General features: G+C 68.4%; 52 protein-coding genes and 1 pseudogene. 25 read left to right on the top strand and 28 right to left on the bottom strand.

Annotation, left to right across the window (positions count from 1 at the left end):
- Window positions 1-161 precede the first annotated feature (161 nt).
- A complete protein-coding gene (locus tag ON23_RS20985) occupies window positions 162-1259 on the bottom strand; it encodes a diacylglycerol/lipid kinase family protein (RefSeq protein ID WP_039780225.1) in 1098 nt (365 codons plus the stop codon).
- A 92-nt stretch (window positions 1260-1351) separates the two neighbouring features.
- On the opposite strand from ON23_RS20985, the gene ON23_RS20980 reads away from it, so the two are divergent.
- Window positions 1352-1798 (top strand): hypothetical protein, encoded by a 447-nt coding sequence (locus ON23_RS20980; RefSeq protein ID WP_373282212.1) that lies wholly within the window; start codon window positions 1352-1354, stop codon window positions 1796-1798.
- Here ON23_RS20980 and ON23_RS20975 read toward each other — a convergent pair.
- From ON23_RS20975 to ON23_RS20945, 7 genes are all read right to left on the bottom strand, one after another.
- A complete protein-coding gene (locus tag ON23_RS20975; protein WP_039780224.1) occupies window positions 1780-2394 on the bottom strand; it encodes a GNAT family N-acetyltransferase in 615 nt (204 codons plus the stop codon). The genes ON23_RS20980 and ON23_RS20975 overlap by 19 nt on opposite strands.
- 38 nt (window positions 2395-2432) lie before the next feature.
- A complete protein-coding gene (locus ON23_RS20970) occupies window positions 2433-3752 on the bottom strand; it encodes an RNA polymerase sigma factor (protein ID WP_051042990.1) in 1320 nt (439 codons plus the stop codon).
- 8 nt (window positions 3753-3760) lie between these two features.
- The gene (locus ON23_RS20965; protein ID WP_039780222.1) at window positions 3761-4102 is read right to left on the bottom strand and encodes a YciI family protein; all 342 of its coding nucleotides are present in this window, start codon (window positions 4100-4102) and stop codon (window positions 3761-3763) included.
- A 93-nt stretch (window positions 4103-4195) separates the two neighbouring features.
- The gene (locus ON23_RS20960; protein WP_039780221.1) at window positions 4196-4675 is read right to left on the bottom strand and encodes a GNAT family N-acetyltransferase; all 480 of its coding nucleotides are present in this window, start codon (window positions 4673-4675) and stop codon (window positions 4196-4198) included.
- Window positions 4672-5307, bottom strand: a complete 636-nt coding sequence (locus tag ON23_RS20955; RefSeq protein WP_223273653.1) for an acid phosphatase — start codon at window positions 5305-5307, stop codon at window positions 4672-4674. Before ON23_RS20955 ends, ON23_RS20960 begins: the two co-directional genes overlap by 4 nt.
- A 56-nt stretch (window positions 5308-5363) precedes the next feature.
- A complete protein-coding gene (locus ON23_RS20950; protein ID WP_039780218.1) occupies window positions 5364-6581 on the bottom strand; it encodes an Rv3212 family protein in 1218 nt (405 codons plus the stop codon).
- A gap of 26 nt (window positions 6582-6607) precedes the next feature.
- A complete protein-coding gene (locus ON23_RS20945; protein WP_174376505.1) occupies window positions 6608-8218 on the bottom strand; it encodes a DEAD/DEAH box helicase in 1611 nt (536 codons plus the stop codon).
- Window positions 8219-8781: 563 nt separating this feature from the next.
- Between ON23_RS20945 and ON23_RS20940 the strand changes: the two genes are divergently transcribed.
- The 3 genes from ON23_RS20940 to ON23_RS20930 all read left to right on the top strand — a co-directional run bounded on the left by ON23_RS20940 (window position 8782) and on the right by ON23_RS20930 (window position 11011).
- Window positions 8782-9831, top strand: coding sequence for an alpha/beta fold hydrolase (locus ON23_RS20940; protein ID WP_039780268.1), 1050 nt, complete (start codon window positions 8782-8784; stop codon window positions 9829-9831).
- A gap of 129 nt (window positions 9832-9960) precedes the next feature.
- Window positions 9961-10659: a ferritin-like fold-containing protein gene (locus tag ON23_RS20935; RefSeq protein ID WP_036504456.1), complete on the top strand. Its 699-nt coding sequence runs from the start codon at window positions 9961-9963 to the stop codon at window positions 10657-10659.
- A 124-nt stretch (window positions 10660-10783) separates the two neighbouring features.
- Entirely contained in the window at window positions 10784-11011 is a 228-nt protein-coding gene (locus ON23_RS20930) for a DUF3107 domain-containing protein (RefSeq protein WP_036504454.1), read from the top strand.
- Between the two features lie 105 nt (window positions 11012-11116).
- Here ON23_RS20930 and fasR read toward each other — a convergent pair whose 3' ends face one another.
- Window positions 11117-11779: an HTH-type transcriptional activator FasR gene (gene fasR / locus ON23_RS20925; protein ID WP_030515992.1), complete on the bottom strand. Its 663-nt coding sequence runs from the start codon at window positions 11777-11779 to the stop codon at window positions 11117-11119.
- Window positions 11780-12208: 429 nt separating this feature from the next.
- Here fasR and ON23_RS20920 point away from each other — a divergent pair, with 429 nt between their 5' ends.
- The 3 genes from ON23_RS20920 to ON23_RS20910 all read left to right on the top strand — a co-directional run bounded on the left by ON23_RS20920 (window position 12209) and on the right by ON23_RS20910 (window position 15577).
- On the top strand, window positions 12209-13186 hold the full coding sequence (locus tag ON23_RS20920) for a DUF3152 domain-containing protein (protein WP_039780266.1): 978 nt from the start codon (window positions 12209-12211) through the stop codon (window positions 13184-13186).
- A 118-nt stretch (window positions 13187-13304) separates the two neighbouring features.
- Window positions 13305-14504, top strand: a complete 1200-nt coding sequence (gene moeZ, locus ON23_RS20915) for an adenylyltransferase/sulfurtransferase MoeZ (RefSeq protein WP_039780216.1) — start codon at window positions 13305-13307, stop codon at window positions 14502-14504.
- Window positions 14505-14725: 221 nt separating this feature from the next.
- Window positions 14726-15577, top strand: coding sequence for a TIGR02569 family protein (locus ON23_RS20910; RefSeq protein ID WP_039780215.1), 852 nt, complete (start codon window positions 14726-14728; stop codon window positions 15575-15577).
- A 53-nt stretch (window positions 15578-15630) separates the two neighbouring features.
- Here ON23_RS20910 and ON23_RS20905 read toward each other — a convergent pair whose 3' ends face one another.
- Together ON23_RS20905 and ON23_RS20900 are read right to left on the bottom strand one after the other, a co-directional pair.
- On the bottom strand, window positions 15631-17097 hold the full coding sequence (locus ON23_RS20905; protein WP_039780214.1) for an MFS transporter: 1467 nt from the start codon (window positions 17095-17097) through the stop codon (window positions 15631-15633).
- Window positions 17098-17266: 169 nt separating this feature from the next.
- Window positions 17267-17947, bottom strand: a complete 681-nt coding sequence (locus ON23_RS20900) for a FadR/GntR family transcriptional regulator (protein WP_039780213.1) — start codon at window positions 17945-17947, stop codon at window positions 17267-17269.
- A gap of 65 nt (window positions 17948-18012) precedes the next feature.
- Here ON23_RS20900 and ON23_RS20895 point away from each other — a divergent pair, with 65 nt between their 5' ends.
- Window positions 18013-19260 carry an MFS transporter gene (locus ON23_RS20895; RefSeq protein WP_245556033.1) on the top strand — a complete coding sequence of 416 codons (1248 nt, stop codon included), beginning with the start codon at window positions 18013-18015 and terminating at the stop codon, window positions 19258-19260.
- A gap of 31 nt (window positions 19261-19291) precedes the next feature.
- On the opposite strand, the gene ON23_RS38520 is transcribed toward ON23_RS20895, so the two are convergent.
- On the bottom strand, window positions 19292-19513 hold the full coding sequence (locus ON23_RS38520; RefSeq protein ID WP_167331877.1) for a hypothetical protein: 222 nt from the start codon (window positions 19511-19513) through the stop codon (window positions 19292-19294).
- A 62-nt stretch (window positions 19514-19575) separates the two neighbouring features.
- Between ON23_RS38520 and ON23_RS20890 the strand changes: the two genes are divergently transcribed.
- From ON23_RS20890 to ON23_RS20870, 5 genes and pseudogenes are all read left to right on the top strand, one after another.
- Window positions 19576-21054 carry a nitrate/nitrite transporter gene (locus ON23_RS20890; protein ID WP_244969885.1) on the top strand — a complete coding sequence of 493 codons (1479 nt, stop codon included), beginning with the start codon at window positions 19576-19578 and terminating at the stop codon, window positions 21052-21054.
- A 26-nt stretch (window positions 21055-21080) separates the two neighbouring features.
- Window positions 21081-23612, top strand: a pseudogene (gene nirB, locus ON23_RS20885) (nitrite reductase large subunit NirB); the annotation flags it as partial.
- A gap of 152 nt (window positions 23613-23764) precedes the next feature.
- The gene (gene nirD / locus ON23_RS20880; RefSeq protein ID WP_036504441.1) at window positions 23765-24157 is read left to right on the top strand and encodes a nitrite reductase small subunit NirD; all 393 of its coding nucleotides are present in this window, start codon (window positions 23765-23767) and stop codon (window positions 24155-24157) included.
- Window positions 24154-25380 carry a uroporphyrinogen-III synthase gene (locus ON23_RS20875; protein ID WP_051042987.1) on the top strand — a complete coding sequence of 409 codons (1227 nt, stop codon included), beginning with the start codon at window positions 24154-24156 and terminating at the stop codon, window positions 25378-25380. The genes nirD and ON23_RS20875 overlap by 4 nt, the downstream gene beginning before the upstream one ends.
- Window positions 25377-26093 carry a sirohydrochlorin chelatase gene (locus ON23_RS20870; RefSeq protein ID WP_039780211.1) on the top strand — a complete coding sequence of 239 codons (717 nt, stop codon included), beginning with the start codon at window positions 25377-25379 and terminating at the stop codon, window positions 26091-26093. The genes ON23_RS20875 and ON23_RS20870 overlap by 4 nt, the downstream gene beginning before the upstream one ends.
- 111 nt (window positions 26094-26204) lie before the next feature.
- On the opposite strand, the gene ON23_RS20865 is transcribed toward ON23_RS20870, so the two are convergent.
- Window positions 26205-27269, bottom strand: coding sequence for an aldo/keto reductase (locus ON23_RS20865; protein ID WP_039780210.1), 1065 nt, complete (start codon window positions 27267-27269; stop codon window positions 26205-26207).
- Between the two features lie 114 nt (window positions 27270-27383).
- Here ON23_RS20865 and ON23_RS20860 point away from each other — a divergent pair, with 114 nt between their 5' ends.
- The 3 genes from ON23_RS20860 to ON23_RS20850 all read left to right on the top strand — a co-directional run bounded on the left by ON23_RS20860 (window position 27384) and on the right by ON23_RS20850 (window position 29914).
- Complete coding sequence (locus ON23_RS20860; protein WP_039780209.1) at window positions 27384-28214, top strand: helix-turn-helix domain-containing protein; 831 nt, start codon at window positions 27384-27386, stop codon at window positions 28212-28214.
- Between the two features lie 103 nt (window positions 28215-28317).
- Window positions 28318-28764: a VOC family protein gene (locus ON23_RS20855; protein ID WP_039780208.1), complete on the top strand. Its 447-nt coding sequence runs from the start codon at window positions 28318-28320 to the stop codon at window positions 28762-28764.
- A gap of 166 nt (window positions 28765-28930) precedes the next feature.
- On the top strand, window positions 28931-29914 hold the full coding sequence (locus ON23_RS20850; protein ID WP_039780207.1) for an alpha/beta hydrolase: 984 nt from the start codon (window positions 28931-28933) through the stop codon (window positions 29912-29914).
- A gap of 12 nt (window positions 29915-29926) precedes the next feature.
- Here ON23_RS20850 and ON23_RS20845 read toward each other — a convergent pair whose 3' ends face one another.
- From ON23_RS20845 to ON23_RS20835, 3 genes are all read right to left on the bottom strand, one after another.
- Window positions 29927-30346, bottom strand: a complete 420-nt coding sequence (locus ON23_RS20845) for a nuclear transport factor 2 family protein (RefSeq protein ID WP_039780206.1) — start codon at window positions 30344-30346, stop codon at window positions 29927-29929.
- Window positions 30347-30353: 7 nt separating this feature from the next.
- Window positions 30354-31241: a TIGR03619 family F420-dependent LLM class oxidoreductase gene (locus ON23_RS20840; RefSeq protein ID WP_039780261.1), complete on the bottom strand. Its 888-nt coding sequence runs from the start codon at window positions 31239-31241 to the stop codon at window positions 30354-30356.
- A gap of 107 nt (window positions 31242-31348) precedes the next feature.
- Window positions 31349-33049, bottom strand: a complete 1701-nt coding sequence (locus ON23_RS20835) for a metallophosphoesterase family protein (RefSeq protein ID WP_039780205.1) — start codon at window positions 33047-33049, stop codon at window positions 31349-31351.
- 137 nt (window positions 33050-33186) lie between these two features.
- On the opposite strand from ON23_RS20835, the gene ON23_RS20830 reads away from it, so the two are divergent.
- Complete coding sequence (locus ON23_RS20830) at window positions 33187-33522, top strand: TfoX/Sxy family protein (RefSeq protein WP_039780204.1); 336 nt, start codon at window positions 33187-33189, stop codon at window positions 33520-33522.
- Between the two features lie 24 nt (window positions 33523-33546).
- Here ON23_RS20830 and ON23_RS20825 read toward each other — a convergent pair whose 3' ends face one another.
- Window positions 33547-34167: a TetR/AcrR family transcriptional regulator gene (locus tag ON23_RS20825; RefSeq protein WP_039780203.1), complete on the bottom strand. Its 621-nt coding sequence runs from the start codon at window positions 34165-34167 to the stop codon at window positions 33547-33549.
- Window positions 34168-34280: 113 nt separating this feature from the next.
- Between ON23_RS20825 and ON23_RS20820 the strand changes: the two genes are divergently transcribed.
- The 3 genes from ON23_RS20820 to ON23_RS20810 are packed head-to-tail and all read left to right on the top strand — an operon-like array spanning window position 34281 to window position 38769.
- Window positions 34281-35321 (top strand): NAD(P)-dependent alcohol dehydrogenase, encoded by a 1041-nt coding sequence (locus ON23_RS20820; RefSeq protein ID WP_039780202.1) that lies wholly within the window; start codon window positions 34281-34283, stop codon window positions 35319-35321.
- A 16-nt stretch (window positions 35322-35337) separates the two neighbouring features.
- A complete protein-coding gene (casG, locus tag ON23_RS20815; RefSeq protein ID WP_039780201.1) occupies window positions 35338-36990 on the top strand; it encodes a steroid-24-oyl-CoA synthetase in 1653 nt (550 codons plus the stop codon).
- A 39-nt stretch (window positions 36991-37029) separates the two neighbouring features.
- Window positions 37030-38769 carry an N-acyl-D-amino-acid deacylase family protein gene (locus tag ON23_RS20810; RefSeq protein WP_039780200.1) on the top strand — a complete coding sequence of 580 codons (1740 nt, stop codon included), beginning with the start codon at window positions 37030-37032 and terminating at the stop codon, window positions 38767-38769.
- A gap of 126 nt (window positions 38770-38895) precedes the next feature.
- Here the strand turns inward: ON23_RS20810 and ON23_RS20805 are convergent, their stop codons facing one another.
- Entirely contained in the window at window positions 38896-40185 is a 1290-nt protein-coding gene (locus ON23_RS20805; RefSeq protein WP_039780199.1) for an RNA polymerase sigma factor, read from the bottom strand.
- A gap of 13 nt (window positions 40186-40198) precedes the next feature.
- Entirely contained in the window at window positions 40199-40615 is a 417-nt protein-coding gene (locus ON23_RS20800; protein ID WP_036504404.1) for a YciI family protein, read from the bottom strand.
- A gap of 199 nt (window positions 40616-40814) precedes the next feature.
- Between ON23_RS20800 and ON23_RS20795 the strand changes: the two genes are divergently transcribed.
- On the top strand, window positions 40815-41132 hold the full coding sequence (locus tag ON23_RS20795; protein WP_157170255.1) for a type II toxin-antitoxin system Phd/YefM family antitoxin: 318 nt from the start codon (window positions 40815-40817) through the stop codon (window positions 41130-41132).
- The gene (locus ON23_RS38870) at window positions 41129-41365 is read left to right on the top strand and encodes a PIN domain-containing protein (RefSeq protein WP_051042985.1); all 237 of its coding nucleotides are present in this window, start codon (window positions 41129-41131) and stop codon (window positions 41363-41365) included. The genes ON23_RS20795 and ON23_RS38870 overlap by 4 nt, the downstream gene beginning before the upstream one ends.
- A 194-nt stretch (window positions 41366-41559) precedes the next feature.
- Here the strand turns inward: ON23_RS38870 and ON23_RS20785 are convergent, their stop codons facing one another.
- Window positions 41560-42069: an anthrone oxygenase family protein gene (locus ON23_RS20785; protein ID WP_051042982.1), complete on the bottom strand. Its 510-nt coding sequence runs from the start codon at window positions 42067-42069 to the stop codon at window positions 41560-41562.
- Window positions 42070-42184: 115 nt separating this feature from the next.
- On the opposite strand from ON23_RS20785, the gene ON23_RS20780 reads away from it, so the two are divergent.
- On the top strand, window positions 42185-42637 hold the full coding sequence (locus tag ON23_RS20780; RefSeq protein ID WP_051042980.1) for an SRPBCC family protein: 453 nt from the start codon (window positions 42185-42187) through the stop codon (window positions 42635-42637).
- Here ON23_RS20780 and ON23_RS20775 read toward each other — a convergent pair.
- The 6 genes from ON23_RS20775 to ON23_RS20750 form a co-directional block, all read right to left on the bottom strand.
- Complete coding sequence (locus tag ON23_RS20775) at window positions 42621-43727, bottom strand: NADH:flavin oxidoreductase (protein ID WP_083904128.1); 1107 nt, start codon at window positions 43725-43727, stop codon at window positions 42621-42623. The two genes, ON23_RS20780 and ON23_RS20775, sit on opposite strands and share 17 nt — an antisense overlap.
- Window positions 43728-43813: 86 nt before the next feature.
- Entirely contained in the window at window positions 43814-44773 is a 960-nt protein-coding gene (locus tag ON23_RS20770) for an LLM class flavin-dependent oxidoreductase (protein WP_039780196.1), read from the bottom strand.
- Window positions 44774-44831: 58 nt separating this feature from the next.
- Window positions 44832-45569 (bottom strand): respiratory nitrate reductase subunit gamma, encoded by a 738-nt coding sequence (gene narI, locus ON23_RS20765; RefSeq protein WP_039780195.1) that lies wholly within the window; start codon window positions 45567-45569, stop codon window positions 44832-44834.
- On the bottom strand, window positions 45566-46315 hold the full coding sequence (narJ, locus tag ON23_RS20760; RefSeq protein WP_083904127.1) for a nitrate reductase molybdenum cofactor assembly chaperone: 750 nt from the start codon (window positions 46313-46315) through the stop codon (window positions 45566-45568). The genes narI and narJ overlap by 4 nt, the downstream gene beginning before the upstream one ends.
- A gap of 175 nt (window positions 46316-46490) precedes the next feature.
- Entirely contained in the window at window positions 46491-48194 is a 1704-nt protein-coding gene (gene narH, locus ON23_RS20755; protein WP_039780194.1) for a nitrate reductase subunit beta, read from the bottom strand.
- Between the two features lies 1 nt (window position 48195).
- Window positions 48196-52029 (bottom strand): nitrate reductase subunit alpha, encoded by a 3834-nt coding sequence (locus ON23_RS20750; protein WP_083904116.1) that lies wholly within the window; start codon window positions 52027-52029, stop codon window positions 48196-48198.
- 394 nt (window positions 52030-52423) lie between these two features.
- On the opposite strand from ON23_RS20750, the gene ON23_RS20745 reads away from it, so the two are divergent.
- Both ON23_RS20745 and ON23_RS20740 read left to right on the top strand, forming a co-directional pair.
- Complete coding sequence (locus tag ON23_RS20745) at window positions 52424-52870, top strand: hypothetical protein (RefSeq protein WP_039780254.1); 447 nt, start codon at window positions 52424-52426, stop codon at window positions 52868-52870.
- A gap of 123 nt (window positions 52871-52993) precedes the next feature.
- A complete protein-coding gene (locus ON23_RS20740) occupies window positions 52994-54151 on the top strand; it encodes an FG-GAP repeat domain-containing protein (protein WP_083904115.1) in 1158 nt (385 codons plus the stop codon).
- 11 nt (window positions 54152-54162) lie between these two features.
- On the opposite strand, the gene ON23_RS20735 is transcribed toward ON23_RS20740, so the two are convergent.
- Together ON23_RS20735 and ON23_RS20730 are read right to left on the bottom strand one after the other, a co-directional pair.
- Window positions 54163-56460, bottom strand: a complete 2298-nt coding sequence (locus tag ON23_RS20735; protein WP_039780193.1) for an arylsulfatase — start codon at window positions 56458-56460, stop codon at window positions 54163-54165.
- Window positions 56461-56578: 118 nt separating this feature from the next.
- The coding region (locus tag ON23_RS20730; protein WP_039780192.1) for a molybdopterin molybdotransferase MoeA at window positions 56579-57671 on the bottom strand (1093 nt) is incomplete at its 5' end.

Here is a 57671-nt window from a genome sequence, read left to right as displayed (position 1 = left end):
TTCCGCACGGTTGCTTGTGAATGCTTTCACGAACACCGTAGATGTCAATAGCCTTCGGGTGCACCGTGGGGAAGCTCACGCTCTAAAGCCCTGAAAAGCCGGGCCTGCGGAGTCCTTTGTACTCGCTTGTGCTGGTTTCCGCAGCGCAACTGCGAGGTTTCTCAGTTGTGTCGGGCGGAATCCGGCTTGGGAGCGACCACTTCGAGCACTTCCGGCACCGAGGTGAAATCCACCACGTTGCGCCGGCCGATGAAGTCGCCATCGATTTGCAGACCGACCTCGTCGTCGGCCTCGATTCGCACCGAAGATACATCGTCGACGCGAAACAAATTGCGGGCCTTCGGATCTCCGTCGGACGCCAGGAGTTGCCTGGCGACCGACAGTGTCGGCAATACCCCCATCGTCCGCATCGCAAACACACCGAGCCCGCGTTCGAACGTCGTCCCGGGATTGGTGCGCACCGGAGTGCTGTCCAGATACGTCCATGGACTGGTGTTCGTCACGAAGGCGTAATGCACACCCGGCACCGGATCGTGGCCGGGAACGCGCACGGTGATCGCGGGCTCGCGCCGCTTGGCGCGGAAGAACTGCCGGACCGTGGTGCGCAGGTACCGGGCCGGCGTCGCGGCATGACCCGCTGCGCGGCTGCGATCGATCGCCTCGCACACGTCGGCGTCCAACCCGACGCCCGCGCTGAACGCGCACCAGCGGCCGTCGGCGACCATCAGGCCGATCCGGCGATCGCCGGCGTGCGCGTCGCCGCCGTCGAGCGAGAGCAGGTCGATGAGCTGATTGGTCGCGGCCACCGGATCCGCTTCGATACCCAGCGACCGCGCGAACACGTTCGCCGAACCGCCCGGGATGACGCCCAACCGCGGGATCCAGCTGCCCGCTCGTCGCGCGGCGGCCGATTCCGCGGCGCCGACGGGATCCGATGCGGACGCGCCCGGTTGCGGCAGCGCGGATGTGCCCGGTTCCGGCAGCGCCGATGTGCCCGGTTCCGGCAGGGCCGATGTGCCCGGTTCCGGCAGCGGGAGGAATCCGTTGACGGTCTCGTTGACCGTGCCGTCGCCGCCGTGCACCACGATCAGATCCATCTCGGCATCGGTCGCCCACTGCGCCAATTCCGCGGCGTGCCCGCGATGCTGGGTATGCGCCACGATGAGCTGGGTGCGGCTCTCCAGCGCGTGTGCGAGCAGATCCCGCGTGGCCGGAGTGGTCGAGGTGGCATTCGGATTCACGATCAACAGCGTCCGCACCCTGAGCAGCCTACTGAGCGATCGCCGCCGAATCCCGCCGCGGAGGTGACCATGCGTGCGAGGCCCGGTTCGCGCGGTTCTACGCTGGGCGGGTGGCGAAGCAGAACGCGGACAGTGAGAGCACCGGCGGCACCACCGGCGGCGCGGCCGACCCGACTCCGGGCACGGTGCGCGGCGCCGGCGCGCTGGCCACGCTCGAGGGCCTGATCGGGGTGATCATCGCGATCGTGCTCGTGGTGCAGGGCATCACGTCTTCGGACACCTCCGCGAAATCGGCCTACGGTACCGCCGCCTGGTTCGTCATCCTGGCCGGCGCGGTGCTGGCCGCCGGTATCGGCCTGCTGCGCGGAAAGCGCTGGGGCCGGGCCATCGTGGTGATCGCGCAGGTCCTGCTCCTGCCCGCCGCCTGGTACATGCTCAGCTCGCATCGATTCGAATTGGGCATTCCGGTCGGGCTGCTCGCTCTGGTCACCCTCGGCCTGATCTTCTCGCCGCCGTCGGTGCGCTGGATGGCCCAGGCCTACGACGTCGCGGACTGACGCCACATCGGCCACAGCAGCGGTCCGCCGCCGGTGACGTCGAGTTCGCTACGCAGATCGAACCCGTAGCGCTCGTAATAGGCGATATTGGCGAATTTGCTGGATTCCAGATACGCGGGCGCGCCGGTTTCGTCACAGTGCGCCAGCCGCGGCGCCAGCAGGGCGTGCCCGTACCCCTTGCCGCGGACCGCCGGATCGGTGCCGACGATGGCGAGATACCAGTGCGGTTCGTGCGGATGCGCCTTGCTCATCCGATCCGACATGCGCCCGGCGGCGAGCAGCCGCAGCCGGAACGCACGCGCCAGCGCGGGCAGCATCCGCAGCTGATCGGCGTCCGAGGAATTCCACTGCCCGGGCGGCGACCACACCGCGCCCCCGACGATCCGGCCCGACGGATCGAAGGCCGCGTCGACTGCCCCGTGCCGCAGGTACAGATGCCGGATCAGCGCGCCGAACATGATGGCCGCGCGCGCGGGCCGGGTGCGTTCGGCCGGTATGCACCACCGCACGATCGGATCGTCGTCGAACGCCAGACCCAGCACGCGGGCCAGTTCGGGCACCTCCGATTCCGTCACGGGACGAACGGTCACATCCATCGGTCCACCCTATGCCCGCGACCGCGCGAAACGCCGCCTCAGCGGCCGTTGTGGCGGCCGGACGCGCGCCGGTCGAGCTCGGCCAGGCGGCGGTCGAGAAAGTCGCGCTCGGCGGCGTTCTCGGTCAGCAGCAGGGCCTCGGAGTAGGCGAGCCGGGCCTCGTCGAACCGCCCGAGTTCGGTGAGGAAGTGGGCGCGCGCGGCGGGCAGGTAGCTGTACCCGGCCAGCTGCGGTTCGGCGGCCAGGGTGTCGAGCGCGGCGTACCCGGCGGCCGGATCACCCGCCATCCCGATCGCGACGGCGCGATTGAGCGCCACCACCGGCGACGGCCAGATCCGGATCAGCACGTCGTAGAGCCCGCGGATCTCCTGCCAGTCGGTGGCGGCGTAGCTGGGCGCCTCGGCGTGCACGGCGGCGATCGCGGCCTGCAACGCGTAGCGGCCCGGCCGCCGTTCCAGCGCGAAGCGCACCAGCGCGATGCCCTGGGTGATCTCCTCCCGATCCCAGCGCGCGCGGTCCTGATCGGCCAGCGCGACCATGGCGCCGCCGGCCGTCACCCGCGCCGCGCGGCGGGCGTCGGTGAGCAGCAGCAGCGCGAGCAGGCCCGCGATCTCCGGATCCTCCGGCAGCAGACCGTGCAGCATTCGCGCCAGATCGAGGGCGCGTTCGGTCAGATCGCGGCGGATGAGGTCGTCGCCCGACGGTGCGGTGTGCCCGGTGGTGAACAGCAGATGCACCACCGCCAGCACGGCCTCGACGCGCTCGGGCAGTTCGGCCGGTCCCGGCACCCGGTAGGGAATCCGGGCCGCGGCGATCTTCTTCTTGGCGCGGGTGATCCGCGCGGCCATCGTCGGCTCGGCCACCAGGAAGGCGCGCGCCACCTCGGCCGTGGTGAGCCCGCAGACCAGACGCAGAGTGAGCGCGACCTGGGTCTGCGGGGCCAGTGCCGGATGGCAACAGGTGCAGATCAGTCGCAAGCGGTCGTCCGGGAACTGCGGATCGTACGGATCGATGGCATCGAAATCGGTTGTCCCGGCGGTTGTTTCGTCCGCGATCAGCAACGGCAACGCGCGGCGCGCGGTGGACTGCCGGCGCAGCAGATCCAGTGCGCGGTTGCGCGCCACCGTGGTCAGCCAGGCCGCGGGCCGGGACGGAATTCCGTCCGCGGCCCATCGCACCAGCGCCTGCGCGTACGCGTCCTGGACGCATTCCTCGGCGAGCTCGAGGTCGTGGGTCACCCGCACGGTCGCCGCCAGTACGAACGCCCACTCCCGGCGATGCGCGTCGGCCACCGCCGCGGCGACCCGGTCGGTGGAGCGGTCGAGGCGGGCGGGGCCGGGGGAGTGGTCGTCGAGCACGGTGCGGCTCAGCTCAATTCGAGGACCGGGCGCACTTCCACGCCCCCGGAGCTCATCGGCACGCGGCGGGCGATGGCGATCGCGGCGTCGAGGTCCTCGGCCTCGATCAGGTAGTAGCCGCCCAGCTGCTCCTTGGTCTCGGCGAACGGGCCGTCGGTGATCACGAAGTCACCGGCGCCGTCCGGTCGCATACTGGTGGCGGTGTGACTGTGGTGCAAGGCGTTTCCGCCGCGCAGCGCCGCCGCGTGGGCCTCACCGAACTGCCGATGACTGTCGAACATCGCGCTGCCGGACTCCGGTTCGGCCACGGCACGCTCGTCCTGGTAGATGAGGATCAGATATTGCGACATGGTTTCGTCCTCCGAGTGGGTGGCCCGCCTTTCGAGCCATTCAACTCTTCGACGCGCATCCCGCCGCGGAATCGACACCGGCGCGCAGAATTCTCAGGAATTTCCGGAATCCGCGAGCCGTGCCAGCGCGTCACCCGCGAGCCGGAACCCGGTCCACTCGTCCTGGGCCACCGCGCCCAGCCCGCGATAGAACTCGATCGAGGGCGTATTCCAGTCCAGCACCGACCAATCCACCCGGGTGTACCCGTTGGCCACGGCCTCGCGGGCCAGCTCGGCGAGCAGCGCCCTGCCCAGGCCGCGACCGCGCGCCTCCGGCCGGACGTACAGATCTTCCAGGTAGATGCCGTGCTTACCGGTCCAGGTCGAATAGTTCAGAAACCAGACCGCGCATCCGGCGACCCGCCCGTCGACGGTCGCGACGTGGGCGAACAGCGCCGGCGCCGGACCGAACAGGGCGGAGTGCAGGTCGGCGGCCGTCAAGGCGCACTGTTCGCGCGCCTTCTCGTACTCGGCGAGGTCGTAGACGAGTTCGACGAGGGCGGGCACATCCTCGGGTGTGGCGCGGCGAATCATCGGCCCGCCTCCGTATCGGATGCTCGACTCGCCTCGGGCGGCGGCACGATGTTGTGCGCCAGAATCGTCGCGGCCTGGTGATCGTGGCCCAGTACGCTGATCGCGGCGGTGGACAGGAAGAATCGCCGTCCCTCCCGGGCCGGGAAACCGGCCCAGCGCGCGATCAGCACCCGGGAGAAATGTCCGTGCCCGACCAGCACCACATCGCGTGTACGCAGCGCCGGCGCCACCGACTCCAGCACCCGGTCGGCCCGCGCGCCGACCGCATCGGCGGATTCACCGCCCGGGACGTCGCCGGTGAAGACCGTCCAGCCGGGCGCCGTTTCGCGGATCTGCGGGGTGGTCAGGCCCTCGTAGTCGCCGTAATCCCATTCGACCAGGTCGTCGTCGATCCGCGGATCGGGCAGCCCGGCCAGTTCGGCGCTGTGCACGGCCCGCTGCTTCGGGCTGGTCAGGACCAGCGGATCGCTCAGGCCGAGTCCCGCCACGACCTTCCCGGCGGCCCGGGCCTGCGCTTCGCCGCGTTCGGTGAGCGCGATATCGGTGCGCCCGGTGTGTTTGCGCGCCGCCGACCACGCCGTCTCACCGTGCCGCAGCAGCACCAGCCGATAGTCCCTGTCCGATGCACTCATGATTTCGATCATGCCGCACCGAGCGACCGGGCGGGCGGACGGATCGGGGCGTGGGCTCAGCTGGTTCCGTAGAGCCGGCCGCCCCGCAACTCCAGCACCACCGGACCGCTCACGGCCAGCGAAATCGGCTCCCCGTGATAGTCGCTGCGCCGCAACGGGATCCGCTTCTGCTGGGCGCCGCTGCCCGGATCGAGCGCGGCGATACCGTCGGCGACCGGAACCAGGACGTTGCCCGCCATCATCGCCGGTGCGCCCAGGGCGTCCGGTGCGGTCCACAGCGGCTCGAAGGTGCTCGCGCTCAAGGCGATCACGCTGTTGCCGGTGAACACGAAATACGCCGAGCCGAGCCGGGTGACCGTGCTGTTGTCTGCGATCGGCGCGGTGAGACGGTGCACCGCAAGCGAATTCGCGTTGGTGTCGTAGATCGCGAATTCCGGTGGGGCGGCGTCGGTTCCGGGAAGATACAGCGCGATCCGGTTGTCCGTGACCGCCACGACGCGGGCGTTGGCGGCCGCCGCGCCGGGTTCGGTCACGACGTGCGAGCCGTACTCCTCCGGAGCGGAGGCGTCCTTCGGCGCAGGATTCAGCACCGTCAGCCGGTCCGCGGCATCGTCGGGGCAGCGTTCGAGCACGGCCAGGCGGCTGCCGCCCGAGGCCGCCGACAGCAGCGTGCAGCCGTGCCGGGGCTGGGTGTGCGGGTTCACCTGCGCGTCGACGTAGCCGTATTCGAGCGTGCGGACCAGATCCGACCGCCACACCTCCAGCCGGCGCGGGCCCTGGGCCAGCACGTAGGTGCCGTCGGTGGACAGCCGGACCTGCGAGTCCATATAGCTGCTGCGCGCGGTGCGCCGGCGCCCGTCCTCGGCACCGAGCATGGTGGTCTGGCTGCAACCGCGCGGATCGCGATAGGTGGCGATCACCGTGGCGAATTGGCTCTCCAGCCCGCACAGCGGCAGATCGCGCTGATACTTCCAGAGCTCACGCCCGGTGGCGGCGTCGAGGCCGCGGACGGTGCCGCCGTCCCCGGTGATGGCGACGCCGCTCGAGGTCAGTGCCCGCGCGGCGACGTCGTCGGGGGCGTGCCATCGTTCGGTGAGGGCATCCGGCAGCCGATCGGCCGACGGCGCCACCGAGGCCGGATGTGCCGCGGGATCGGATTCGGTGCCGCGGGCGTCGCTCGTCGACCACACGACAACCGCCGCGATCGCCACGACAACGGCGATCGCGACTGCGGCATAGAGGTCGGCGCGCGTCCGCCGCTCGGGTGCGAGCACGTCAGCGAGACTAACCGATCCGGCGACTAGGCCGATGCGGCAGTGTGATCGCCACCCGTTGCCGCGCTACCGGACTCGGCTGCCGAGTCGTCACCGCCGGTGGTGTCGCCGGCCTCCGCGGCGGGCTTACGACGCCGACGGCGGCGACGCCGGGCCGGCTTGTCGCCCTCGGCCGCGTCGCTCGCGGACTGATCGTCCGAAACCGATTGCGCCGCAGCGCTTTCCGTGGTGTCGGTCGCTGAATCGACCGACTCGGCGGTGGTGCCCTCGGCCGCGTCGACCGCCTTGCCGCCACGGGTGCGGCGGCGATTGCGCTTGCGCGGCTGGCGTGCCTCCCGCTCTTCCACGACCGCATCCGGTTCGCGGGCGGGGGCGCGCCGCACGGTGCCGGTCGCGTTCTCCGGAATACCGAGATCGCTGCGCAGGTGCTCGGAGCGCGAGTAGGTCTCCACCGGCTCGGGAATGCCCAGGCCCAGTGCGGAATTGATGCTCTCCCAGCGATGCAGCTCGTCCCAGTCGACCAGCGTGACCGCGACACCCGTACGCCCGGCCCGGCCGGTGCGGCCGATGCGGTGCACGTAGGTCTTCTCGTCCTCGGGGCACTGATAGTTCACGACGTGGGTGACGTCGTCGATATCGATACCGCGGGCGGCGACATCGGTCGCGACCAGCACGTCGATCTTGCCCTTGCGGAACTTCTCCAGCGCCTTCTCCCGCGCGATCTGACCGAGATCGCCGTGGACCGCACCGACGGCGAAACCGCGGTCGGCCAGATCGTCGGCGACCTTCTGCGCGGTGCGCTTGGTGCGGGTGAAGATCATGGTCGCGCCGCGGCTCTCGGCCTGCAGGATCCGCGCGATCAATTCGCTCTTGTCCAGCGCGTGCGCGCGGTAGACGAATTGCGCGGTGCGATCGTGCACCGCGGAATCGGAGGGTTCCTCGGCCCGGATATGGGTGGGCTTGTGCAGGAATGTGCGGGCCAGGGTGATGATCGGGCCCGGCATGGTCGCCGAGAACAGCATGGTCTGACGCTGTTCGGGAACCATCGACAGAATGCGCTCGATATCGGGCAGGAAGCCGAGGTCGAGCATTTCGTCCGCCTCGTCGAGCACGAGGACGCCGACCTTGCCGAGAATCAGATGCTGCTGTTCGGCCAGATCCAGCAGGCGGCCGGGGGTGCCGACGACCACGTCGACGCCCTCGCGCAGCGCGGCGATCTGCGCGTCGTAGGGGCGGCCGCCGTAAATCGAGGTGACGCGCAGACGTCCCTTCTGATTGCTCAGATATTTACCGGCATTCTCCAGATCCTGGGTGACCTGGACGCACAGTTCCCGCGTCGGCACGATGACCAAGGCGCGGGGAGTGCCGTCCAATGCCGTGGTGCCGGAATCGGCGGTGGAAATTCGGTGCAGCAGCGGTACGCCGAATCCGAAGGTCTTGCCCATACCGGTGCGGGCCTGGCCGATCAGATCGTCGCCGGCCAGCGCGAGCGGGAGGGTCAGCTCCTGGATGGCGAAAGTGTGTTCGATTCCGATCTCGCCGAGAGCGCGCACGATTTCGGGGCGAACGCCCAATTCGGCGAATGTCGGAGTGGTGTGGGTGGAGTCGAGTTCCGCTGTCAGCAGCGTGTCCGCCAACCCGGGTTCTTGTTCGACGGTGATCTTGCTCAGGATTCGTGCCTTCCTCGTGTTTGTCGCATCCAGCGCGCACGAGGGTGGATTGGGACCGGATTTCCGGGCCACCACATTTCCGGCGGGTTCCACCTGCACTCTCGCCACCCGGATCGCTGTCCGAGCGCGGCGCAAAGGGGTCGCGGATCTGGTGCGCGCACATTTTCGGTGGGCCCCGGTTACCCCTTGTCGCACTGCCTCGACCACCGGTCCCGATCAACCGGCCGGGATATGACGGTGCGAGCGAAAATTTCCGTTGCCCATAGAGATTGTAGCGTGATAGCTTTCTTCGCCTCGCTCCCGCTCTCGCCCGTCCGTCGCTCGGTGTCCGGTCCGTATGCGGCACACGGCAATTCATCATGATCCGCGAAATTGCGCGGTCGACCGGAACGGTGATTTCACGGAAGTGCGCGGACGGGTCGCGCTCGGCCGATATGTCTGCTTTCGCCCGCCGGGTCCGCGAGCGGTCCGGTGCGGCGTGGCCCAGCCCACATATGTGAGACGGTGTGTCACACGATAAATTGGTCGCTGTGAGCTTGGCAGAGACCGTGGGCGTCGCGGCCCGCAACGCATGGGCGCTGACCTTCGGCGACGGCATCGAAGCCCCCGTCCCCACCCCCTCGACGGTGCTCTGGGACGAACCGCATCGGCTGCTGCGCCGCTTCGACGTCGATCCCGCCGGACCGCCGCCCGCCGACGACACGGCAGTGCTGATGGTTCCGCCGCTGGCGGCCCCGGCGGTGTGCTTCGATCTGCGTCCGGACCAGAGTATGGCCCGCTTTCTGCTGGAGATCGGCCGGCGCCCCTACCTCGTCGACTACGGCGAGATCGGCTTCGCCGACCGGCGCATGGGATTCGAGGACTGGGTCGACGACATCCTGCCCGAGGCGGTGCGGCGCGTGTCGGCCGATCGTGACGGCGCTCCGGTCGATCTGGTCGGCTGGTCGCTCGGCGGCGTGCTGTCGCTGCTCACCGCCGCGGCCGACGCGACCCTGCCGATCCGCTCGGTCACCGCGGTCGGCGCACCGCTGGACTACAACCGCGTCAACGGTGTTCCGCAGGTCCGCGCGCTGGCGCGCATCGACGGCGGGCGGATCGTGTCGAACCTGATCCGGGCGACCGGCGGTGTGCCGGCGCCGCTGACCCGCATCGCCTACCGGGCCGCGGCCTGGGATCGGGAACTGCGCCGGCCGATGTTCCTGGCGAGCAATCTGACCGATGCGGCGACGCTGGCCCGGATGGAGACCATCGACCGGTTCCAGTCGCAGCTGCCCGGCTACCCCGGCCGCTTCTACAACCAGCTGTGGAGTCGATTCATGCTGGCCAACGACATCGGCAAGGGCGTGGTGCACGTCGGCGAGCGGCCGATCGCGCTGGCGGAGATCGCCGCGCCGGTACTGCTCGTGGGCGGGACCGACGACGTCATCACCCCCGCGGCGGCGGTGGCGCACGGGCAGCGGACGCTGACCGGCGCCCGCGAGGTGCGCTACGAAACCTCGCCCGGCAGCCATCTGGGCATCCTGATCGCCCGCGACACCACCTGGAGCTACCTGGAGAAATTCCTGGGCGACCAGGCATGAGCCGGCGGTGGCGGCGAAGCAGTTACCCGTCGGCTCGGACAGGGCGGTGTGAAGCGCGGCTCGCAGGGGAACTCTTTTCGGCGCCGCGCCACCGCCCCCTCCGGGCGCCGACCTATTAGGGTGGTGGCCATGGGTGCAAACACATCTGGCGCGCTGGGTGTTTCGACCGAATCCGATCATCGAATCCCCGCCGACCATCTCGGTGTCACCGACTTGTTCGCGGTGCTCGCCTACGGTGAGATCTCCGCGTTCTACCGCTTGGCGGAAGAGGCGAAATTATCGCCCACGCTGCGGGGCAAGGTCGCGGTGGCGAAGATGGCCGCCGCCGAGATGGAGCATTTCGCCACGCTCGAGCGCGCGCTGCAGGGCCGCGGTGTCGACGTCTTCGACGCGATGGCGCCGTTCGTGCGGGCCCTCGACGACTACCACGCGTCGACCGATCCCTCGAACTGGCTCGAGTCGATGGTGAAGTTCTACGTCGGTGACGGTATCGCCGCCGACTTCTACGCGGTGCTCGCCGATGCGCTCGCGCCGGAAGTGGCCGCGGTCGTGCGCGATGTGCTGGCCGAAACCCACCACTCGGAATTCGTCATCGAGGAGGTGCGCCGGGCGGTCACCGTCAGCCGCTCCGAGCGCGACCGGCTCACGCTGTGGGGCCGCCGCCTGCTCGGTGAGGCCATCACCCAGGCGCAGTACGTCATGGCCCAGCGCGACGAGCTGACCGAACTGGTCCTCACCGCGACCGGCGACCTCAACGGGGTGGCGGCGCTGTTCGAACGGATGCAGAACTCGCATGCCGAGCGGATGCGGGTACTGAGCCTGGGATGAGCCGCCCGCGACGGCCGCCGGGACCGGCGGCTGTTCGCTGACAGCACAGGCGGGCGCATCGTCGCCGGCCCCCGCGCTGCACTAGCCTGGGCAGCGACACCATCTGGACTCTAGGAGGTTGGCCGTGGAGGTCAAGATCGGCATTTCGGATAGCCCGCGGGAACTGGTGATCGCCAGCTCGCAGACCCCCGAGGAGGTCGAGGCGCTGGTATCCGGCGCGCTGAGCGGTTCGGGTGGTGTGCTGACCCTCGAGGACGAGAAGGGGCGCAAGTACCTGATCCAGGCATCGAAGGTGGCCTACGTCGAAATCGGCACCTCCACCAGCGGCCGCGTGGGTTTCGCCGCGGTCTGATCCTCCTGCGGCGAGACGAACTCGTCGCCGCTGTATCGAACTCGAAAGGCCCGGATCTGCGGTGGCAGATCCGGGCCTTGTCGTCGGCTCGGTGCTTGTGCGCTCTTACCGTTGGGAGAGCGGCACGCGCGACAGGCCACCCCAGCAGAGCTGGACGGTGGTGTCGACGGCCTCTTCCTTCGGGATCGGCCGGTCCGCCTCGAGCCAGTAGCGCGCGGTGATCTGGCTGGCGCCCACGAGTCCCACGGCCAGGATGCGGGCGCGGTAGGGGTCCAGTCCGGAATCGTGGGCGACGAGGTCGAAGACGGCGTCCACGCAGGCCTCGGTGGCCTGTTCGACGCGCCGCTGCACCTGCGGCTCGCTGGTCAGGTCGGATTCGAAAACCAGTCGGAAACCCTGGGTTTCGTGATCGACGAAGTCGAAATAGGCCGCGACGGCGGCACGGACGCGCTGCCGGTTGTCGGTGGTCGACCGCAGCGCCTGGCGGACGCTCGACACCAGGGCGTCGATATAGTTCTGCAGGACCGCAAGATACAGTTCGAGTTTACTCGAAAAGTGCTGGTACAGAACGGGTTTGGAGACGCCGGCGCATTGCGAGATCTCGTCCATGCCGGCGGCGTGGTAGCCGCGGAGCACGAAAACCTCGCTGGCCGCGGCGAGCAGCTGGGCACGGCGGGCCTCCCGGGGTAGGCGGGTTCCGCGCTTGCTCGGTGCCATGGCCTCGGACGACAGTCGCGAGGACGTCATCCGGTCCACGAGGTCAGTCATTTCGGTTCTCCCAGTCGATTCCCGGCGGGAACGTGGATGTGCACGGTATTCATCGAACGATACTCGTTCGTGATGCAGCCCGCTGCGGGTCGGGTGCACTGGCTGGGAAGCCGATCCCGTTCCTGCCGTTGTGGTATTCGAATAACCTTCCACACCTATTGGCAACCTGTCAGTAACTGGCCGCCGTGAGAAATCTCGCACAGTCGTGAGATTTCTCGCAACCCCGGCCGGTCAACGGCAGGTATGTATGTGCCACAGAACGGCCTGTGAGAATCTGTTCGGGTGAGCGATCAACGGGGCAGACCGACCGGCGGGCCCGATTCGCCTCGCCCCGCAGGCGTGCTGGCCGCGCGCGCGGAATCGGCCGGCGCCGGCCGGCGTGACCGGCAGCAAACGACGGAAATCCCCGAATTCTACGATCCGCTCGGCCTGTATTCGGGCTACGGCCACGGCGATCGTTCCCATCAGCCGCTGCGTGCGAAATGGGATCCGACCGGTGCCCATGACGCCGCGAATCGGCCACGGCCGGAACGGGATACGAAGAAGCAGAGCGCGCTGGGCCGGTTCGTCTCCACCTACGGCTGGCGAGCCTACGCACTGCCGGTGCTGGTGATCATCACCGTGCTGGTCGTCGTGGACGCCGTCAAGGGGGGTACCGACACCTCCGGTGGTTCCACACCCGCCCTGGGCCGGCTCAGCCAGCACACCAGCAAGGCCGGCATCATCGGCGCACCACCCAAGGGTGACGGTAAGTTCGCCGGCGATCCGCCCTCCGGCGCGCTTCCCGCGGGCGGGGCGTTCACCGAGACCGCGGCGGGCACCTGGCATATCGTTCCCGGGACGTCGGCCCAGATCGGGGCCGGTCAGGAACATCAGTTCACCTACACCGTCGAGGTCGAGAACGGTGTCGACACCACCTCGCTCGGCGGGGACGATTCGGTCGCCAAGATGGTGGAGGCGACCCTCGCCAATCCCAAGAGCTGGACCCACGACCCGCGCTTCGGTTTCCGTCGCATCGACACCGGCGAACCGGATTTCCGGGTCTCGCTGACCTCCCGGCAGACCACCAAATCGGCCTGCGGTTTCGAGATTCCGATCGATTCCTCCTGCTACAACTCCGATCTCGGCCGCGTGGTGCTTTCGGAGGTGCGCTGGGTGCGCGGTGCCACCGCCTTCGAGGGCGATATCGGCTCGTATCGCCAGTACCAGATCAATCACGAGGTCGGCCACGCCATCGGCTACCACGAACACCAGCCGTGCGAGATCGACGGGGGATTGGCGCCGGTGATGATGCAGCAGACCTTCGGCACCCGCAACAACGACATCGCGACCCTCGACCCGCAGGGCGTGGTCCCGATGGACGGGAAGAAGTGCCGCTTCAACCCCTGGCCGTATCCTCGGGGATAGCAACGGCATGCCGGCATGCCGGCACGGCTCGCGGAGAGGCGGCACGGGAAGAACGGCTCGGTTCGCCGCGTTGCACATGCAAGCCCTATCGGCGAATTCGATTCGAGGAGTCTGCGACGTGTCATCACCACAGTCCCTGCCGCCACTGGTCGAACCGGCCGCGGAGCTGACCAGGGATGAGGTCGCCCGCTACAGCCGGCATTTGATCATTCCCGATGTCGGGATGGACGGGCAGAAACGTCTGAAGAATGCCAAGGTGCTGGTGATCGGTGCGGGTGGTCTCGGCTCGCCGGCGCTGCTGTATCTGGCCGCGGCCGGTGTCGGCACGCTCGGCATCGTGGAGTTCGACGAGGTGGACGCGTCGAATCTGCAACGGCAGATCATTCACGGCGAATCCGATATCGGCCGCAGCAAGGCCGACAGTGCGCGTGATTCGATTCTGGAGATCAATTCCGGCGTCGAGGTGGTGCTGCACAAGCTCCGGCTGGAGCCCGAGAACGCGGTCGATCTGTTCGCGCAGTACGACCTGATCGTCGACGGCACCGACAACTTCGCCACCCGCTACCTGGTCAACGACGCCGCCGTGCTGGCCGGTAAGCCGTATGTGTGGGGGTCGATCTACCGGTTCGAGGGCCAGGTCTCGGTGTTCTGGGAGGACGCCCCCGACGGTCCCGACGGTGAGAAGCGCGGCATCAACTACCGCGACCTGTACCCCGAGGCGCCGCCGCCGGGCATGGTCCCGTCCTGCGCCGAGGGCGGTGTGCTGGGTGTGCTGTGCGCGTCGATCGGTTCGATCATGGTCACCGAGGCCATCAAGCTGATCACCGGCATCGGGGAGACCCTGCTCGGCCGCCTGATGGTCTACGACGCACTGGATATGAACTACCGCACCATCAAGCTGCGGCGCGATCCGGAGCGGCAGCCCATCACCGAGCTCATCGACTACGAGGCGTTCTGCGGTGTGGTCTCCGAGGAGGGCCAGGCCGCCGCGGTCGGTTCCACGGTGACCGCCCGCGAACTCAAGGACATGCTCGACGCGGGTAAGGATGTCGCCATCATCGACGTCCGCGAACCGGTGGAATGGGACATCGTCCGCATCGACGGCGCGACCCTGATCCCGAAGGACCGCATCCTGTCCGGCGAGGCACTCGCCGAACTCCCGCAGAACACCCCGATCGTCCTGCACTGCAAGACCGGCATCCGCTCCGCGGAGGCCCTGGCGGCCCTCAAGCGCGCCGGATTCTCCGACGCCACCCACCTCCAGGGCGGAATCGTCGCCTGGGCCAACCAAGTGGACCCGAGCCTGCCGGTCTACTGACACAAATTCCCGTCGATGCTGTCCCGTATTTCCGCTACGGGACAGAGATCACCGATTTCGCGAGAACATGGGTAACTCGCCGGGTACGCCCAGCACTGTCCCCGCTCCCAACGCAGGACCGGGCAGCGACTGACGCGGCACTTACTGGTACGCAAAAGTTCCGGGGAGGCGGCTCAGCGCGTTGTCTCGAGTGGACAAGTTCCCGGGGTTACGGTACGGCCGTGACATCTGTCGAACCTCCGGAGCATGTGCGGGCCACTTTCGGGCTGCGCGAAGTGTCCCCGGTCGCGCTGGGCGACTGGGACGGTGGGTGGCGGTGCGGAGAGGTGGTGCTCAGCCCGGTGGCCGATCACGCCCGGGCGGCGTGGTCGGCGAAGGTGCGGGAGACACTGCGGGTGGATGGGGTGCGGCTGGCGCGCCCGGTGCGTGCGACCGACGGTCGCTACGTGGTGTCCGGCTGGCGTGCCGACACCTATATGGACGGCACCCCGGAACCACGCCACGACGAGGTGGTCTCGGTGTCGTTGCGCCTGCACTACGCCACCGCGCGGCTGGAGCGGCCGCGTTTCCTGGCCCAGCAGCCGATCGCGCCGTGGGTCGATGTCGATGTCTTCGTCGCCGCCGATCGGGCCGCCTGGGAGACGGTGCCGCTGCGCAGTCTGAAGGCCGGGGGCATGCTGCCGGTGACCACGCCGGACGGGCGCCACAGCATCGATATGCTGGCCCAGCTCGCGACGCTGCGGAAACCGGTGCAGATCCCGTCGCAGCTCGTGCACGGTGATCTGTTCGGCACGGTGCTGTTCACGAACGGCCAGGCGCCCGGGCTGACCGACATCACCCCGTACTGGCGGCCCGCGTCCTGGGCGGCCGGGGTGATCGTGGTCGACGCGCTGTCCTGGGGCGGTGCGGATCCGGGCCTGCTCGAGCGGTGGTCGGATCTGCCGGAGTGGCCGCAGATGTTGTTGCGCGCGGTCATGTTCCGGCTCGCGGTGCACGCGCTGCATCCGCGGTCGACGCCGGAGGCGTTTCCCGGCCTGGCGCATACGGCCGACATGATTCGGTTGATGCTGTAGCGGGCCCGCCGATCGATCCAACCGGCGGGCCCGCACATTTGTGAGTTCAGCCCTCAGACGCCCGCGTGGGCCAGTGACGGCACCCGCTCGACGGCGAACGACGAGCGCAGATAGAACCACCAGGTGAGTCCGCCCATCACCAGGAAGGCGACGGCGTAGGCCCAGAAGGCCGGTGCCATCCCGCCGAAGTGGATATTGGATTCCCGCAGCGCCTGCTGCAGCACCCACCCGCCGGCCGCGCCCACCGCGCCGACGACGCCGATCGCGGCACCCGCCTGCCGTTTGGCCGCGGCCAGGGCGGTCGCCGGGTCCTGGCCGTACTCGGCGGCGCGGCGCTTGGCCTCGGCGCCGAAGATCGAGGGGATCATCCGGTAGGTGGAACCGTTGCCGATGCCCGACAGCACGAACAGCAGCAGGAACGAGATCAGATACAGCGGAAAGTTCTTCACCGAGAGCGCGGCCACGATCAGCGCGGTGGCGCCGGCCATCCCGGTGAAGACGTAGGCCGTGATCCGGGCGCCGGTGAATCGGTCCGCGATCCACCCGCCGAAGGGCCGGCTCAGCGATCCGACGAAGGCGCCGAGGAAGGCGAGGTTGCCGATCGTGGACATCCAGCCGATCTTCGCCAGCTCCGGGAACGTGGATTTGAGCAGGGTGGGGAAGGCGAAGGAGAAGCCGATGAACGAACCGAAGGTGCCGATGTAGAGCACCGCCATGATCCAGGTGTGCCGGTTGGTCAGGGCCAGCCGATAGGAACTGCCGTCGGATTTCGCGCCGGTGATCGAATCCATGTACCGCAGCGCGCCGAACATGGCGACGAGGATGAACGGAATCCACACCAGCACCGCGAGGGTGATGCCGAACCGGTAACCGGCCGGATCCTTCGCCATGAGATGGGTGCCGAGGGTGATGATCAGCGGCACCAGCAGCTGAGTTTGCGCGACGCCCATATTGCCGCCCGCCGCGTTGATTCCCAGTGCGGCGCCCTTCTTCCCCTCGGGAAAGAAGAAATTGATATTCGCCATCGACGAGGAGAAATTGCCGCCGCCCACGCCGGCGAGCGCGGCCAGCAGCATGAACACCCAGAACGGCGTGCCGGGCTGATTGACGAAATAGGCGAGGCCCACCGTCGGCAGCAGCAACATGCCCGCACTGAAGACGGTGAACGCGCGGCCGCCGAATTTCGGAATGGCGAAGGTGTAGGGGACGCGCAGCGCGGCGCCGACGAGGGTGGGGGTGGAGGTGAGCAGCAGCGAATTGGCCACGGCGTCCGGGCCGCTCAGATAATGAAAGCCCGCCGAACCCATGGCGGTGACCACGCTGGCCCACAGCACCCAGATACTGAATCCCAGGTTCTCGGAGAAGACCGAGAAGGCGAGATTCTTACGGGCGGTGCGCTTTCCGCCGTTCTCCCAGAAGGTTTCGTTGTCGGGCTCCCAGTGCTCGAGCCAGCGGCCGCGGGCCTGATGGTGGAAGTCGGGAGCGGCGGTGGCCGATATCGCGGCGTCGGTGGTAGTCATCGGCGCGTTCCTCTCGAAGGGATGCGACCGCCCTCATCTCGGGGACCCGGAGGTCGGGGTCCGGCGGTCGTATCCACGGTAGGAACGCGAAATTACGTGCGATTCACGCTCCGTGACGTTCGCAGCAACACTCGCTCACCCCGCTTCCGGCACGACGGTGACGAATCGTTTACCTGCCGGCGGACCGTTCGGGGTATTCGGCGATGAGCGAGCCGAGGAAGCAGTTGGCGGCGCGAGCGGCGCGGTCGGAGTCGCCGTCGATCACGGCATGTACCAGCTCGGCGTGTTCGTCGTGATACTGGTTGCCGTATTTGGTTGTGCGAGAACGAATCACGTCCTCGATCACGGGCAGTAGCGAATCGTAGAACTCGAGGTAGACGGTGTTGTGGCTGGCGGCGACGATGGCGCGGTGCAGTGCCACGTCGGCGTCGACGGCCGCGGTGCTGTCGGTATCCCAGACCTGGCTGCGTCGCTCGAGCAGTCGCAGCAGGGTCTGCACGTCGTTGTCGTCGCGGCGCAGCGCGGCCAGCCGGGCGGCCTGCACGTCGAGGGCCTGGCGCAGTTCGAGCACATCGCGTTCGACGGCGTCGGCGAAGTATTTGGTGAGGGTGCCGCCGAGATCGGAGGCGGCGATGACGTAGGTGCCCGAACCCTGCCGGCGTTCGAGCATGCCGGCGTGCACGAGCGCCTGCACCGCTTCGCGCACGGTGTTGCGGCCGGTGCCGGTCAATTCGGTGAGTTCCGGTTCGGTCGGGATGCGGGAGCCGATCGGCCAACGCCCCGAACGGATTTCAGCGCGCAGCTGTTCGGTGACCTGAGCGATGAGGCTGGTGCGCCGGACTGGTTGCACGGCCAATAGAGTACCCCTCCTCACATTTGTTGCCCGCTTTCATCCAATCATCCTATGATTTCGCGGTGACGGTTACCCCTCTGCAGTCGACCACCGACATCCGGCGCCGCGGCCTGGCCGAGGGCCGGATTCTCGTTCTGGTCGCGATCGTCGTCTCGGCGCTCACGCTGCGTGTGGCGGTCACCGCCTTCACCCCGCTCGCCGAACGAATCGGCGCCGATATCGGCTATTCCACCGCCATCGTCGGTGTCTTCGGCATGATCCCGACCGCCATGTTCGCCCTCGCCGGGCTGATCACCCCGATCTTCGTGCGCCGGCTGGGCCTGGAACGCACCGCACTGGTGGCCATGTGCATGGCCGGGGCCGGGCAACTCACCCGGGCCCTGGTGCCCGACACCTGGGAGCTGCTGAGTCTGTCCGCGCTGGCGCTGGCCGGTATGGGCATCGGCAATGTCGTGATTCCACCCCTGGTGAAGCGGTATTTCGCCGATCGCCTGGCGGTGCTGAGCTCGGTGTACATCACGATGGTGCAGATCGGCACCGTGGTGCCGGCGCTGATCGCCGTCCCGGTCGCCGATGCCGCCGGCTGGCGGGTCTCGCTCGGGCTGTGGGCGCTGCTCGGGTTCGCGGCCGTGGTGCCGTGGCTGGGTGTACTGCGGGGGCGGCGTGGTCACGATCGCGCGGACACCACCGCGGTGGCCGAGGTGCCGGGCGAACAGCCCGCGCGGGCGGGCAATATCCGGCGGTCGCCGCTGGCGTGGGGGATGGCCGCCATGTTCGGCATGACCTCGCTGGTCACCTACTCGATGTTCACCTGGCTGCCCAAACTCTTCGCCGACGCGGGCGCCGACGCGAGCTTCGGCGGCACGATGGTCGCCTTCTTCTCCTTCATGGGCTTGGCGGCCGCGTTGACCGCACCCTCGTTCACCGCCCGCATCCGCAATCCCTTCCCCGTCGTGATCGGCTGCGCGATAGCGTTTTTCGCGGCCTTCGCCGGCCTGCTGATCGCCCCGATGAGCGCGCCGTGGCTGTGGGTGCTGCTGCTGGGCCTGGGCCCGAGCACCTTCCCGATGGCGCTCACGCTGATCAATCTGCGCACCCGCACCCAGGCCGGTTCGGCGGCGCTGTCGGGCTTCACCCAGGGCGTCGGCTACACCGTCGCCTGCGTCGGCCCCCTGCTGTTCGGCGTGTTGCACAGCGTGGTCGGCGGGTGGGGCGCGCCCTTCGCGCTGCTGGCGGTGGCCGTACTGGTGCTGGTGGCCGGCGCCTGGCAGGCGTGCAAGCCGCGGATGCTCGAGGACACCTGGCACTGATCGGCTGCCGCGGCGCGACCTTTCGGCGACTTCACCGCTCGGGTTGCGCCGCGGTGAGCTTGTCGCCATGATGTGAGCCGACGCCCGCGTCATGTGGTCCGGGCCACTCGCCGGTATCGACCTCACCGACTTTCCGGGTGAGCGTCGGCACTTTGTGACGCACGGAAACCGTTGTGTCATATGGGCGAAACAAAGTCCCGGTTCTCACCGGGAAATCGCCGAGTGCGTGAGCAACCGTTGATTTGCGCGTCATGCGGCGCAGCATCGCGGCAATACCCGTTTTCTACCTTGGGGCCAACCGGATTTCAGGAGGCCCTGTTGAGCACGCTGACGCGTAACCACGACATCGAGCAGTGGGATGCCGAGGATGTCGCGGCCTGGGAGGCCGGCGGCAAGAAGATCGCCCGCCGCAATCTGATCTGGTCGGTCATCGCCGAACATGTCGGATTCTCGGTGTGGTCGATCTGGTCGGTGATGGTGCTGTTCATGCCGACGGACAAGTTCGGCATCGACGCCGCCGGGAAGTTCTTCCTCGTCGCCATGCCGACCCTGGTCGGCGGCATCCTGCGCATTCCCTACACCGTCGCCACCGCGCGCTTCGGCGGCCGCAACTGGACGATCTTCAGCGCCCTGATGCTGCTGGTCCCGACGCTGCTGACGCTGTACTTCATCAACCAGCCGGGCACCTCCTACACCACGTTCATGGTGGTGGCGGCGTTCGCGGGCCTGGGCGGCGGCAACTTCGCCTCCTCGATGACCAATATCAACGCCTTCTACCCGCAGCGGCTCAAGGGCTGGGCGCTGGGTATGAACGCCGGCGGCGGCAATATCGGCGTCCCGGTGATCCAGTTGATCGGCCTGCTCGTGATCGCCACCCTCGGCAACTCCTACGCGTCGGTCGTCTGCCTGGTGTATCTGGCGTTCATCGCCATCGCCGGACTCGGCGCCGCGCTCTACATGGACAATCTGCGCAACCAGAAGGCCGACCTGTCCAACATGCTGGAGTCGCTGAAGGTGCCGCAGTCCTGGGCGATCGCCTTCCTCTACATCGGCACGTTCGGCTCGTTCATCGGCTTCAGCTTCGCCTTCGGCCAGATTCTGCAGATCGGCTTCAAGGCCGGCGGTGATACGGCCGCCCAGGCGAGTCTGCATGCCGCGCAGATCGCCTTCGTCGGTCCGCTGCTGGGTTCGCTGGCCCGCCCCTACGGCGGCAAGATGGCCGACCGCTTCGGCGGCAGCCGCGTCACGCTGGCCGGGTTCGCCGGAATGATGGTCGCGGCGGTCGTGGTCGCGGTGTCCAGTGTGGCCGCCGACCACAACGGCGGCGTGGCCTCGGGTGTGACCATGGTCGCCCTGGTCTGCGGATTCATCGCCCTGTTCGTGCTCTCCGGAATCGGCAACGGGTCGGTCACCAAGATCATCCCGTCGGTCTTCGACGCGAAGTCCAAGAGTCTTCCGGTGAGCGCCGGGGAGCAGGCCGCCTGGTCGCGCAACACCTCGGGCGCGCTGATCGGCTTCGTCGGCGCGATCGGCGCCCTGGGTGGGGTGGCCATCAACCTGGTGCTGCGCTCCTCCTACGCCTCCACCAACTCCGCGACCACCGCCTTCTGGGTGTTCCTCGGCTTCTACGTCGTCTGCGCGATCGTCGTCTGGTCGGTCTTCCTGCGGCGCCCCGGAATGCGTTCGGCGCGTGCCGAATCCGGCGTCGTCGCCCAGGCGGAAGCCCTGGTGCTCCAGGCCGAACGGTCGCCCGAATCCGATTCCACCCCGTCCACCACCTCGGCTCGCGCCTGACCATCGGAAAGCATCGGAGGACAGTCATGAACACGACAGTCGAACCCACGCAGCGCAAGACGGTGGTGGTCGTCGGCCACGGCATGGTCGGGCACCGGTTCGTGGAGGCGCTGCGCTCCCGCGACGAGGCCGGGCACTGGCAGATCGTGGTGCTGAGCGAGGAGTCGCAGGCCGCCTACGACCGTGTCGGCCTGTCGTCCTACGTCGGCGCCTGGGACAAGAGCGCGCTCGCCCTGCCCGGTAACGACTACGCCGGCGACGCGCTGGTGGATCTGCGCCTCGGCGTGCGCGCCGACGAGATCGACCGTGCCGCCCGCAAGGTGACCACCTCCTCCGGCGACGTGATCGGTTACGACGCACTGGTTCTCGCGACCGGCTCCTATGCGTTCGTGCCGCCGGTGCCGGGCCACGACCGTCCCGAATGTTTCGTCTACCGCACCCTCGAGGACCTCGACGGCATCCGGGCCGCCGCGCAGAACGCGGGCCCCGGTGCGGTCGGTGTCGTCGTCGGCGGTGGTCTCCTCGGTCTGGAAGCGGCGAATGCCCTGCGGCTCATGGGAATGACGCCCCACGTCGTCGAGTTCGCCCCGCGGCTGATGCCGGTGCAGGTCGACGAGGGTGGCGGCGCGATCCTGGAGAAGCTGGTCACCGATCTGGGGCTGCACGTGCACACCGGGGTCGGCACCTCGGCCATCGCACCCGCCGAAGACGGTGCGGGCCTGCGGGTTTCGCTGTCCGACGAGTCGGTGATCGACGCCTCGCTGGTGGTGTTCTCCGCCGGTGTGCGCCCGCGCGATCAGATCGCCCGCGACGCCGGACTCGAGATCGGGCCGCGCGGTGGTGCGCTCACCGACCTCGGCATGGTCACCTCCGATCCGCACATCTACGCCGTCGGCGAGGTCGCGGCGGTGGAGGGCACCTGCTACGGCCTGGTCGCCCCCGGCTACACCACCGCCGAGATCGTCGCGGACCGGCTGGTCGGCGGTGCCGGCGAATTCCCGGGCGCCGACCTGTCGACCAAACTGAAGCTGCTCGGCGTGGATGTGGCCAGCTTCGGCGACGCACACGCCACCACCGAGGGCGCGCTGTCGGTGGTGCTGCACGACGCCGCCAAGGGCACCTACGCCAAGCTGGTGATCTCCGACGACGCCAAGACGCTGCTGGGCGGCATTCTCGTCGGCGACGCCTCGCAGTACGCGGCGCTGCGCCCGCTGGTCGGCAGCGAACTGCCCGCCGAACCGGCCGCGCTGATCTCGCCCGCCGGCGCCGAACTGGGCGCGGACGCCCTGCCCGACGAGGCGCAGATCTGCTCCTGCAACAACGTGTCCAAAGGGGCCATCGTCGGAGCTGTTCACGAAGGCGCCTGCGATATCGCCGGCGTCAAGAGCTGCACCTCCGCCGGAACCTCGTGCGGCGGTTGCGTTCCCATGATCAAGAAGCTGCTCGAGCAATCCGGCGTGGAGATGTCGAAGGCGCTGTGCGAGCACTTCACCCAGTCCCGGTCCGAACTGTTCGAGATCGTGCAGGTGACCGGAATCCGCACCTTCTCGGAACTGATCGCCAAGCACGGCACCGGAATCGGCTGCGATATCTGCAAGCCGACCGTCGCCTCCATCCTGGCCTCGACCTCGAGCGACCACATCCTCGACGGCGAGCAGTCCGCACTGCAGGACACCAACGACCACTTCCTGGCCAACCTGCAGAAGAACGGCACCTATTCGGTGGTGCCGCGGATGCCCGGCGGTGAGGTGACGCCCGAGCAGTTGATCGAAATCGGCCAGATCGCCAAGGATTTCGGCCTCTACGTCAAGGTCACCGGCGGTCAGCGCATCGATCTGTTCGGCGCGCGGGTCGAGCAGCTGCCGCAGATCTGGCAGCGACTGGTCGACAAGGGGATGGAATCCGGCCACGCCTACGGCAAATCGCTGCGCACCGTGAAGAGCTGCGTGGGCTCCACCTGGTGCCGTTACGGCCAGCAGGATTCGGTCGGCATGGCGGTGCTGCTGGAGAAGCGCTACCGGGGACTGCGCTCGCCGCACAAGCTGAAGCTGGCGGTCTCGGGGTGCGCCCGCGAATGCGCCGAAGCGCGCGGTAAGGACGTCGGCGTCATCGCCACCGAGAACGGCTGGAACCTCTACGTCGGCGGCAACGGCGGCCTGACTCCGAAGCACGCCGTGCTGCTGGCCGGTGACCTCGACGACGAGACGCTGATCCGCTACATCGACCGCTATCTGATGTTCTACATCCGCACCGCCGACCGGCTGCAGCGCACCGCGCCGTGGCAGGAAGCGCTCGAGGGTGGAATCGAACACCTCAAGCAGGTCGTCTGCGAGGACTCCCTCGGCATCGCCGCCGATCTGGAGGCGAGCATGGCCCGCCACGTCGCCGGCTACAAGGACGAATGGGCCGCTGTGCTGGAGGATCCGGCGAAGCTCTCGCGCTTCGTCACCTTCGTCAACGCGCCGGAGGAGGCCGATCCGACGATCGCCTTCGACGAGAGCGGGGAGCGCAAGACGCCGGTTCTGCTCGGCCTGCCCGAAATGCCCGGAGGCGGCAGCCTGCGTAACCACGGAGGGCACCGGGCAGGCCGCGATGGACACAGCCTGCCCGCCGTGCCGGCCGCAACTGCCACGCCCGGGAAATAGCCACGTAATCGTGCGGAAACAGGACACCGGTACCTATTAGGTAAGGCGTTCGGAGGAGATTACCGATGACCGTTATCGACACACCCGGCTTCGCACCGGCTACCACGACCGGTTGGACCTCGGCCTGCCGGCTCGATTATCTGATCCCCGGCCGCGGCGTGGCGGTGCTACTGAGAGGCGGACGGCAGGCCGCGCTCTTCCTGCTGCCCGACGGCACGCTCTACGCCGTCGGCAATATCGATCCGTTCGGGCGGGCGGCGGTCATGTCCCGCGGCATCGTCGGTGACCGCGCCGGTGTGCCGGTCGTCGCCTCGCCGCTGCTGAAGCAGTCGTTCTCGCTGCTGGACGGCCGCTGCCTGGACGACGACTCGGTCGCACTGCCCGTCTACGGCGTGCGCGTCGTCGACGGGGTCGTCGCGGTGACCAATGAACCGGTGCAGTACGGCGGTACACCGTGAGCGAAGCGCGACCCACCGAATTGAAACCCCTGGACGGCTTCACCATCGGTGTGACGGCCGCCCGCCGGGCCGACGAACTGGCCACGCTGTTGAGTCGTCGAGGCGCGAATATCGTTTCCGCCCCGGCGATTCGCATCATCCCGCTGGCCGACGACACCGAGCTGGAGCGGGTGACCCGCCAGTTGGTCGCCGATCCGCCACAGATCGCCGTCGCCACCACCGGCATCGGCTTCCGCGGCTGGATGGAAGCGGCCGAGGGGTGGGGCCTGGCCGAAAACCTCCGGGACACGTTGGCTTCCACGCGCATGCTGGCCCGTGGCCCCAAGGCCAAGGGCGCCATCCGCGCCGCCGAACTGCGCGAGGAATGGTCGCCGGCCTCCGAATCGTCCGCCGAGGTGCTCGATCACCTGCTGGCCGCGGGGGTCGAAGGTGTGCGCATCGCGGTGCAATTGCACGGCGCGACCACGGAATGGGAGCCGGTACCCGACTTCTGTGAGGTGTTGCGCTGCGCCGGCGCCGATGTCGTGCCGGTGCCGGTGTACCGCTGGGTGCCACCGGACGATCGCGTGCCGATGGACCGCCTGATCGAGGGCGTGGTCACCTCCGCGCTGGACTGCGTCACGTTCACCAGCGCACCCGCGGTGGCCTCGATGTTGATGCGGGCGAAGGAAACCGGGCTGCTCGAGGGCGTCCTGCAGGCGATGCGTTCCCGGGTGCTGCCGGCCTGCGTCGGCCCGATCACCGCCGCACCGCTGGAGGAACTCGGGGTGCCGACGTCCATGCCGGGCCGCGCGCGACTCGGGGCGCTGGCCCGCCACGTCGCCGAGGAACTTCCCCGCCGCGCCAACCGGATTCACGCCGCCGGGCACGAATTGAGCGTGCGCGGCGGCTGTGTCGTGGTGGACGGTTCGGTGCGTCAGCTCGCTCCCGCGCCGATGGCGTTGATGCGGGCGCTGGCCCGCCAGCCCGGCCGGGTGGTGTCCCGGGAGGATCTGCTCGCGGCGCTGCCCGGCGGCGGGGACGACACCCATGCCGTGGAGACCGGAATCGCCCGGCTGCGTGCGGGTCTGGGTACACCGAAGGCGATTCAGACGGTGGTCAAGCGCGGCTATCGGCTCGCTCTCGACCCCGCCGAATGCGTGGACAACAACCCCCGCCCGCCGGGCGGTTACGCCCCGTCGCTGCGTCCACAGCGACCCGCGCCCATGGCGGGAGTCTGGTGAGCGTCCCCGCGCTGGTGCTGGTGGCGCACGGCACCCGGAGTGCCACCGGGGTCCGGATGATCGCCGCGCTGGCCGATGCGGTGCGTGCGGAGATGGGACGCACCGGCGCCGACGTGCCGGTGCGGACCGCTTTCGTCGACGTGCTCGGCCCCACTCCCGCCGAGGTACTGCGCGAGCTGAACGGTGTTCCGGCCGTGGTGGTTCCGGCCTTTCTCGCCTCCGGCTACCACGTCTACCAGGATGTCCCGCGCGAAGTCCGTGACAGCGGGCATCCGGATGTGGTGGTGACCCCGGCGATGGGCCCGGATCCGATGCTGGCCCGGGTGATGCGGATGCGGTTGCACGAGGCCGGGATGTGTCCCGGCGATGCGGTGGTCGTCGCCGCGGCCGGATCCTCCGACGCGCGGGCGCGCCACGATGTGCGCCAGGCGACGGCGATGCTGGCCGAAGAGCTGGGCGTCGCGGTCCGCACGGCCTATATCGCGACCGGCGAGCCACGGGTGCCGGATGTCGTTGCCGCCCTGCGGGAGTCCGGCGCCGAGCGGGTGTTCGTCGCCTCGTATCTGCTGGCGCACGGACTGTTCCAGCAGCGCCTGCGCGAGGTGGGTGCCGACGGGGTCGCCGAACCGCTCGGCGTGCATCCGGCGGTGGTACGCCTGCTGGTCGACCGTTACCGCACTGCGGCGGCCGAATTCCTGATCCCCGCAGCCTGATTCGCTGATCGGGCGTATTCACGGCGGTGCACATGTTCCGGTCGCTTCATCGGCCCGGCGGTGGGCCGGCGGCCGGTGTGGTGGCCGGGGCCCTGGCCGGGCATCAGCAGATCAGGTCCGCGGGGTGATCGTCAGATCGCCGTTGATCACGGTGTCGGTCATCTCCCGGGCGAGCATATTGTGCGGGAATCCGGGTTCGACGGCACTGGCCGCGTCCAGCCGATCCAGTTGTGCCGCATCGAATTCCACGTCCAGGGCGCCCAGGTTGTCGGCGAGCTGAGCGGGGGTGCGGGCGCCGATGATGGGAGCGGTCACCGCCGGATTCCGTAGCGTCCACGCGAGTGCCGTCTGGGCCGGTGTCCGGTCCAGTTCCGCCGCGACCTGTTTCACCACCTCGGCGATCGCGAGGCCCCGCTCGGTCAGCGAACCGTTGGCCAGCGCGACGTTCTTACGACTGCCCTCCGGGGATCCCGCCGCCGAGGCGTCCAGATCGGCGGTGGTGTATTTGCCGGTCAGCACGCCGCTGCCGAGCGGCGACCACGGAATCACCCCGAGCCCGAGTTCCCGCGCCATCGGGAACAGGTCGTGTTCCACGGTGCGTTCGATCAGGCTGTATTCCACCTGCAGCGCCACCAGCGGGGACCAGCCGCGCAGGTCGGCGATGGTCTGCATGCGTGCCACCTGCCAGGCCGGGGTGTCGGAGATGGCGACGTAGAGCACCTTGCCCTGCCGGACCAGATCGTCCATGCCGCGCAGCACCTCCTCGACCGGCGTGGTGTAGTCCCAGGCGTGCAGATACAGCAGATCGATGTAGTCGGTGTTCAGGTTGCGCAGGCTGGCCTCCACCGAGGCGAACATCGACTTGCGGTTGTTGCCGCCGGAATTCGGATCGCCGGGCCGCCGCAACATCGTGTATTTCGTGGCCAGCACGAGGCTTTCGCGGTTGTCGCGGGTGAATTCGCCGAGCAGCCGCTCGGAACTGCCGTTGGTGTAGACACTGGCCGTGTCGATGAAATTGCCGCCGCGCGAGACGTAGTCGTCGAACAGCTTGCGCGCCTCGTCCCGTTCGGCGCCCCAGCCCCAGTCGGCGCCGAAGGTCATGGTGCCCAGTGCGAGCGGTGAGACCCGCAGGCCGGACCGGCCGAGCAGCCGATAGGTGTCGAGAGTGAGCGCCATATCTTCCTCCTGTGTGGATTCGATCTCGACCGCAAGTCTGCGCGGCCGGGACGGTCGCGGTAAGGGAAGGTTTTTCCTGGGATCGCCGGTACCAGCCTCGTAGGATCGACAGCGATGACCGGCACCGTGGAAGTGACACAGGAATTGGGCGCCTTTCTGCGCACCCGGCGCGAACGACTCGATCCGGGTGATTTCGGTCTGCCGCTGCGCCGCCGCTCCCGCCGCACCCCGGGGCTGCGCCGCGAGGAGGTCGCCGACCTGGCCGGCGTGAGCACCGACTACATCGTGCGGCTGGAACAGGGGCGCGGTGTGCGGCCCTCGCCGGAGGTTCTCGACGCGCTCGCGCAGGCCCTGCGCCTGGCACCGGACGAACGCATCTACCTGTTCGATCTGGCCCGGCAGCGGCCCCCGGACGACGGCAAACCGGCGACCACGGCCTCACCGGAGCTGGCCCGCCTGGTCGCGGAGCTGGCGCCGATACCGGCGATGGTGCTCAACCACCGCTACGACATCCTGGCCTGGAATCGCGAGATGTCGCGGCTGCTGCTGGATTTCGACACGCTGCCGCCCCGGCAGCGCAACTCCATGTGGCTGTGCCTGCTCTATCCGGGGATGGGCAACTTCTACGCCGATCGCGAACGGACCGTGCGGGAGGGGATCGCCGGCCTGCGCGCCGCCTGGGCCGCCCATCCCGACGACCGGGTCCTGGCCGAGCTGATCGACGAATTCCGCACGGGCAGTGCCGAATTCGCCGAACTGTGGGAGCGCAGAGATGTGCGGGTGCAGGGCCGCGGACGCAAGACGATGCATCATCCGCGGGTGGGTGCGGTCACCGTCGCCTACGAAGCGCTGATGCCGCTGCAGGACCCCGATCAGCGGCTGATCATCTACCGCCCCGCCGACGAAGCGAGCCGGGCGGCACTGGACCGTCTCGCCGCCGAATAGGTCCGCGAAAAATCTCGGAAAAATTCGCGAACTGTGTCGAATGTGCGAGATCGGCCTCGACCGAGGGGTGACAGCGAGTCGAAAACCCACCCCAGGAGCGATCATGACCGACATCAGCACCTTCCTCTGGTTCGACAGTGCCGCCGAGGACGCCGCCCGGTTCTATACCGAGCACATTCCCGGAGCCCGCATCACGGGCATCACTCGTAACCCCGACGGCTCGGCCTTCATCGTGCAGGTCGATCTGGCCGGACACGCGCTCACGCTGATGAACGGCGGACCCGGCCATCCCTTCACCGATGCCGCCTCCGTTCAGTTGGTGGTCGACGGGCAGGACGAGGTGGACCGGCTGTGGGCGGCGCTGACCGCGGGTGGCAAGCCGGGGCCGTGCGGTTGGCTGACCGATCGCTACGGCCTGTCCTGGCAGGTCGTGCCGGCCGAACTGCCGGCGTTGATGGGCGGCGAGCACGCGGCCGCGGCCGGCGCCGCGCTGCAGACCATGTCGAAGATCGATATCGCCGCGATCCGGGCCGCCGTCGCCGCTCAGTGAGCCACTTCCGTCGAGGTGGCCGGACCGTGGCGGCCGCACGGAGATAGCCCGGAGGATGCGGACCGCCGGTGCCGGGCCCGCGGAGGTCGCCTGTGCGGGCCGGGCTCCCGTGGACACGCCTGCCGAGAGTGCTGCGGGGACCGCGACAGGGTGGAATACTCCGCGTATGCACCGGCTCCCGCGCTGTTTTGCTGTCCTGTTCGCCGCCTTCGCCTCGATTGCCGCGATTGTGCCCGCGGTAGCCTCGGCAGATCCCGGCGGGCCTGCCATCGTCGACGTCCATCCGCTGGGCGGTCGCCAATATTCGGTGGTGGTCTATTCCCCGGCGATGAACAAGCAGATCACCGTGTGGATGTCGCATCCGGATTTCGCGGCGCCGGCCCTGTATCTGCTCAACGCCGTCGACGGCGGTGAGGACGGCGGACCGTGGACCACTCGCACCGACGTCGCGCAATTCTTCGCCGACAAACCGGTGAACGTGATCGTCCCGATGGGCGGGCGGGCCAGCTACTACACCGACTGGAAGTCCGACGATCCGGTGCTGGGCCGCAACGAGTGGACGACGTTTTTGACCCAGGAGCTGCCGCCGCTGCTCAACTCGCGGTTCCAGATGACGGGCCGCAATGCCGTCGCGGGCACCTCGATGTCGGCGACCTCGGCACTCGATCTGGCGATCGGCGCGCCGGGTCTGTACCAGGCGGTCGGCGCCTACAGCGGTTGCCCGCTGACCAACGGCCCGATTCCGCAGGCGTACGTGTATTCACAGCTCGGCGTCTTCGGAGCGAATGCCGGGAATATGTGGGGCGTGCCGGGTGATCCGGCCTGGGCCGCCCACGATCCGGTGGTGAACGCCGATCGGTTGCGCGGAACGGCCCTCTACATCTCCTCGGGCAACGGGGTGCCCGGCGTGCACGACACCCTGGCCGATCCCTCGATCGGCGGCAACGCGGGCGCGCTGGCCAACCGGGTCGCGGTCGGTGGCGTGATGGAGAGCGTCGTCGACTCGTGCACCGGACAACTCACCGGTCGTCTTGCCGCCCTGGGTATCCCGGCGACCGTCGTGCACCGCAACGGCACCCACGCGTGGGTGTACTGGCAGGACGATCTGCACGACTCGTGGTCGGTGTTCGCCCCGGCGCTGGGAGTGTAGGCCGAATTCCGGTCAGCCGGCCGTCTCCGCGGGCTCGGACGGAGTGCGGCGAGCCCGGTCGAGTTCCCAGTACGCGCGCAGGGCGGCGATGCGGCCGTCGGCGTCCACCCGGTAGGTGAAGACCCCGTCGACCTCGACGGTGATCTCCCGGCGGACGCTGGTGATGGTGCCGACGAAGGCGACCTCGGCGCCGCAGGCGTAGGAGTCGTGCATCCGGAACGCGATATCGCTGTCGGCGATGGCGGTGTCCCAGAACGCGGCGATCGCGTCCCGGCCGCGGTGGCCGTTCCCGGCGGGGTCGTACGGCGACCGGCCGATCGGATCTTCCACCACCGCGTCCGGGGCGAACAGAGTCAGCCAGGTGGCGCGGTCCTTGGTGCGGACGGCATGCTGGGACGCCAGTCCCGCCGCGCGAGCCGGATGGTCGGCCATGATTCTCCTATCGGTGCGCGGCGATGACGGTCTCGCCGTAGCGGGTGATCGTCTCGACCTTCTCGGCGAGGCTGCGGGTATCCGGTGTAGCGTCGTAGACGCTGCGGAATCCGACGATCACATCGGTGACACCCGAGGCGGCCAACTGTGTGATGGCGTCGGTGTCGAAGGGGTCGCGCGCCACCACGTGGATCTGGAATTCGGAGGTTCGTGCCGCCGCGGATGTCTCGTATTCCGAACGTAATTCGGCCAGGCGACTCAGCAGTGTGGCCAGTTCGCCGAGGTCGCCACCCGCGTGCATCCATCCGTCGCCGCGCCGGACCGCACGCCGCAGCGCGGCCTCGCTGTGCCCGCCGACGAGGATCGGAATCGGCGTGGCGGGGACCGGGGTGATCTCCACGGCGGGCAGATCGTAGATCTGTCCGCGATAGGCGAATTCACCGCCGCCGCACAGGCCGCGCACGATGTCGATACCCTCGTCCAGGCGGGCGCCGCGTCGCTCGAACGGCACGCCCATCATGGTGAAATCCTGTGGCCACGGGCTGATTCCGACGCCCAGCGACAGCCGGTCACCGCTCAGCACCGCCAGCGTCGCGGCCTGCTTGGCCACCAGGACGGGCGGGCGCACCGGCAATTTCAGCACGAACGGTGTGACCCGCAGTGTGGTCGTGGCCGTGGTGATCGCGGTGGCGGCGATCATCGGCTCGGCAAAGGGCTTGCCGCGCAGGAACTCTCGCCGCCCATCGGCGGTGTAGGGGTAGCGCGGGTCACCGTCGCGCGGATAGGCCAGGCTGTCCGCCAGGCAGATGCCGGTGAAACCGGCCCGCTCCGCGGCCCGCGCGAGGTCCACCCAGTGCACGGGGTCCCCGCCCGCCTCGGCGAAATGGAAACGCATGACCGCCATGGTGGCCGCCGGTCGCGGTGTGGTGGGCCGGCGGTCCGGTCAGCGGCTCCGCGGGACGACTCAGCGGGCCAACGGGTTGACCCGGCCCGTGCCGGGGGTCAGCGGCCCACCTGCCGGCGATAGGTCACCTTGTCGAATTCGCGGCCGTACTCGTCGACGGCCACCACATCCATCTCGCTCGCGAAGAATCCGGGTCGCACATCGACCCGGATGAACGAGTAGTTGCGGAACCGCACCCGCGACCAGGGCGCGGCCTCGTCCTGTTTGGTGCCCGCCGGCGTCCACACATAGCTGTTGGGCACCGCGGTGTCGGGCACCTCGTGGCCGCGGTAGGTCTCCGGGGAGCCGGGCTGGAAGCCGTAGCGGGGACGGCCGCCGCCGCCCACCGTGTAGTAGACGGTGCCGTCGGCGTCCGGGTAGACGATCGAATTGTCGCCCGCCGCCTTGGTCGGGCGGCCGCCGCGGATCGGGTCGGTGCGCTCGAAGATGTGGTTGTGCCCCTGCAGCACCAGATCGACCTGGTAGCGGTCGAACAGCGCGCACCAGGCATCGCGCAGACCGCCGTCGCTGGCATGGGAATCGGTGGTCGAGTACGCGCAGTGGTGGAAGAAGCAGACGATGAAGTCGATATCCGGATTCGCGCGGTACTCCGCGAGAGTCCGCTCCACCCAACCGGTCTGGGCGCCGCCCGAATAGCCGGTGTTGGCCTTGATCTCGTAGGAGACGTCGTTGGCGTCCAGTGACAGCACCGCCACATTGCCGTAGGTGAACGAGTACGCCGACGGGCAGCCCGCGGGCCCGTTGCCCGGAAGGTCCAGACGGGCGAGGTGTCCGCCGTAGCCGTGGGTGTCGTAGGCGGCCTCCATGTCATGGTTGCCGGTGGCGAACATCCACGGTGTGGTCGAGGCGCTGGCTTCGATGGCGCCGAAATACACGTCCCACACGTACGGATTGAACTTGTCGAATCCGTCGGGCAGTTTGTCGCCGGCGGCGACGTACCGGGGCTTCTTACCCGCGCCCGACGGGTCGGCGTAGGCGATATCGCCCGCCAGCACATGGAAATCCGGTTTGCAGGCCACGATCTGCCGCATCACGTTGTCCGCGTGCGGGACGGCCGGGTCGTTGTCGGGTTTGTAGTACTTGTCGTCGTAGTCACCGGGGGCGACGCCCGCCGGCTGCGCGGGGGTGTCGTCGGTGCCCTGATCGCCCATCATGGTGAACCGGAAGGGCAGCACCGCGTTGCGCACACTGGGCATCGCGGTCGACGCGGCGCGGATGTCGCCGACGAATCCGTCGGAGGTGCGCCAGCGGTAGAAATGCGGCAGCCGTCCGGGCAGGCCGTCGACCGGCGCGTGCACATAGAACTGTTCGGCGGCGAGTACGCCGCTGTCGCTCGTGGGGATCTGGGTCACCAGATCACGCACCTCCGCCTCGACACTCGCGCCCAGTGCCGGGGTCGGCCCGTGATCGAGAAAGACCTTGGCGCCGCCGGGATTACGCGACAGCTGCGCGGCGAAGCGCAGCTGACTGGCGGCGTCCGGGCCGAAGCCGACGTGGCGGCCGGCCACCGCGAGCTGCGCCTGATCGGCATAGGCCCGTCCCGCGAACGGTGAGGTGCCGACGGCGGCCACCGCGGCGGCCGCGGCCGAACCGCGCAGGAAGTTCCGCCGCGACACCGCATGCCGCCGCAGATATCCCCGGTGCCATTCGTGCTGTTCGGCCATCGTCATGGTGGCGGCCAGCTGCTCGGGGATTCCGGTATCGGGGATGTCACCGGCAGGATTCAAGCGATTCCGCATGAGGTTGGATGCTGGTCCAACCCCCGCACCGGAGCAACCGCTGCGGGTTCCCAAGGGCGCGAATTCTCGGTGAATTCTTCGAACCGGCCGCCGCGGGATCGGTCCGAATCTGTCGGTGCCCGGTGTGAGAATGCCGTATGGCCTATGACGAAGAGTTGGCGGACCGGATCCGGGACCTGCTCGGGCCGGCGGTGACCGAGACGGTCGAGAAGCGCATGTTCGGCGGGCTGGCCTTCCTGGTCGGCGGCAATATGGCGGTGGCGGCCAGCGGTCAGGGCGGACTGCTGGTCCGGGTCGATCCGGCGCAGGCCGAGGAGCTCATCGACGGCTCCGCGGTCGCGCCGATGGTGATGGGTGGCCGGGAGATGCGGAACTGGCTGCGGGTGGCGCCGGAATATCTCGACGACGACGAGGCGCTGCACACCTGGCTGGATCGCGGTCTCGGATACGCCCGTACGCTCCCGCCGAAATAGACCGGAAGACGTTGTCCCGCTGTCTTATTCGGGTGCCCGCAGGGCGGGGAACCAGATATCGGTGAGGACTTCGGCGGCGGCTGCCGCGGTGACCTCGATGGTGCCCTGCATCGCCCATCGGGTGAAGAAGCGTTCCAGCTGCGCCACGAGTAGTTCGATGCGCAGGCGCGCTTCGTCGCGGCGGTCCTCCGGCCACCGCGCCAGATAGTCCGGCATCCCGTCGGCGAGCTGCATGATGCCCTCCCGCGCGAGGTCGCGGAACTCCGGTTCCAGGGCGGTCGCCTCGTCCCAGGCGGGAAGCAGATCCTTGTTGTCGAAGAACCACTCGATGGCCCGGCGCATCCACGTGGTGAACTCCGCGCGGGAACCGGTGGCCAGGACCCGGTCCAGATCCCGGTAGAAGAACTGGACGCTGGCGAGCGTGCCCTGTTCGGCGATCGCCCGCAGCACCTCGGTCTTACCGGTGAAGTGCAAGTAGAACGTGGCCCGGCTGCAGCCGACCGCGGCCGCGATGTCGTCGACGCGCACACCCAGATAGCCCTCACGCGCGAACAACTGCCGCGCCTCCTCGACGATGCGCATCCGCGTCGCCCGCTTCTGCTCATCGCGCAGCGACCCGCGCCGGGCGGTCGATTCCGAAGGCATGACGTTGATGATAGACGCCCGCACACTCACTGGACGCTGTGTCCAGTGAGTGCTACCGTGTGTGCCACGTCACGTCCGGCGCTGCGCCGAACGCCGCGGTGAGGAAACAGAAGATGCGCGCATTGCAATTGACCGGGCCCGGCACGCTGGAGCTTCGCGAGGTCCCGATCCCCGAGATCGGACCCACCGATCTGCTGCTGAAGGTCGGCGCGGCCGGGATCTGCCATTCGGATTCCTTCGTCCTCGGCTTGCCGTTCCCGCTGCGCGAGGATCCGCTGACGATGGGGCACGAGATCGCCGGCACCATCGAGGCGGTCGGCACCGAGGTCGACGGTCGTCGCGCGGGGGAGCGGGGCCTGGTCTACCTGTGCTGGTCCTGTGGCGTATGCCGGGAATGCGTGAGCGGTAACGAGAACGTCTGCCTCGCGGCGGGGCGCACCGCGATGCCGCCGTGCCCGGGACTCGGGCCGGACGGGGGGATGGCGGAATACGTTCGCATTCCGGCGAATTCGTTCGTGCCCATCGGGGAGCTGGAGTTCGCCACCGCGGCGCCGCTGGCCGATGCGGCGCTCACGCCGTATCACGCCATCCGCGGGGCCGCCGACCGATTGCGGCCCGGGGCCACCGCCGTCGCGATCGGCATCGGCGGGCTCGGACATGTCGCGGTGCAGATCCTGAAGGCCACCACGGCCTGCCGCATCATCGCGGTCGACATCTCCGCGGAGAAGTTGGAGCTCGCCACGGCATGCGGCGCCGATCTCACCCTGCCGGCCGACGAGAAGACCGCCGCCCGCATTCTGGATCTCACCGACGGCCGGGGCGCCGAGGCGGTTTTCGACTTCGTCGGCAACGATGCCACCGCGAAACTGGCCGTCGAATCGGTCGCGCCCAACGGCGCCTATCGCATGGTGGGACTCGACGGCGGCATTCCGGGCATCGATGCCGGTCCCGCCGGTGGACCCGGCTTGCCGTGGGGCGCCTCCGTCCGAAAGTCCTACGGCGGCACCAGAAGTGACCTGTACGCCTCGGTCGCGCTCGCGCAGCGCGGCGCCATCGGCGTATCGGTCGAACGTTTCGACCTCGCCGAGGGCCCGGCCGCATTCGAACGACTCGACCGGGGCCTGGTCCGCGGTCGCGCCGTGCTCATCCCGTAAGCAGAAAGTGAAGGTTATGACGCGAGCTGCCGACCCGCAGGCCATCGCCGCCCGGATCACCGCCGACCTCACCGGTCCCGGCGGGCCGTTCGAGATGGTGGTCGAAGAGGTACTGGGCGCGCCGATTCCGGTGATGCGCAATCGGCGGCGCAGTATGGCCGAGCTGTTTCACGCGGGCACGGCCTGGGGTGACCACGACTATCTGGTGACCCCCGACCGCCGGATCACTTTCGCCGAACACGGCGCCGCGGCAACGGCTCTCGCGCGCGCACTCGCCGATCGATACGGTGTCGGCAAGGGTGATCGGGTGGGCATCCTCGCGGCCAACACGCCCGAATGGGTGACGACGTTCTGGGCGGCCCAGGTGCTCGGCGCGATTCCGGTGGGCTACAACGCGTGGTGGGCGCCGCGCGAGATCGCGTACGGCCTGGAGCACACCCGCCCGACGGTGGTCGTCGCCGACGCCAAGCGCGCCGCACTGCTGGCCGAGGTGGGCAGCGACATTCCGGTTCTCATCATGGAATCCGATCTGCCGCGGCTGATCGCCGACCATCCCGGTCCGGCGCCGGAGGTGTCGATCGCGGAGGACGACCCGGCGGTCATCCTGTACACCAGCGGAACCAGCGGGCGGCCCAAGGGTGTGGTGCACACCCAGCGAAACCTGCTGGCGGTCTGCGACTATCACCGATTCACCGATGCCATGGCGGCCGCCTTCCGCGGCCGGCAGCTCGGACCGGGGCCCAGCGATCGCCGATTCCTGTTGACCTCACCGCTGTTTCATATCGCGAGCCTGCACAACCTGATCGTTCCGCGGCTGGCCACGGGCGCGACGGTGGTGATCAACACCGGCAGCTTCGACCCGCAGCGGGTGTTGTCGCTGATGGAGCGGGAACGCGTCACCAACTGGGGCGCGGTGCCGACGATGGTCAGCCGCATGCTCGAACACGACCTGTCCCGTTACGACCTGTCGAGTCTGGTGGCGTTCTCGCTCAACGCCGCTCCGTCCTCACCGGCCTTCCATCAACGGCTGCGCCGGGAACTGCCGATGGCCGAGGTCGCGCTCACCACGAGCTACGGCCTCACCGAAAGCGGCACCGCGGCAACGGTTGCCACCCCGCCGGTGCTGGCCGCCCACCCCGACACCGTCGGGATGCCGATCATCGGCGTGAGCATCGAGATCCGCGATGCGGACAACGGGGCGCTGCCCGACGGCGAAGAGGGCGAGATCTGTGTGCGCAGCCCGTACGTGATGCTCGGCTACTGGAACGACCCGGCGGCCACCGCGACCGCCATCGATGCCGAAAGGTGGTTGCACACCGGCGATTTCGGTGTGCTCGAGGAGGGCCGGCTGCGCCTGTCGGGACGGCGGTCGGATCTCGTCCTGCGCGGTGGGGAGAACGTGTACCCGACCGAAATCGAGAACGTGCTCGACGAGCATCCCGCGGTGCTGGAATCGGCGGTGCTCGGTGTGCCGCATGCGGATCTGGGGCAGGAGGTGGCGGCCGTCGTGGTGGTCGCCGATCCGGCCACCGTGACCGAGGACGAACTGCGGGCCTTCACCGCCGAGCGGCTCGCCTACTTCAAGGTGCCGGCCCGCTGGGTGATCACGGCGCAACCGTTGCCGCGCAACGCGACCGGCAAGGTCGTGCGGCGCGAGATAGAGATCTGACGCGCCCCGCCGGGGCGGGTGGGTGAAAGAGGGACTGTCATGTACGACAGCATCATCAAGGGCGGTACCTGGTTCGACGGCACGGGCGCGCCGTCGGCGGTGCGCGACGTCGGCATCCGCGACGGGCGGGTGGCCGCCGTCTCGGCCGAACCCCTGGACGAGTCCGGCTGCGAAACCGTCGTCGACGCCACCGGCAAATGGGTGATCCCCGGCATGCTGGACATCCACACCCATTACGACGTGGAGGTCCTGCTGGACCCGTCGCTGTCGGAATCGGTGCGCCACGGCGTCACGACCGTGCTGCTCGGCTCCTGTTCGCTGTCGACCGTGCACGTCGGCGCCGAAACCGCCGGCGACCTGTTCGGCCGGGTGGAAGCCATCCCGCGCGGACATGTGATCGACGCCGTCGGCGATGTGAAGACCTGGCGCAACGCCCACGAATACGCCGCGGCGCTGGATGCCTCGCCGCTGGGGCCGAATGTGGCCACATTCCTGGGACATTCGGATATCCGTGCCGCGGAGATGGGCTTGGACCGTGCTACCCGCACCGAGGTGAAGCCTACTGCCGGCGAGCTGACCGCCATGCGCCGGCATCTGGACGAGGCTCTCGACGCCGGCTTCGTCGGCATGTCCTCGCAGCAGTTGATGTTCGACAAACTCGACGGCGAGACCTGCCGCTCCCGCACCCTGCCCTCCACCTACGCCACGATGCGCGAACGGCACCAGCTCAACGCGATCCTGCGGACGCGGCCGCGGGCTCTGCAGGGCGGGCCGGATGTGGCGCGACCGCAGAGTTTGGTGGCGATGGCGCTGTCGAGTCTGGGAATCGGGCAGCCGTCGCTCAAGGTGAGTCTGCTCTCGGCGGCCGACATCAAGGCGATTCCCCTGGTGGCGCACGTATTTCCGGCTTTGGCGCGGGCCGTCAACGCCTTCGGCGGCGATTTCCGCTTCCAGCATCTGCCGGTGCCGTTCGAGGTGTACGCCGACGGTATCGATCTGGTGGTGTTCGAGGAATTCGGTTCCGGCGCAGCGGCATTGCATCTGTCGAATCAGCTGGACGAGCGCCACCGGATGTTGCAGAGCGAAAGCTATCGCCGCCAGTTCCGCAAGGATTACGACCGCAAGTTCGGGCCCCGAGTGTGGCATCGCGACTTCTTCGACGCCGAGATCGTGGAATGTCCCGACAACTCGGTCGTCGGCAAGACCTTCGGTCAGGTCGGCGTGGAACGCGGGGGAGTGCATCCGGTCGACGCGTTCCTCGATCTGGTGGTGGAGTACGGGCCCAAGGTGCGCTGGCGCACCACGATATCCAACCACCGGCCACGCGTGCTGGATCGCTTCGCCGCCGACCCCGGCATGCAGCTGGGTTTCTCCGACGCCGGTGCGCACCTGCGCAATATGGCCTTCTACAACTTCGGGCTGCGGCTGCTGCGCCGGGTGCGCGATGCCGAGCTGGCGGGCCGCCCGTTCATGTCGGTGGAACACGCGGTGCACCGGCTCACCGGAGAATTGGCCGACTGGTACGGGCTCGACGCGGGACATCTGCGCGTCGGAGACCGCGCCGACGCGGTGGTGATCGACCCGGCCCGGCTGGATGCGGGCCTCGAGCGCTACACCGAACAGACGATGCCCTGCTTCGGCAATCTGTCGCGCATGGTCAATCGCAACGACGACACGGTGAACGCCGTATTCGTGGGCGGCCGTTACGTTTTCGGCAACGGTGCGGCCGCGCCGATGCTGGGGTCGCAGCGCACCGGGCGCTTTCTCGCCGTCGCCTGACCCGGTCGGCCGACGGAACGCCGGGGTTCGCTTCAGCGATACCGGTATCGCCAATCGCGATTGCACCGGTGAGGCGAGCGCCGGACGTGTCGGATGTCCACCCGGATGCGGGTGGTGGGCCGGCGTTCAGCCGAGGTGGTCGAGCTTGCGGTGCAGAACGGCTCGCTCGCGGTCGTTGCCGCACAGCCGCACCGCCAGCTCCCACTCCTCGCGGGCTTCGCCCGTGCGGCCCAGGCGGGCGAGCAGTTCGCCCCGAACCGTCGGCAGCAGTTGGGAATTCGGCAACGCGCCCTCGGCGCGGAGACCGTCCACGATCGCGAGTCCGGCGTCCGGGCCCTTCGCCATCGCGACCGCGACCGCGCGGTTCAGCTCGACCACCGGTGACGGGGCCAGGCGGCCCAGCGCTTCGTACAGGCTCACCACGCGGTCCCAGTCGGTGTCGGCGACCGAATCGGCGACGGCATGGCATTCGGCGATCGCGGCCTGCACGCCGTAGTAGCCCAGCCCGCGGCCGACCTGTCCGGCGCGGGTGAGGGCGGCGCGGCCGCGCCGGATCGCCGCACGGTCCCAGCGTCGCCGGTCCTGATGCTCCAGCAGCACCGGCTCACCATCGGGGCCCGTGCGTGCCGGGAAGCGAGCCGCGGTCAGCTCGAGCAGCGCCAGCAGTCCGTACCCCTCTGGTTCGTCCGGCACCAGGTGGGACAGCACCCGGGCCAGCCGCTGGGCTTCCCCGGCCAGATCGAAGCGGATCAGTTCGGAGCCCGAACTCGCCGACGAACCTTCGGTGAAGATCAGGTAGATCACACTGAGCACCGAGCTCAGCCGGGCAGCACGCGCACCCGCCTCCGGCACCTCGAACGGAATATGTTCCGCGGCAAGCGTTTTCTTCGCCCGGGTGATCCGCGCCTGAACCGTCGCGGCCGGAACGAGAAACGCTCTGGCGATTTCGTCGCTGGTGAGACCGCCGACCACACGCAGCGTCAATGCCACCCGGGCCTCCCGGGAGAGCACCGGATGACATGCCGTGAAGATCAGCGCCAGCACGTCGTCGTCGATGCGATCGGGATCCCACAGCGGTTCCGCTCCCGAACGCGTCGGATCCGCACCGGGCCCGCCGGTCAGCACACCGCCCTCACCCAGGTCGCGGGCGAGGGCGGCGTAGCGATCGTCGAGAGCCGACCGGCGGCGGAACGTGTCGATCGCGCGCCGCCGCCCCACCGTGAGCAACCAACCGGCCGGATTGTGCGGTGTCCCCTCCCGCGGCCAGGTGACCAGCGCCTCGGCCAGCGCTTCCTGCGCCAGATCTTCGGCGAGGGCGAAATCGCCGGTGTAGCGGGCCAGCGCGCCGACGATGCGCGCGGATTCGATCCGCCACACCGCGGCGACCGCTTCGCGTCCGGTGGGATCGGCCGTCATCCGGATGTTCCGTTCAGAGTTGCCCGGTGGCCTCGCGCCACGCCCGCTCCTTCTGAATCCAGACGTTGTCCTGCGGAAATTCGTCGATCGTGGGCACTCGCCGGATCTCGGTCTTGCACCCCTTGACGATGACCGGCATCCGCTTCGCCCACTCGACCGCCTCCTCCTTCGAGGCCACGTTGAGCAGGTAGAACCCGCCGAACAGTTCCTTCGTCTCGCCGTACGGACCGTCGGTGACGACCGGGGTTTCCCCGTCGTAATCGACCACCACACTCTCGGCGGGGTCGAGCCCCTCCGCGGCGAGCAGCACGCCCGCCCGGATCAACTCGTCGTTGAACTTGCCCATCGTCTCCAGCATGGTGCCGAAATCGACCTCGCCCATGCTCGCGTAGGCCTCGTCCGTGGCGCGCATGATCAGCATGTACTTCATGGTGTGTCTCCTTCGTCTCGCGGATCCCTCCGGACCCTCTCACCCCTAGGTCGAACGACAACCACTATGGATCGACGCGGCAGCCAAAATTTTCCGAAAGTTTTTTCCCGCCCGCATTATCGCAGGTAGACGTGGATTCTAAGCGATGCTCTGCCGCTATTCGATGGTCGGCCACCTGGTCAGAATGTACAGTTTGTACATGGCTGAGTCAGCGTCCGAGCGTCCCGCCCACATCCCCACGCTCTCCTTCACCGAGGCGCGGGCGCGGTTCACCGAAATCGTCGGCCGCGCCGAATACGCCAAAGTCCCGACGGTCATCACCAAACGCGGTCGTGACGTGGCGGTGGTCATGCCGATCGAAGCGTTGGCGTACCTGCTGGCCCGCCTGCCCGGTGACACCGGGCGTAAGACGATCGCGGAGACGGTCGAGCGGCTGGCGGAGATCGGCGCCGACACCGGTCTGACCCACGATCAGATCATCGACGCTGTTCGGGAAGTGCGCGAGGACGACGAGTGATCGTCCTGGACACGAGTGCTCTCATCGAACTTCTCACCGACGAACGGGGTTTGCGTCGCGAGGTTGCCGCTCGGCTCATCGCCGAGGAGCGCGCCGGTGAAAAGCCCTATGCTCCAGCACTGATCGATGCGGAGGCGGCCAAAGTTCTTCGGCGGCTTGCTCGCAAGGCGCTTCCCGAAGACCGTGCGACCGAAGCTATCGACGAGCTGGCCGCAATGGACCTGGTCCGCTGACCTTCGACCATCTGCTGCCCCGCATCTGGGAGTTGCGCCACAATATGTATCCGTTCGACGCGGTGTACGCGGCGCTCGCCGAAGATCTCGGGGCCGCGTTGGTTACTACCGATACGAAGTTCGAGCCGGTCGCAGCGAGCGGGATGATCAGGTGCCGCGTAGAGACGCTCGGTATGCCCGCCCGCTGAAGGGCCCTACCCCTTGTTGGTGGTGCGCAGGGCCCAGGCGAGGACGCCGAGGGCGCCGGTGTTGGCGAGGGCTCGCAGGATGTTGAGGGTGATCCAGGGGCCTTCGAAGTGGTGGCGCAGGGTGGCGAAATCGCCGGAGGAGGTGTCGGCGAGCTGGTTGTTCAGCGGGACGTTGCCGCCCGAGGTGATGAGGAAACTGATCACGTTGAGGGCCAGGGCGAGCAGCACCCACCACAGCACGGTGCGCTGATCGGTGCGCCAGTACAGCACGGCGGCCAGGCCGGTGAACGCGACCGAACCGAGGAAGCTGAGCATGAAGACCGGGTTGACGATGACGGTGTTGATCCGGTTCATCACATCCACGAAGGTGCGGTCGTCGAGTTGGCGCAGGGCCAGCATCACCGAGCCGGCGTAGGCGTAGAAGACGCCGGCCAGCAGGCCGGTGGTGACGGTCGCGCCGATCAGGGAGCCGGTCGCGAAGCCGGAGGTGGTCGAGGTGGCGGTGGTCGCTGTCATGCACTCAGTACACCGGGAAACGGTGAGCGTTCCCATGGTCCGGACGCTCGCTCACATACGCGAGCGTCCACGGGTTCGGGTTCCCGGTGGACCCGTGCCCGGGTAGCGTCGATCCATGGCCACCATCCGCCACGAGATCGCGATCGACGCACCGCCGCAGCATATCTGGGACGTACTGCGGGATATCGGCGCCGTGCACGAGCGCCTGCTACCCGGCCGGGTCGCCGATACCACCCTCGACGGCGAGCACCGCATCCTGACCTTCCCCGACGGCCACAGGATCCGCGAACGCATCGTCAGCGTCGACGACGATCTGCGCCGCCTGGCCTACAGCGTGATCGAGGGTGCGCGTCCGGCCCTCACCCATCACCACGCGTCTTTCGAAGTGCGCGAGACGGATTCACGCACCGGACGATTGATCTGGACCACCGATCTGCTCCCGGACGAACGCGCCTCCGAAGTCCGGATCCGGATCGAGTACGGCGCCGCGGAGATGAAACGAGCCATCGAAGCGGCAGCGGTCCGGGGAGCGTCGCCGGGAGCGGCCGGGGTCAGCGGAACGGTGTGATGTCGGCGAGTCGCCCGGCCCGCATCTTGTTCACCCATTCCGGGTCGGCGAGCAGTGCCCGGCCCAGCGCGACGACATCGAATTCGCCGCGGTCGAACTGCTCGCGCAGCAGGGTGAAGCGCTGCGCCTGCGTTTCGTCGATGGTGTCGCCGCGGAAGACGCTGTCCACACCGACCGAACCGACGGTGATCACCGGCAGCCCTGTGATCTTCTTGGTCCAGCCGGCCAGGCTGAGATCGTCGGCGGCGTCGGTGAATTCGGGCAGCCAGTGCCGGCGCAGCGAGGTGTGGAAGATGTCGACACCCGCCGCCACGAGCGGGGTCAGCAATTCTTCGAGTTCCGCCGGGCTCTCGGCGATGCGCGCGCTGTAGTCGACGCCCTTCCACTGCGAGAAGCGGTAGATGATCGGGAAATCCGGGCCGACGGCTGCCCGCACGGCAGCGACCACCCGAGCCGGGAAGGCGGCGCGCCGCCGGAGGGAGCCGCCGTAGTCGTCGTCACGGTGATTGGTTGCGGCCCAGAAGAATTGATCGAGCAGATAGCCGTGCGCGCCGTGCAGTTCGATGCCGTCGAATCCCAATTCCCGCGCCAGGAGCGCGGACTCCACGTACGAGTCGACGAGTGTGTCCAGGTCGCCGGTCGTCAGCGCACGTCCCACCGGCGCTCCGGTGAAGTCCACTCCGGAGGGGCTCACCGTCGGCGTCTCCGGCTCGAAGCCGGGTTCGTTCCCGCGATCGACGCCGGTATGCCACAGTTGCGGCACGATGGCCGCGCCTTCGGCGTGTACGGCCTCGACCACCGCCCGCCACCCGGCCGCACTCTCGTCGCCGTAGAACCGCGGCACCTTCCCGATGGGCCCGGCCGCCGGCCCCCGCACGTAGGTCCCCTCGGTGATGATCAGACCGACGCCTCCGGCCGCATGTTCGCGGTAGTACTCGATATTCTCCGCGTTCGGAATACCGTCGGGCGACTTCGCCCGCGTCATCGGAGCCATGGCGAACCGGTTTCGCAACCGCAACGATCCCGCGTGAAATTCGGCGAACAATTCGTCCAGGCGAATCCCCGGCTCATCGACCAAACCCTGTGACATGCGCCACATTCCCTTCCGATTCGACAACTAGGCCCTCGGATCCCGCCAACAACGGCGGCGCGACGGGAATTCCGGAGGACAACTGCTCAGTGGGCGGCGGCGTCCAGGGTCGGGCGGATGATTTCGTCGGCGATCCAGTGGGCGACGCCGTCCGGGTACGGGGCGGGCGGGTTGAGGACCAGGTGGATGAAACCGGCGTCGATCAGTTCGAGCAGCGTCTCGCGGATGCGGCCGGGGTCGTCGTAGGAGATGGGCAACTGCGCCGAACAGGTGATGTGTGCGGGATCGCGGCCGATCGCCGCGCAGTGGTCGTCCAGTGCCCGGCTGTGCTCGCGGAGGGTGTCGACGCCGGTCAGCGGGGGGCCGATCACGTTCCAGAGATCGGCGTGGGCGGCCACGATCGGCAGCGTCGACGCGCCCGCACCGGCGAGCAGAATCGGCGGGTGGGGCCGCTGGACGGGTTTCGGATCGCATTGGGCGCCGGTGAGGGGGAAGTGTTCGCCCGGGAAGTCGAACACCTCCTCGGTCCACATCCGCCGGATCAGGACGCATGCCTCACCCAAACTGCTCACCGCATCGCGCCAGGTGCCGACCGGAATGCCGTACGCCGCGTATTCGGGCGCCACCATCGTCGCGAAGCGGGGATCGTTGCGCGGGAACCCGCCGACGCCGATCCCGAAATCCAGGCGCCCACCCGAGATCACGTCGACGGTGGCGGCCATCTTCGCCAGCAGTGCCGGATGCCGAATCCGGTTGTTGGACACCAGCAATCCGAGCCGCAGTCGTCGCGTCTGTGCCGCCAGCGCCGCCAGCAGCGTCCAGCCCTCGAGGACCGGGCCCGCCGACCGGCTCCCCGTCGAATCGCCGCCGTCGTGTCCGGGCAGACCGACCGCCGCCCGCGGCAGCAGGTGATCGTACAACCAGGCGTGCTCGATCTCGGGTATGTCGTCGGCCTCCAGCCACACCCGCAGGATGTCCGCGTAGCCGATGTGCGCGGGTGTCGTCTTGATGCCGAAACTCGGTGCGGGCCCGACGGAACCGTTCATACCGCCGAAGCTAGTCCGTGGAGTGCGCTCCAGGTCAAGGGCCTGCGGAACGGCCGGATCAGCGCGACGGCGGCAGGACCGGGCTCTGCCAGGCCCGGGCGTACTTCTTCTTGTTCGCCAGATCGGCAGGTTTGCTGCGGTACACCACGTACGGGCGCACCAGATAGCCGACGGGGGCGCTGAACATGTGGACCAGCCGCGTGTAGGGCCAGACGGCGATGAGCGTCAGCACGATGAGCCCGTGCGCCTGAAAGGTCCAGGGGGTGCCGACCATCAGGTCCGGCTGTGGATGCGCCGTGAAAAGGCTTCGGAACCAGGGAGATACGGTCTCGCGATAGTTGTACGTGCCCCACAGCAGATTGCTGCCGACGGTATTGAGCAGCCCGGTGATCAGCGCGGCGGCGAGCAGCACGTACATGAACGTGTCGTTGGTGGTGGTCGCCCTGCGCACGGCCGGGACACGCACACGGCGATAGGCGAGGATCGCGATACCGGCGATCACCGCGACGCCGGCCACCGTGCCCGCGGAGACGGCGACCACGTGATAGAGGTGTTCGGAGATGCCGACGGCATCGGTCCAGGACTCCGGAATCAACACGCCCAGCACATGTCCGCCGATCACACCGAGCATGCCGAAGTGGAACAGCGGGCTGCCCAGGCGCAGTAGCCGGGATTCGTAGATCTGCGAAGACCGTGTGGTCCAGCCGAATTGGTCGTTGCGATAGCGCCAGAGGTGGCCCAGCACGAACGAGGTGAAGGCGATGTAGGGCAGGGTCGCCCAGACGGTGGATGTCATCGTCGATCTCCGGATCCGGCGAAAAGCCCTGCGATGGCGGAGGTTCCGGCGGCGGGCGGCGAGTACAGGTCGGGATTCATGGCCGGATGCATCGACTCGCCGTTCATCGAATACGGTTCCAGCCCGACGTCCTCGTCCGGCGGTCCCTGCGCGGCTAGTTCCGCGATCCGGCGGCGATCCGCGGTGGTGGGCGGGGGCAGGGTGGCGAGGACGGCGGCCAGGGCGCCGGCATACGGCGATTCGCTGTCGGTGAGCGAGAGCCGCAACATCTCCAGCACCGGCACGTGTTCGCCGAGCAGGCGTTCACCGCCGATCGGGTCGACGGTGGCGGCGAACTCCAGCAATACCGGAAGATGGTCGGGCAGTTCGCGATCCGACAACTCCGCCCCGGCGTGCCGATAGGCGTGCTTGAACCGCAGCAGCGCCATACCGCGCTTGCGGGTGTCGCCGTAGGCGTAATAGGTCAGATGCAGGCTGGCACGCCGGCGCAGGTCGAAGGTGTCGACATAGTCGCGCGCCAGGGTGAGCGGAGCGGTGCGGGACAGATGGGTGAGCGGCCGGAGGAGATCGGTGCGCACCGGCTCCGGGAGGGCGGCCGCCGCCTCGGAGAGGTCGGCGAGGATGGCCAGGGTGTCCGCCCCGGGGTAGTCGAGCACGAGTGCCGCGATACGCCAGACCAGCCGGCGATCACGGTCGGACATCTCGACCACGGGTGCGGTCCGGCGTCTCAGGGTCAATAATCCCACGGTCACATCCCTCGTCGGCCGGGTCGCCCGCCCGGACACGCGTGTATGGACAGCGTGCGGCGGTGGTGCCCGGACGACGCGGCGCCGGCGGAGCGGCCGGTCGTGCGCGGCTCGTGGGGCCCGGGCTCCTCGGTGCGCCTGTTCGCCGGGCTCGATAGGGGACAGGGTAAGGACCTCATCGGCTCACTCCGGTCGGTTCGGGCAGCGTGTCGTCGGCCACGTCGTGTGCAGGACCGCCGGCGTGCCCGTTCGTCTCCGAATGCCCGTTGGCGGCACCGGTGCCGTCGCGTTCCGGCACCAGCCCCTCGGTCGACCCGCCGTCCCAGTTCAGCAGGTTGATTCGCGACGACTTCTGCTCCGGCGCAGCGGAATTGGCGTCGACGAGCGCGAACTTCTCCGACGTCACATCGAAGGCCGTCATTCCCGGCCCGCCGTCGCCGTCCAGACTGCACCCCGTCGCCAGTGAATCCAGTTCGTGCGCCCGGGATGTCGCGCCCGACGGAATCACGTACCGGTGCTCGTATTTGGCGATGGCCAGCAGCCGGTACATCGCCTCGATCTCCTCCGGTTCCAGGCCCACCGCGCCGGGAATCGTCAGATCGGGTTCCTGGCCGAGGTTGATCGAGCGCATGAACGACCGCATTCCGGCCAGCCGCTGCAATGCCGCGCGCACCGGCCCGATATCCCCGGCGGTGAACAGTTCGGCCAGATATTCCACCGGGATCCGCAGCGAATCGATGGCGCCGAACAGATTTCCGGCATCCTCACCGTCGTGCCCGGTCTCGGCCAGCACGTCCACCACCGGTGACAGCGGCGGCACGTACCAGACCATCGGCATGGTCCGGTATTCCGGATGCAGCGGCAACGCGATCTTGTAGTCGACGATGAGCTTGTAGACCGGTGAATCCTGCGCCGCGGCAATCCATTCCGGTGATATACCGGCGCGTTCGGCCTCGGTGATCACCCGTGGGTCGTGCGGATTGAGGAATACGGCCAGCTGCGACGGATACAGCTGCTCCGGATCGGTGACCGAGGCCGCCTCCAGTACCGCGTCGGCGTCGTAGAGCATGACGCCGATGTAGCGCAGTCGCCCCACACACGTCTCCGAGCAGACGGTCGGGATACCGACCTCGACGCGCGGATAGCAGAACGTGCATTTCTCGGCCTTGCCGGTCTTGTGGTTGAAGTAGATCTTCTTGTAGGGGCAGCCGGTGATGCACTGCCGCCAGCCACGGCATTTGTCCTGGTCGACCAGCACGATGCCGTCCTCGGCGCGCTTGTAGATCGCACCCGAGGGACAGGAGGCGCCGCAGGACGGGTTGAGGCAGTGTTCGCAGATGCGCGGCAGATAGAACATGAAGGTCTGCTCGAACTCGAGTTTGACCTGGTCCGACAGCCGCGCCAGCAACGGGTCCCGGCCGACCTGTTCCGGTCCGGAGCCGAGGTCGTCATCCCAGTTCGCGCCCCAGGTGACCTTTGTATCCTCGCCGGTGATCAGCGATTTGGGCCGCGCCACCGGAGTGGTGTCCATGGCCGGCGCCGACAGCAGCGTGTCGTAGTCGTAGCTCCAGGGATCGTAGTAGTCCGACACCGTCGGCAGATCCGGATTGGCGAAGATGTTGAGCAACCGCTTCATGCGCGACCCGGACTTCAGGGTGAGGCGGCCGCGGCGGTTCAGCGTCCAGCCGCCCTTCCACTTCTCCTGATCCTGGTACTGCCGCGGATACCCCTGTCCCGGACGGGTTTCCACATTGTTGAACCAGACGTACTCGGTGCCGCCCCGATTGGTCCAGGCCTGTTTGCAGGTGACGCTGCAGGTGTGGCAGCCGATGCACTTGTCCAGGTTCATCACCATGGCCAGCTGTGCCATGACACGCATATCAGTACTCCACTTCCTGTGAGCGTCTCCGGATCGTGGTGACCTCGTCACGCTGATTTCCGGTGGGCCCGTGGTAGTTCAGGGCGAACGACTGCTGGGCGTATCCGCCGATCAGATGCGTGGGCTTGATCATGATCCGGGTGAGCGCATTGTGGATGCCGCCGCGTTTGCCCCGGCCCGCCCGCATATCCGGGGTGCCCTCGATACGCGGTACGTCGACCGCACGGTCCTGGGCGTGATACATGAAGACGGTGCCCTCGGGCATGCGGTGGCTGACGATCGCCCGGGCGACGACCACACCGTTACGGTTGACCGCCTCGATCCAATCATTGTCGGCCACACCGATTTTCGCCGCGTCGCGATCCGACATCCAGATCGCCTGCCCGCCCCGCGAGAGGGTCAGCATATGCAGATTGTCCTGATACGCGGAGTGGATGGACCACTTCGAATGCGGAGTGAGGTATCGGACGGTGACGCCCCGCTCGCCGACGGCCCCCACATCGGGTTCGCGGAACAGCACCGACATGTCGAGCGGCGGCCGGAAGATCGGCAGTTGTTCGCCCAGTTCGATCATCCAGTCGTGATCGAGATAGAAGTGCTGGCGTCCGGTGAGCGTATGCCAGGGCTTGAGCCGTTCGGTGTTGATGGTGAACGGCGAGTACCGCCGGCCGCCGGTTTCGGATCCGGACCATTCCGGTGAGGTGATCACCGGCACCGGCCGCGCCTGCGTATCGGCGAAGGTGATCCGTTTACCTTCGTGCTCGGCCGCCAGATCCGCCAGCCGGGTCCCGGTGCGGCGCTCCAGTGCGTGGAAGCCCTCCACCGCCAACCGGCCGTTGGTGGTGCCGGACAGCGCCAGGACGGCCTCCGCCGCGTGCACGTCCTTGGCCAGCGACGGGCGGCCCCGCGCGACGCCGGAGACCACGGTGCCGTTGACTCCGCGCAGATACTCGACCTCGGCGTCGGGGACGGTCGTGACGCCCTTGGTGGTGACTCCGAGCGTTTCGATCAGCGGGCCCAGTGCCGCCATCTTCTCGGCCAGCTTCGGGTAGTCCCGTTCCACCACGACGAGTTTCGGCATGGTGCGGCCCGGGACGGGTTCGCATTCACCGGCTTTCCAGTCCAGCACCCGCCCACGCGCCTGCGCCAGCGCGTCGGCCGAATCATGTTGCAGCGGAACGGCGACCAGATCCTTGCGGACGCCGAGATGTTTCTCGGCCAGCCAGGAGAAGCCGCGCGCGATGCGGTGGAAGGCTTCGAAATCGGTTTTCGCCTCCCACGGCGGAGAGATCGCGGGGGAGAAGGCGTGCACGAACGGATGCATATCCGTCGAGGACAGATCGTGTTTCTCGTACCAGGTGGCGGCGGGCAGGACGATATCGGAGAACAGCGTGGTCGACGTCATCCGGAAATCCAGCGACACCAGCAGATCCAGTTTTCCGGTCGGCGCCTGTTCCGGCCGGCGCACCTCCTGCGGTGGCACCCCGGCCGAATCGTCGGCCTGCAGATTGGAATCCGCGCCGAGCAGATGCCGGTGGAAGTACTCGTTGCCCTTACCCGAGGAGCCGAGCAGATTGGCCCGCCACACGGTGAGCACGCGGGGGAAGTTCCGCGGTGCGTCGGGATCCTCACAGGCGAACTCGAGATCACCGGATTTCAGGTTGCCGACCACATAGTCCTGCGGCGTCTGCCCCGCTGCCTCGGCGGCGTCGACCAGATCCAGCGGATTGCGATCGAACGTCGGATACGTCGGCATCCAGCCGAGCCGCGAGGCCAGCGCGATATTGTCGGCGGCCGTGCGTCCCGCGAACGCGCCGGAACCCAGTGGGGAAGCGAAGGTTTCGGAGGTGAAGGGGTCGTAGCGCCACTGGTCGTTGGTCAGATACCAGAACACCGTCCCCTGCATCTGCCGCGGCGACCGCTGCCAGTCCAGGCCGAAGGCGAGGGTGGACCATCCGGTGACCGGGCGGCACTTCTCCTGGCCCACGTAGTGCGCCCAGCCGCCGCCGTTGACGCCCTGGCAGCCGGTGAGCAGCGTGAGCGTGAAGAAGGCGCGATAGATCTGATCGGAGTGGAACCAGTGATTGGTCCCGGCGCCCATGAGGATCATCGACCGGCCGCCGGAGCGATCGGCGTTGTCGGCGAATTCGCGGGCGATGCGAATGGCCTGTGCCGCAGGCACTCCCGTGATCGACTCCTGCCACGCGGGAGTGTAGGGCGCACTCGGGTCGTCGTAGCCGGTGGGCCAGTCACCCGCCAGATCCGGGCGCCCGACGCCGTATTGCGCGAGCAGCAGGTCGAAGACGGTCGTGACGCGGCGTCCGGCGACGACGGTGGTCGGCACCGAGCGGGTGACCGTGCCGGTCTCGCCGTCGAAGCGAGGGAACTGTACGGCCGCAGCATCGTCGGTGCGGCCGTACAGAGTCATCAGCGGATCGACGTCGCCGAGGTCCAGATTCCATCGCCCGGCGCCGGATTCGGAGAACCGGTCGCCGAGGGTTCCGTTGGGCACCACGGGATTTCCGTCGCCGTCCAGCAGGACGGTCTTGTGCTCGGCGTTGTCCACATCGAAACCGGGGAGGCCCGCGGCGGCGAGGTCGGCGGCGGTGAGGAACTTTCCGGGCAGCCAGGTGTGGCCGCGGTATTCGCCCTCGCCGCTCCAGCCGCCGTCGCGCTCGTCCAGCGTGATCAGGAACGGCAGATCGGTGTAGCGCTTGATGTAGTCGTCGAATCGCGCGGTGGACCTGTCGACGAAGAATTCGCGCAGCACCACGTGGCCCATCGCCATCGCCAGGGCGGCGTCGGTGCCCGGGCGGGCGGGGACCCATTCGTCGGCGAATTTGGTGTTGTCGGCGTAGTCGGGGGAGACCACCACCACCTTTTGACCGCGATAGCGCGCCTCGGTCATGTAGTGCGCGTCCGGGGTGCGGGTGACCGGGACGTTCGAACCCCACATGATCAGATAGCCGGCGTCGAACCAGTCCGCGGATTCCGGCACGTCGGTCTGGTCGCCGAACACCTGCGGCGAGGCGACCGGCAGGTCGGCGTACCAGTCGTAGAACGACAGCATCGATCCGCCGAGCAGGGAGATGAACCGGGCGCCGACCGCATGCGAGACCATCGACATCGCGGGGATCGGCGAGAAACCCGCGATGCGGTCCGGCCCGTACCGCTTGATGGTGTAAACGTGTGCCGCGGCGGCGATTTCGGCGGCCTCCCACCATTCCGCCCGCACGAATCCGCCCTTGCCGCGCGCGGATTTGTAGGTCTTGGCCTGCTCGGGGTCCTCGACGATGGATTCCCAGGCCAGCACGGGATCCTTCAACCGGGCCTTCGCCTCGCGGTACATCTCGAGCAGCACGCCGCGCACATACGGATAACGCACGCGCGCAGGGGAATACGTGTACCAGGAGAACGAGGCGCCGCGCGGGCAGCCACGCGGCTCGTACTCCGGTTTGTCGGCGCCGACCGAGGGATAGTCGGTCTGCTGCGACTCCCAGGTGATCACGCCGTCGGAGACGTAGATCTTCCAGGAGCAGGAGCCGGTGCAGTTGACGCCGTGCGTGGACCGGACCACCTTGTCGTGGGCCCAGCGGTCGCGGTAGAACTCGTCGGCCTCGCGCCCGCCGACCTTGTGCACCGTGCGCAGATCACCCGACACCTCCCCGCGCTGGAAGTAGCGGCCCACCTTCAGCAGAGCATCGGCCGCCGACTCGGCTACGCCGTTCGACACCGCGGCTACGCCGTTCGACACCGCGGGTACGCCGTTCGGCGTTGACGAGGGGGCCGAACCCTTTTCGTGCGATATGACCACAACGCCCCCATCGAGACACATGAACCGGGCTGACCAGTCCGAGAGTAAGGACGCTCGCGGGGGCGGCAAAACGATCCGTTCACACCGCGCGCGAGCCGCCGGTGAGCTGTGAGGTGGGGGAAACGTCCCGGTCACTGGGCAATTGCCCATCGCGCGAGGTGATTCCGGTCCGACCTGCGGCGATACCGATTCTCGCGGTGCCGGGCCGTCGCCGCGGAGCCGCCGTCCAGGCGCTCGGTGATGCTTTGGAAACCGGCGCTTCGCGGGCGTTTTACATTTGTTAACACATCCGCGCGGCGCCGAATCGAGTCGAAAGGATAGCGGCGCACGGTCGAAAGTGACGGCGATTACCGATTTTCGGCGCTGTTTGCCGAACGGTCGCACCGCCCGCCCGGCACGTGGCTACGGTGTCACGATGGCGATGATTCCGACCGATGACCTGCCCACCCCGACGGCTGACGTCCTACGGCGCCGGGCGCGCGCAGCCGGTCTCTCCATGAACGCCCATATCCGCGGCGAACTGATCGGGCTCGCCGGTCGGCGGATTCCGCTGGACGCTGTGGTGGAGTTTCTGGATGCCGAGCGTCCCGGCCGTCACGATTCCGCCATCGACGCCGACGCCATGGCCGTGATCGGTGACTACGACCTTCCGGCGCAGACCTGGAGCGTTCTCGCGCGTCGCGCGGGCGCCGCCGGAATGCCACTGAGCGCCTACATCCGGCAGGAGCTGATCACCTCGGCCCGCCGGACGACGGTGAACGACGTGGCGTTGGAGATGCTCGAAGTCCAGCAGGCGAATCCGGGTCTGGTCATCGATATGGACGCGGTGGTGGCCGCGGCTCGATACGTGCGCGCGGAGTAGGTCTCCTCCGCGACGAGCGATGCCGAGGAGGTTCTCGTCGAAAGGATCGAGGGGTAGCCGGAGCGATGCCGCCAAGGGCGGGAAGACCATAGGCTGCCCCCGAATCCAACAACAGGAGAACCGATGTCGCGCTCTCTTTCCGTTGTCAGCGTTCTCGCGCCGCTGGCACTGGCCGCTCACGCGGTGGTCGCAGGCACTGTGGCGCATGCGGAACCGGTACCGCCGAATCCGACGGGGCCGGCGGTACCGGCGATCGCCGATATCGACGCCGACGGTGTGCCGGATGTGGTTTTCAGTGATTACCTTCTCGGCGGGGGTGTGTCGGTCTTCCTGGGCAAGCCGGGAGGTGGCTTGCGGCCGGCCGTGCACTATGCCACCGGCGGCCAAGCCGACTACGTCGCCATCACGGACCTCGACCACGACGGCACACTGGATCTGGCCGTCACGAACTTCGCCTCGAGTGACGTCTCCATCCTGCTGGGCCACGGCGACGGCACCTTCGCGCCGGCGGTCAACTATGCCACCGACTTCGCGCCGGGCGCCTTGGTCGCCGCCGATTTCGATCATGACGGAAACCTCGATCTCGCCACCTCGAACCAAGCGCCGTCGTGGTCGCTGCTGCGCGGGCACGGCGACGGCACCTTTGCGCCCGCGGTGACCATATCCACCGCCGGTGGTGTCGGATCCGGTTCGGCCGACGTCGCCGATTTCGACGGTGACGGCAATCTCGACCTGCTGCGCGGCAACTACGTCAACAGCACGATCCAGATCTACCGAGGTCACGGGGACGGAACCTTCGCCGCGCCGGTCACTTTCGATTCGGGGGCAGCGACCGCGTGGTACGGGATGGCGCGCGATGTCACCGGTGACGGCAAACCGGATATCTTGTTCTCCAACCTCGTCAACGCGACCGTCTCGGTCCTCCCGAACCGGGGCGACGGCACGTTCTCGCCGGCCGTCGCCTACCCGACCGGTGGACTGCTGCCGCAATGCTTCGACGTCGCCGACGTCGACGGTGACGGCAAACCCGACCTGGTCGTCGCCAACGGCGGTACCTCGAGCATCGCCGTCCTGCACGGGCACGGCGACGGCACCTTCGACCCGCCGGCAGCCGTCTACCCGTCCGGCGGTCTGGTCCCGCTGTCCACGCCGGCACTCGCCGACTTCAACGGTGACGGGAAACTCGACGTGGTCATCGGCAACACCCTCACGGGCAACATCACACTGCGAGACGGCAACGGGGACGGCACTTTCGGGCCGGCGGTCGATTATCCGGCGTAATCCTGGCCACGCTATTCGGCCACGAGTTCCGCCTCCGACTCCACCGCCCGCACCACCTGCTCCGGTACCTGCAGCGGCCCCGGGGTGTAGGTGACGGCACGCAGTGACCCGGTGTAGCGGAACGGGCCGCGGCGCTGTCGCAGGTCCCAGGCGACCGGGCCGCGGGCGTCCACGCCGACCGAGATACCGGTCCAGGGGGCCATGCCGACGAGTTGAACCTGGTCGGTGAGGGTGGCCACGGAGGTGCCGTCGAGGGAGAGAGCGAAGTCCCAGCGCAGGCGCGGCCGTACCGTCGCGGCCAGGGTGACCTCCCGCGTGCCGGGGGCGATGCGGGCCGACACCTCGGTATACCGGCCGAACGAGTTGAAGCCGAACACGATTCGGCTGTGCTCGATGTAGAGCAGATAGCCTCCCTGCGGATCGCCGTGGGCGACGAGCACTCCCTCGTCGCCGTCGTGATAGCCCGCGAGTGCGGCGGTGACGGTGAAATCGCGGTAGGCGATGAGGCGTTGCGAGCGATACCGCTCGAGCGTCGGCGTCCCGGGCAGGATGCGCAACGGCTCGGACAGGCGGGCTTCCTCGGGGCGCCGGCGCGCCAGATCCCGGCGGGTCAGCAGCGGAAAGACGGTATTATGCCAGGCCGCCTCGTCCCAGGCCGCGGCCAGTTCGCGCACCTTGCCGGGAAATTCGGCGGCGACATCGTGCAATTCGGTGGGGTCGGTGCGCACGTCGAACAGCTGCCAGTTCGGCGCGTCCACTTCGCCGCCCGGCTCGTGCAACGCGAGCAGTTTCCAGCCGTCCCGGTAGAAGCCGCGATGGCCGGTCATCTCCGAATACTGCTCGACGTGCCGGGAGCGCGCATCGAGGTCCCGCAGCACCGGTGCCGCCGATACGCCGTCGAAATCCTTGGCCGGCAGTCCGTGTCGCACCGACGGACGCGAGACTCCGGACAGTTCCAGCAGGGTCGGCGCCAAGTCGGTGACGTACACGTATTCGTCACGAATCGCGTTGTCCGGCAGTCCCTTCGGCCAGGAGATGATGAACGGCACCCGCACCCCGCCGGCGAAGGTCTGTCCCTTGTAGAACCGGAACGGCGTGTTCGACGCTTGCCCCCAGCCGCGCGGATAGTGCACGCCGAGACGGGCGGTGCCGATCAGATCCTCGTCGTGCGGGACATCGCCCACCCAGTCCGGATCGTCGACGTGCGCGAATTCCGCCAGATAGCTGCGGGTGCCGACCGGGCCGCCCTCGGCGGTGCCGCCGTTGTCGGAGGTGAACACCACGATCGTGTTGTCCAGTTCGTCGAACTGCTCGACGGTGTCGAGCACACGCCCGAGGCTCTGGTCGATGCTGTCGACCATCGCGGCGTACACCTCCATGTACCGGGCGAAGCGGCGCTGCTGCTCGGTGCTCAGCGAATCCCATTCCTGCGCTTCGTAACCCGGTTCGGTGTTGCGCGGCTGCTGCTCGGTTCCCGGCGCGAAGAGTCCCTGTGCCAGCTGAGAGGCGAATCGGCTCTGCCGCACCGCGTCCCAGCCCTGCGCGTAGCGCCCGCGATATTTCGCGAGGTCGGCGTCCTTGGCCTGCAGCGGGCCGTGCATGGCGACGTGGGCGAAGTAGAGGAAGAACGGCTTGTCCGCGTCGTGGGCGCGCAGATCCTTCAGGTAGGTGATCGCCTTGTCGGTCAGGTCGTCGGTGACGTAGTAGTCCTCCGGATACTGCTCGATATCCACCACGGAGGAGTCGGAGACGATCTGGTTCGGGTAGAAGAACGAGTTGAAACCCTCCAGCGAACCGTAGTACCGATCGAATCCGCGCTGTGTCGGCCACGAATCACGGTGTGCCGCAGGGTTCATCGTGGCGTCGCGCACCAGATGCCATTTGCCGACCGCGTAGGTGGCGTAGCCGCCGGCCCGCAATATCTCCGGCAGGGTCAGCACATCGTCGGCGAGTTCCAGGCGCAGCCCCGGGTAGCCGGGATCGGCGTTGGCGACGAAGCCGAATCCGGCGCGGTGGGAATTGAGGCCGGTCAGCAGGGCCGCGCGTGAGGGCGAGCACAGCGGGGTGGTGTGGTAGTTGGTGAGCCGGACCCCGCGTTCGGCCAGCCGGTTCAAGGTCGGCGTCTCGATTTCGGAGCCGAACGGGCCGATATCGCTGTAGCCCATATCGTCGACCAGCACCACGATGATGTTCGGCGCTCCGGCGGGCGCGCTCGGCGGACGGTCCCACGCCGGGGTGGATTCGGCGGTGGTACGGCCGATCTCGCCGGTGAAGGCGTCGTATCCGCGGGCATATTCGGGCACTGGCATACGACCAGGGAACCCGCCGCGGCCTGCTGCCACCAGGGTTGGGCGCACGGTGCGCGCAACCGGTGTCGGCCGGGCGCGGAGGTCGGCCGAATTCGAGGTCCGCCCGGTCGTCGCGGTGTCAGCCCGGCAGCGGTAGATATTCGACCAGCGCGCCGTCGGTGGCGTCGGGGGGAACGACGACCAGGCCATCGCGATCGAGCAGTCCGGCCAGGTGGGCGGTGCGGATATGCCCGTCGGCGGTCCAGCCGCCCTCGTCCGCGGCACGCGCGGGCAGGATGCGCGGCACCGGGCCGGAGACGTCGCCGGCGTTGCGAAGTGGTCCGGTCCGTACCCGCGCCGGTGTACGCCCCGTGAGGCCGGAGACGATGGCCGGGGCGAGGGCCCACAGCGTCGCCACCGCCGCGTAGGGATTACCCGGCAGGCCGAGAATCACGGGGCCGCCGGGCAATTCGGCGACCACCGTGGAGCCGCCCGGACGCATGCGCAAGCGGTGCACCAGAATTCGTGCCCCGGCCCGATCCAGTGCGCCGCGCAGTTGATCGGCCGCGCCGCCACCGGTCGCGCCGACCACGACGAGCAGGTGGTCGTCGGTGGTATCGGCGAGCACGTCGTCGAAGCCGTTGGGCGTGTCGCGCAGATGCACCCGGTCCGACGATTCGATTCCGTGCCAGGACAACAACTCCGGGAAGACGGGACCGACCGAATCGCGGGTCTGGCCGCTGTGCAACGGACCTTCGCTGCGAATTTCGTCGCCGGTCATGACGATTCGTGCCCGCACGGGTCCGCGGACCTGCGCGGTGACCACCTCGGCGGCGGTCGCGACGGAGATCAGTGCCGCGGTGACGGGGGTGCCCTCGGCGGCGACGATATCGCCGCTGTGCCAATCCTCGCCCCGGTGGCGCACATCGTCGCGGATCGGCGCCTCGGGGAGCCGCCGCAACAGCCCGTCGTCGAGCCGGACGAATTCGTCGCGCACCACGGTGTCGGTGCCCTCCGGGACGTGGGCGCCGGTGGCGATGCGGACCGCCTCACCGGCGAGCAGGCCCACCGGTCGCTCACCACCCGCGAAGCCGACGTCGTGGCGCAGGCGCCACGGTTGCTCACCCGACACCGCGTATCCGTCCATCGCCGACACGTCGAAGCGGGGCAGCGCCGAGGCCGCGCGCAGCGGGGCCGCCAACGCCGCACCCCGCACCGCCGCCGGCCGGGCC

Source organism: Nocardia cerradoensis NBRC 101014 (assembly GCF_000308535.1).
Lineage (GTDB): Bacteria > Actinomycetota > Actinomycetes > Mycobacteriales > Mycobacteriaceae > Nocardia > Nocardia cerradoensis.
The sequence above is the reverse complement of the archived record's forward strand: the minus strand, read 5'-3'. Positions and strand labels throughout refer to the sequence as shown.

Coding starts and splice junctions, on each gene's coding strand:
- ON23_RS20975 (WP_039780224.1), bottom strand. CDS start 2,394: ATGGATGTGACCGTTCGTCCCGTGACGGAATCGGAGGTGCCCGAACTG.
- ON23_RS20965 (WP_039780222.1), bottom strand. CDS start 4,102: ATGTCGCAATATCTGATCCTCATCTACCAGGACGAGCGTGCCGTGGCC.
- ON23_RS20960 (WP_039780221.1), bottom strand. CDS start 4,675: ATGATTCGCCGCGCCACACCCGAGGATGTGCCCGCCCTCGTCGAACTC.
- ON23_RS20955 (WP_223273653.1), bottom strand. CDS start 5,307: ATGAGTGCATCGGACAGGGACTATCGGCTGGTGCTGCTGCGGCACGGT.
- ON23_RS20935 (WP_036504456.1), top strand. CDS start 9,961: ATGGGTGCAAACACATCTGGCGCGCTGGGTGTTTCGACCGAATCCGAT.
- fasR (WP_030515992.1), bottom strand. CDS start 11,779: ATGACTGACCTCGTGGACCGGATGACGTCCTCGCGACTGTCGTCCGAG.
- ON23_RS20905 (WP_039780214.1), bottom strand. CDS start 17,097: ATGACTACCACCGACGCCGCGATATCGGCCACCGCCGCTCCCGACTTC.
- ON23_RS38520 (WP_167331877.1), bottom strand. CDS start 19,513: ATGACGCGCAAATCAACGGTTGCTCACGCACTCGGCGATTTCCCGGTG.
- nirD (WP_036504441.1), top strand. CDS start 23,765: ATGACCGTTATCGACACACCCGGCTTCGCACCGGCTACCACGACCGGT.
- ON23_RS20865 (WP_039780210.1), bottom strand. CDS start 27,269: ATGGCGCTCACTCTCGACACCTATCGGCTGCTCGGCCGGTCCGGCCTG.
- ON23_RS20860 (WP_039780209.1), top strand. CDS start 27,384: ATGACCGGCACCGTGGAAGTGACACAGGAATTGGGCGCCTTTCTGCGC.
- ON23_RS20855 (WP_039780208.1), top strand. CDS start 28,318: ATGACCGACATCAGCACCTTCCTCTGGTTCGACAGTGCCGCCGAGGAC.
- ON23_RS20850 (WP_039780207.1), top strand. CDS start 28,931: ATGCACCGGCTCCCGCGCTGTTTTGCTGTCCTGTTCGCCGCCTTCGCC.
- ON23_RS20845 (WP_039780206.1), bottom strand. CDS start 30,346: ATGGCCGACCATCCGGCTCGCGCGGCGGGACTGGCGTCCCAGCATGCC.
- ON23_RS20840 (WP_039780261.1), bottom strand. CDS start 31,241: ATGCGTTTCCATTTCGCCGAGGCGGGCGGGGACCCCGTGCACTGGGTG.
- ON23_RS20835 (WP_039780205.1), bottom strand. CDS start 33,049: ATGCGGAATCGCTTGAATCCTGCCGGTGACATCCCCGATACCGGAATC.
- ON23_RS20830 (WP_039780204.1), top strand. CDS start 33,187: ATGGCCTATGACGAAGAGTTGGCGGACCGGATCCGGGACCTGCTCGGG.
- ON23_RS20825 (WP_039780203.1), bottom strand. CDS start 34,167: ATGCCTTCGGAATCGACCGCCCGGCGCGGGTCGCTGCGCGATGAGCAG.
- ON23_RS20820 (WP_039780202.1), top strand. CDS start 34,281: ATGCGCGCATTGCAATTGACCGGGCCCGGCACGCTGGAGCTTCGCGAG.
- casG (WP_039780201.1), top strand. CDS start 35,338: ATGACGCGAGCTGCCGACCCGCAGGCCATCGCCGCCCGGATCACCGCC.
- ON23_RS20810 (WP_039780200.1), top strand. CDS start 37,030: ATGTACGACAGCATCATCAAGGGCGGTACCTGGTTCGACGGCACGGGC.
- ON23_RS20805 (WP_039780199.1), bottom strand. CDS start 40,185: ATGACGGCCGATCCCACCGGACGCGAAGCGGTCGCCGCGGTGTGGCGG.
- ON23_RS20800 (WP_036504404.1), bottom strand. CDS start 40,615: ATGAAGTACATGCTGATCATGCGCGCCACGGACGAGGCCTACGCGAGC.
- ON23_RS20795 (WP_157170255.1), top strand. CDS start 40,815: ATGGCTGAGTCAGCGTCCGAGCGTCCCGCCCACATCCCCACGCTCTCC.
- ON23_RS20785 (WP_051042982.1), bottom strand. CDS start 42,069: ATGACAGCGACCACCGCCACCTCGACCACCTCCGGCTTCGCGACCGGC.
- ON23_RS20780 (WP_051042980.1), top strand. CDS start 42,185: ATGGCCACCATCCGCCACGAGATCGCGATCGACGCACCGCCGCAGCAT.
- ON23_RS20775 (WP_083904128.1), bottom strand. CDS start 43,727: ATGTCACAGGGTTTGGTCGATGAGCCGGGGATTCGCCTGGACGAATTG.
- ON23_RS20770 (WP_039780196.1), bottom strand. CDS start 44,773: ATGAACGGTTCCGTCGGGCCCGCACCGAGTTTCGGCATCAAGACGACA.
- narI (WP_039780195.1), bottom strand. CDS start 45,569: ATGACATCCACCGTCTGGGCGACCCTGCCCTACATCGCCTTCACCTCG.
- narH (WP_039780194.1), bottom strand. CDS start 48,194: ATGCGTGTCATGGCACAGCTGGCCATGGTGATGAACCTGGACAAGTGC.
- ON23_RS20750 (WP_083904116.1), bottom strand. CDS start 52,029: ATGTGTCTCGATGGGGGCGTTGTGGTCATATCGCACGAAAAGGGTTCG.
- ON23_RS20745 (WP_039780254.1), top strand. CDS start 52,424: ATGGCGATGATTCCGACCGATGACCTGCCCACCCCGACGGCTGACGTC.
- ON23_RS20740 (WP_083904115.1), top strand. CDS start 52,994: ATGTCGCGCTCTCTTTCCGTTGTCAGCGTTCTCGCGCCGCTGGCACTG.
- ON23_RS20735 (WP_039780193.1), bottom strand. CDS start 56,460: ATGCCAGTGCCCGAATATGCCCGCGGATACGACGCCTTCACCGGCGAG.